Below are 57,671 nucleotides of genomic sequence, written 5' to 3'. Positions count from 1 at the left end.
TGGGAAGCGCGAGCATTAGCGCGGCTATTGAAAGCTTCCGCATCGTTGGGATTGAGCTTCAGTGCTTCATTATAATCTGCGATCGCGGCTTGTTTATTACCCGCATCAAAGTAAGCCAGCCCCCTAGCCTTGTAAGCTGCACTATATCGGGGATTCTGGGTAATAGCTTTACTATAAGATGCGATCGCTGCTTGCGAATCACCTTTAGCGTGTTGATTTTTGCCTTGCAAATAAAATTCCTCCGCCTTCGATGTTCTCGCTGAACGACGATTAGGGGGACTCACGCCAATTTCTGTTACTAATACATCGCTTTGTTTACTACATGAAAGGTTAGTAGTTGCACTCAATATAGTTAATAAACCTATAATTAATGCTCTGCCTATTTGTATCCACTCTTGCTCAAACAATTGCAGTTTCATAAGTTGTTCTAAACCGCCATTATACCTAGATAAAATTATTCCTTTAATGAATTTGGGCTTGAAGTTTATCCGGCAATCCTATCTGATTTATGGAAATCATGCTGTTAACCGACTGCCAATAATAAAAAGATTTCACGGAATCATTTAGGGTTGCTATATCCTCTAGGTTTAATTAACGATTATGTCTACTATTAAATGTGAAGCGGGTAGATATCACCTTGAGTTATTGTCATAAATAAACCCTCAGAATACCGTCAAAGACAGAGATTAGATAGTTACAGCCTAGATTGAAGTATAAAAACTGCAATTTATCCTGATTTATCTGGTGAGTTTCTCTCTTACTGAGACTGATATTCTAGGCACAATACTCTATTTTTGCCGCTTTTAATTATACTTTTTAAACTCTATCAAAATAATAATTTTAATTATTTTAGCAAAATCTTCATAAAGATAAAGTTTTCTCTAGGAGGCTACAAGCTAATACTGAATTGTCTCTACTGAGTAACCAAATCAAGACAAGATAAGTAATCAATAATAATTACATACCTAAAAAATGACAAATCCCTTTAAGGATTTCCAAATAAAAAAAATATTCTAATAATTAACCTAGCAATCCCGCAATTCTTAGGGGAGGGGTAACCCATACGTGAGTTACCGCAAGGAACTGAAGTTCCTTGCTAATAGCCAAAGTCATCTAAAGATGACTAAATATCCTCCAAATCTTGAGTCTACTTTAGTAGACTTGGGCTATGAGCCTGAGAATTCATTCTCAGGCAGGCGACAAAGCGAAGAGTAAGGCTATTTTTAGCTTAAGTTGACACCAATGCCCCGCCCCTACAAGGTTTTGCTACCAATGACAGAACCTTTAAAACATCCTCTCATTGCTCATGTAATTTACATTACATAATTACGAATTACGAATTACGAATTACGAATTATCACCATCTGGCTTTTTAGCAGTCAAACGCCAAGCAGTAGTTTCATCAACATCTACAGATAATTGTTCTAAATTCTCACCTAAATCCTTTTGCATTTTCTGAGTTAAGGTAATCGAAAAATCTAAATTTATACCTTCAGTTTCAACTAACTTGACTAATTCAGCAAACGCAACCTTCACAGTTTGACGCTGGTAACTAGTAAGTTTACAGTACGATGTTTCCGATACATTTTGAGCCTGCATCGCTTTTTTAATCCGTTCTTGCAAATGTTCTAATTCCGAATTAATAATTTGAGATTGTTGTTCAACTTCATTATACCTAGCACCAAGTAAAACTAAATCTTCTGTTGTTGGATCGGGATTAATTTTTGCTTGCAATTCTAACAATTTTAAATGCACCTGCGCCAGATAGATACAATCTAAATAAGCATAATCAATCTGTTCTTCAGCTAAAGGGCGCTTTCCCCAATCACTAGTTTGTTCTTGTTTATCGATATTATGGAAATTACAAAGTACTGCGGCTAAAGTCTTGAGTTGATAATTAGGTAAAGGTAATAAATAGTAAGGAATAGTTTTAGCTATTTCTAAAGTACAAGTCACATTTTTAGCTTTTTTATTCCCCAACAGCTTTAAATCATAACTAGCATTATGAAATACCTTCTCAATTTCTGGGTTCAGCATGATTTGGGTAATAAATTCTTCGATAATATCCGGTTGCTCTAACACATCTAAAAGACAAATATCAGAACCACTCATATCTTGGGGATTATCTAATACCTGAATTAAGGATAATCGAGGATTCCGACTTTTATAATCAGCAACTTCCGTATCTATCCATAAAATTTGAGCTTGGCTATATTCAGCAATTTTAGCCTGAATTTTTCTGGCATCAGTCAAGTAAGGCATGAGGTAATATTAATTAGACGAAAATCTTAAAATCTGACGACTACTTTACCGCTATTTTGACCGCTTAAGAGATATTGAACAGCTTCAGGAATAGACTCTAAACCTTGAAACTGAGTAGCATCGACAGCAACTTTCAGTTTACCAGTGTAGAACAGATTTAACAGGCGATCGCCTGCCTCTGGTATATATTCTTGATAATGAGGCATCAGAAAGCCGCGTACAGAAGCAGCTTTCCAAAATAGTTGGTGATAAATTCGCGGTTGGGTAATTTGTTCTATCTCCTTAGCGTATTCCGAGATAAAACCAACCACCACTAAACGTCCCCGCACAGCCAAATTATCAACGCAAGTATCAAAAACCTGCTTACCCACACAGTCAAAAATCAAATTAATTCCCTTGGGGTACTCTGACTTGAGGATAGCGTTGAGATTTTCTTGACGATAGTTGATAATGCGATCGCATCCCAATTCTCTCAGTAAATTGGCCTTCACCTGGGAACTACAAGTACCAATCACATGATTACCAGCTAACTTCGCCAACTGTACCGCAATATGGCCAGTCCCCCCCGCAGCTGCTGTCACCAACACCACTTCATTACTTTTCATCTCCCCCACTTGTTCCAATGCCACCAAAGCTGATATACCAGTAGGCATCAGTGTCAGCAATTCTGGCGTAGCTTGGCGTATCTTCACTGCTAAATTTGCATCCACAACCTGATATTCGCGATAACCACCACCACGCGCCGTAGTAATTACCGCATCACCAACTTGAAAACCTTCGACATTTTCACCTATCGCCACAACATTTCCTACCGCTTCCACACCCAAATCAAAGGGAGGAATTAAATTCACATAGGGAACATCACCACGACAAACCAAAGTATCAAAGCCACCATTCACACCAGCGAATTTGTTTTGAATTAAAACTTGATTACCAGCAGGTTGAATTAGAGGAACCTCGACAATTTCAATAGCAGATTTAAAATCTTGATTAAATTGCTTTGCTACTAATTTTCTATATCTCTTTTGATTCATTTTTTAATATTGTATTTAACTTACTTTCTAAAAAGTATTATGACTATACCTATTCTCTGTAAACTTGTACATAATAATTGCTTCTTTTCTCTTGAAATTCTTGGTGGTGCATTAAATAAATATTAATTGCACATCATAGTATATGTATTATGTGTAGGGTGCGTTATCACGAAGTGTAACGCACCGTATTCTCTGCTTAACTGAATTTTTTATTCTAATTTTCCTCATTCATGATTGAAAATATCTCAACTTGACAAAGCCTTATCCCACTCTAACTGATGAGCCAAACCATACTTAATAAAATCAGATTCTTGCGCTTTATCGCTCTTACCAAAAACCCCTAAACTATAAGGATTATCTTGCATCCTTTCTGCAACTTGCTCTTGTTCAAATTGTCTAACTTCTTCTCGTGGCTTATCTGTTTTAAAAAAGTCTACAACTAAAACTGTTCTATTATAATTAGTGTAATTATGCGGACAATGGGGATAGCTATGATCTAAAACCATAAATTCCCCCTCATGCCAATAAAGCTGATCGTGACATATTTTCATGGCAATATCTCCCTCAGGGACAATCAATCCTAAATAGCCACGATTCATGTGAGGGTTATAGTTTACGTGGAGTTTAATATCCAATCCTGGATGGAATGTCCCAAAATATGCATTTCTGATGATATTATCGTTGGTAAAATTTACTTTTTCTATCACCTTAGCTAAATTTATAAAATATTTCTCTTTTAATGCCAGTGCTTTTTTAGCTGCCTCATCTGTTCCATAATCAGGATATTGGATTTGATGCAATTTAATATATTCGTCAATAAACAAACCTTGAAATAAAATCCCAAAAGCACTGTATTTTGAATTACCCTTAGTTTTAATAGTTTTACTCTTAGGACCTAAAACATTGTAAGTGAATTTCAACTCCTCATTTGATGCATGATTAATAAAGTACGTAAACTCATCTCTAATCACTTGCCAGTTATCTTGTAAGCTTTTGAGAAAAGGAAATTGTTGGGGATTGAGATGATATTCATTAAATTTTTCCATTGTCTTTGATCCTCAAACGAAGTATGTTAAATTATTTTATGATGAAAAATTAGGCGATCGCATCTCAATTGACATTCCACATAGCTTAAAATATTTGGCTGATATATCCAGTTAACGATCGCTCCATGCCTAATGTTACAGTTACCAAAGATACACATGAGTAACATTTGAAACCAAACTTTACTCCTATGACAACTACTACTCATTAATTGCAACAAATACTTTACATCAGCATAGTTATGCAATTAAAAATAGCTAGTAAGGGACTTACAAAAAATAAATTATCCATATTCTATAGGACTTACGCAAAAACATGAAAAAACGAACCGCCTACTCTAAATGAGAACCCAAAGGGTAGTAAAGAGGGTTTGGGAGAGTTATCGCATAAGTCCTATTCTATAGTGGGAGTATCTTCTTTGATGAGTGAACAACCGCGAGCGAGACGCTAGCAGTACAAATTTATTGGCTATTTACAGCATCTTCCTGTAAATAGACCACGCTGTAGGGGCACGGCATCAGTAAAATTATTGTATGTACCAAAAGATTGTCGGTGTTCCCCACTATAGATGTGGTTCAAATAGGTGAAAACTGCTGTCAATAAGATTAATAAACATTCAGAACAACCAAATCATCGAAATCCATGCCCAATGCCCAATGCCCAATGCCCAATGCCCATAAATACAACAACACCCAAGCTGCGACCTGCTTAGTGATTTCCTCTGTTTACTCATGACATCTGGGGCTACAATTCATAATTACATACTCGCTATGTAATTCATGTTTATTTGTATGACCCCCTCTTTACCACATTGAGGAAATATTAGCTTTCGAGTTGGGTGTTGTTGTTTGTTGACGAGACAGACTATGTAACAGCTTCTTTTACCTCTTAACTAACATGGACTCTATCATCTTGGCTGTTGTATCTGCCAGGGAAGCTCTGTAGCTTCAATCATTAAAATAACATCATTAAATTCTGAGATCTCATACTGAAATTAAACTTTACTACTTTGATAATTCCTACTCATTAATTGCAACGATTGCTTTACATATTTTCTACTTTTCTGTTCGCTAATCGCAGTTGCTGACACATCAAGGGGCATATCCATATATTCTAGAGGGCATGGCATTGCCATGCCCCTACAGTCACATTCTACGTTTGAATTTTGAATTGTTAATTCTCAATATGCTTCGCTGCAGACTGTACTTGATCCACGACTTTGGGAGACAGAGGAATATATCCCAGTTCTAAACTAGATTTTTGTCCTTCAGTCACAGCCCAGTTAACAAAGTTTTGCAGTGTTTGGGCTTTGGCTGGATCTGGATATTTTTTATATGTTAACAGCCAGGTATAAGTGACAATGGGATAAGATTCAGCTGCTATCGGATCGGCTATAAAAGCAATCAAGGTATCGGTGGGTAATTTGACTGCTTCTAAGGTTTTAGCTACTGACTCTGGTGTGGGGATAATGTAATTACCAGATTTATTTTCTAAAGCTGCTACAGGTAGGTTGTTATGTGTAGCGTAGACATATTCAACATAGCCAATCGCCCCTGGAGTTTGTTGAATTTGGGCGGTAACGCCTTCATTTCCCCTAGCAGCTATTCCCACAGGCCATTGTATAGATCTACCAGCCCCAATTTTATTTTTCCATTCTGGACTGATAGCGCTGAAGTGTTCTGTTAAAACGCTGGTAGTTCCGCTACCATCGGTTCGGTGGATGACTTGAATTGGCAGATTCGGTAATTTTACCTCTGGATTAGCGTTGGCGATGCGGGGATCGTTCCAATTGGTAATTTTCCCTAAAAATATATCTGTGTAGACTTGGCGTGATAGTTTGAGATGATTGGGTATATTGGGCACATTGTAAGCTAATACGACTGAACTAGCAGTCATCGGTAAAGCGATCGCACCTCTTTTAACTTTGGCTGCTTGTTCGTGGGTAATGCCGATATCACTGCCTGCAAAGTCTACAGTACCATCAATCAATTGTTGGATGCCGACACTGCTACCTAAAGATTGATAGTTAATTTCTACATTTGGATTTACCTGATTGTAGTCTGTAATCCAGCGCTGGTATAAAGGTGCAGGAAAACTTGCGCCAGCACCTATCAAAGAAACAGTATTGACGTTTTTAGAGTTAGCACTACAGGAAGCTAAACTTAATGACACAGCAATTAAGGGTAGAAGACTAGGCGAGCGCTTAAATTGAAGATGAGATAACATGAAAATTTATAGTTTCAATAGTCAGTTGTTAGAGACGCGATAACCCTTGTCTGTACAATGGTCAATAGTCAACGGTCAACAGTCAAATGATTATAGTGGTTGATTAAAAGATTTGTGATAGTTTTATATGTTAAATTGGTGAGCATTGCCCACCAATTTAAAAACTTGATAATTTTGTCTGGCAAATATCAAGAGGATACGCCACTGGCTGGGGTTTTAACTTTACTTTGTGAGGGATTATTCAACTGCTCTAAAATATCCAACACTTGCTGTTCAAAAGCAACTTGGGCGCGATTGGTTTTACCGCCAACAAATAAGCGATCGCCTGTTTTTAATGCCCAAATTTGGGAATGGGAAAAGTAACTCATCACCACACCCAACATCAGTAAAGCAAAGCCTGTATAAACAATTGGTATACCTGGATCAACTTTAATTTGTAAACCTGTACTACCAATGACTTCTAAAATTCTTAATCTCACCCCATTAACTTGGGTAGACATCCCCGCACGGACTGTATCTATTAACTTACCAGTTTCATCGTAAATTAATACCATTCCTTGTAAGTCTTTGGCAATTAAAGAAACGCCTTCACTTAAATCTGGTTTAGTGGGAATCCATGTACCCCAAATTCGCCCTGCACCATTGGTATCTAATTGTGCCATTGGTAATTGAAAAATGGGGCTGTTATTAAATCTAATTTTTACCCCGGAAATTCCCCAATCAGTTTGATAGAATGTGACGCCGTGATAACGCAGAGGTTGATTGACGAAAATCTTTTTATGGTCAACTTCCTGTCCCTGTTTATCTAACACAGACATATCAGAATAAAACTGATCTATTCCTCCTGAAGGCGTGTAATCAATCCAAAAGCGATTGACCCGAACAGACCAATCTTTAGGCACTTGCGATAATGCTAAAGGCCCCGCATCAATAATATTTTTCACCTGAAATGTAGAGCCACTGGGAACCATTTCTTGAGCCATAAAACCAGTCATTGCGCCCCAAATTCCCCCTAAGAGAATGGTGACAATGCCAATATGCACAATAATCGGGCCGATGCGTCCAATTATTCCTTTACGCGCATAAAGAATATCGTCTTTTTCTTGAAAAATTTTATAACGCTGATTTTTTAATATTTGGCTGAGGCTATCTAAAGAACCTGTTTCTAATTCTGCACTCAAAGCTAATTTTTGAAATTGGCGCGGTTCTTCGTAATATTTCCAACGCTGGGCTGCTTTTAATGCAGGAAGTTGGCGAGTAAAAGTACAAGCAGTCAAGCTAGTACCAAATAAGACGAGTATGCCTAAAAACCACCAGGTACGATATACATGGTCTAATCCTACTACTTGGATGACCTTCCAACTCAGGAAACCAAATAAAGCTGGATGTTCGGGATAATTAGCTTGGTAAAAAGCGGGTGTCTGACCTTGTTCGATGACAGTACCGCTAATACTAAATAAAGCGATAATCAGTAAAAGTGCGATCGCTAAACGCAAATCTGTGAGTACAGGTAAAAATTCTCGCCGCAAGAAGCGACCAGGTAATGACCACCAAGTTGTTTCTGTGGTGGGGGAATTGTCTGTTGTCATTGCTTAAAAACTTCCCAAGGGAATCCGCGAAATTAACGAAAATACACCAAATCCTACCAATAGCACACCGCTAACTGGGTTAATCCAACCAGACCAGCGGCGCAATTCCAACAGCTTTTTAATTGCAGCAGTAAAAGTACCTGCCAAAATTAAGGGTGCAACATAGCCTGCTGTATAAGCAATGAGTAAAACAGCGCCTAAAATTAAGTCTTGGCTAGAGGCCACCCAACCCAGTAAACTAGCTAAAACTGGGGTACTACAAGGTGAGGCGACTAACCCAAAAGTTAAACCCAAGGCGTAAGAACGAATTCCTGGCGGTAAATCCGTCGAAATCCAATTAGTTTCATCTAAAGAAGGAAATTGCAGGGGTAAAGCTTCTAGTAAATTTAACCCCATGAGAATGGCGATAATACTCACAATAATTGGTAAGCCAACTCCTACTTGACCGTAAACTTTGCCCACAAAAGCGGCGATAATTCCCAAGCCGGCGAGTGTGGTTGCTAATCCCAATGCAAACCAAGTAGATTGGGCTGCAGCTTGTAGACGGCTTTTTGCTTCATAACCGCCGATATAACCAATAGTAATCGGCAGCATCGAAAGCATACAGGGCGTGAGGCTGGTAAGTAAACCAGCTAGAAAAATAATGCCAATACTCACCAAGCTGAGGTGTCCGAGTTGGTTAGCAACAAGGGCGTTGGCAAATTGTTCGAGTTTGTAAAGTTGGATTTGCAAAGTCTCAAGCATGGGGCATCTTAGGCAGGGAATGCTTACTATGCTTGAATTTTAGCTTACTTTGTGATGTTGGGCATGGGGCATGGGGTATTGGGCATTGGGCAAAATGCGCCAGCTTTATCATTTACACATAAATCAGTAATCATTTTTATATTTTTAGTAAACAAAAAAGGCGATCGCTTTCTCATTTATCTAAATCAAGTACTCATTTTCCTGTTTTTAGTAAGCAAAAAGCTATTTCACGTTCTTATTAAGCCTTTTCAGCTTCTCATTATTGTGTTTTCCGCAAGTGAAATACCATTTCACCTACTCATTAAGCCTTAACGCTTACTCATTTCGGTAAATCACGCAATCATTTTAGTGTTTTCCGCAAGTGAAAAGGTATATCGCTTACTCGTTTCGGTAAATCACGCAATCATTTTAGTGTTTTCCGCAAGTGAAAAAGTTATGTTGCTAGCTCAAAAATTGCGATGTTTGACCGAGACAATTTTAGATTTTCTCTAAAATCCAAAATCCAAAATCCAAAATCTAAAATTGATTGACCATTTCAATCATCGCTCAAGGTTTCAATTAACAAATCTACCTGCTGCTGTCGCTGCTGTAAAAAAGTCTCGCATTGACGTAAATATTCCACAGCAGTGGAAAATTGAGCAAATACTTGTTCTAATTCCAACTCGCCTGTTTCAATGCGAGTAATGATTGTTTCAATTTCCGCCACTTTCGCCTCATAATTCCCCGCAGTCATTGCTTCAGAATTCTCAGCTTTACTACGTTTAATCATTCTTGTACTTCCGTAACTTTAACTTTAGCTTCGCCCTGTCCTAATTGAATCAATAATTCATCCCCAACAGCTAACTCAGCAATGGAACGAGCGATCGCACCATTTTCTTGTCTAACTACGGCGTAACCACGCTGTAATACGGCTTTGGGGTCAAGTGTAGCTAATTTTTGCCGCAACATTTCCAAATGTTGGCTGGCTTGCTGCGATCGCCTTTTTGTCGCTTGAATTAAATGCTGACGTTTCCAAGCTAATTTTTCTACTTCTTGCTTTACTTGTCGATCTAAGCGTAAATGCCTTAACCGATTTTGCAACACCTGCAATTTATTTTGTGCAGTTTCTACAGAGTATTGCATTACCTCCTGTAACACTGCCACTCGCTGCCGATGTTGAGTATACAATTCTGCTAGGGCGGGGACAACTATCTCGGCTGCGGCTGTCGGGGTGTGGGCGCAGACATCTGCGGCTAAATCGGCTAAAGATTCATCTCTTTGATGACCAATTCCCGTAATTACAGGTATAGAACAATTAGCGAGCGATCGCACTACTCGTTCATCATTAAAGCAAGCTAATTCTTCTACCGCACCGCCGCCCCTAGCTAAAATTATTACCTGGGCACGACCATCTTTTTCTACCCGTTCAATGGCTTTAACTATAGATTCCGGTGCTTGCTCGCCTTGTACTGTTGCGGGTGAAAATAATATATGTAAACCTGGATACCTATGTTTGAGAGTTTTTTGGATATCACCCCAAGCCGCAGCCGTTGGTGAAGTGATGACAGCGATAGTTTGGGGATGCAAAGGAAGCGATCGCTTTCTTGCGGGATCGAACAAACCTTCAGCCAGCAGACGATTTTTTAACTGTTGATAGCGTAAAGCTTGTAAACCCGCACCAGCCGGGAAAGCTTGCCAAACAGATAGCTGATATTCTCCCCTTTGCGGATAAACCCTCAGACTACCTAAAATAATGATTTGCTCCCCCGGAACAGGTATTTGTGCCAATTTCGCCAATTGCCCATTCCAGGCTACACACTTAATTCCCGCCGTACCATCAGGATCTTGCAAACTGAAAAATAAACCACTGCGATGGTGATTAGCACTAGAAACCTCTCCCACCACCCAAACTTGGCGCAGGTGTTCATCCTGTTCTAATAGCAAGCGGATATAGTCAGTTAATCCAGCGACAGATAGGGCAGTCTGAGGAATTACAGAATTGACAAAATCGGAAGTCATCGAAGACGCCTAAAAAGGATACACCAGCAAGAGACTATTCAAATGGTAGCAGGGGACAAGGGGGACAATTGTAGAGACGCGATTCATCGCGTCTCTGCCCAATGCCCAATGCCCAATGCCCAATGCCCAATACCCCATCAACCTATTAAGATGAGAAACATCCGCCTACTGAATACCCGTTATGCCTCTGTCACGGATAGTCACGCTGATTGTTGGTTTGATAGTTATTTTGGGGTTAAGCCTGTGGCTGATTGATTCCCTGTCACGCCTTTACTGGCAGTTGTCGTATTCGCCACTGCTGGGCAATTTGCTGTTGCTGTTGTTGATTGTGCTGATTGGTGGTTTAGTAGCAGCCTTTGTTTATTATGTGATGGTGCTGCAAGCCGGTGAAACGCGATCGCGTCGTCAACGTCCCCGCGTTACACCTGCGCAAATTCCCGCCGCTAAATCTGATGCGGCTTCAACAACTTTAAAAGCTGTGCGTCAACAAGTAGCACAAATTCAAGATGAAGTAGCTAAACAAGCTTTACTCAGCCGCTCGCGAGAAATTGAAGTCAATTTAGCACGGGGGGAAATTCAAGTTGTGATATTTGGTACGGGAAGTGCCGGCAAAACTTCGCTGGTAAATGCCATTATGGGGCGCATGGTAGGCGAGGTAAATGCACCGATGGGTACAACCCAAGTAGGCGAAACTTATTGTCTGCGGTTGAAGGGATTAGAACGGAAAATTCTAATTACCGATACACCAGGGATTTTAGAAGCAGGGGTAGCAGGAACGGAACGGGAACAACTCGCCAGGGCTTTGGCAACGGAAGCCGATTTACTGTTATTTGTGGTGGATAATGATTTACGCCGTTCAGAATATGAACCATTGCGGGGTTTAGCCGAAATTGGTAAGCGATCGCTTTTGATTCTCAACAAAACTGATTTATACACCGACGAAGATAAAGAAGCTATCTTAGCGAGATTGCGTCAACGAGTGCGCGGATTTATTGCCACTAACGATGTCGTTGCGATCGCGGCTAATCCCCAAAGCGCCCAACTAGAAACCGGCGAAATCTACCAACCAGAAGCTGATATTGTTCCCCTGTTGCGGCGGATGGCGGCGATTTTACGCGCTGAAGGTGAAGATTTAGTGGCAGATAATATTCTCTTGCAATCTCTACGCTTAGGAGAAGAAGCCCGCAAACTCATCGACGCTCAACGTCGCCGCCAAGCCGATAAAATTGTCGAAAGGTTTCAGTGGATTGGCGCTGGCGTAGTATCAGTTACCCCTTTACCTGTAGTAGATTTACTAGCAACTGCGGCGGTAAATGCCCAAATGGTCGTAGAAATTGGCAGAATTTATGGTTGCGAATTAAACATGGAACGCGGGCGGGAGTTAGCCTTATCCTTAGCCAAAACCATCGCCAGTTTGGGAATTGTTAAAGGTGCGATTCAATTATTATCGACAGCTTTGCAAACTAATCCAGCTACTTTTATTGTTGGGCGAGCAGTTCAAGGTGTAACAGCCGCTTATTTAACTCGGATTGCGGGGAAAAGTTTTATTGAATATTTCCGTCACGATCAAGATTGGGGTGATGGTGGGATGACAGAAGTTGTCCAGCGACAGTTTCAAATTAATCGCCGGGATGAATTTATCAAGGCTTTTGTTCAAGAAGCGATCGCGCGAGTAGTCAAGCCTTTACAAGCCAATATTGAAGTAGTTAAAGAAGATACAGAAGCCAATAGCTAGTATCGCTACGCGGAAGCAAAAAGTTATACCAATTGGAAAAAAGAATGCGACAGATTGTAGGGGCACTGGCACTGCCATGCCCTCTAGAATATTTTGATGTGTCGCAAAGATTATTTGAATTGGTATTAAAAGTTAAAAGTCAAAAAACTTATATTCTGGACTTTTGCGCCATTGAGAATGGTATGTTTATTGACGCCGTATTGTACTAGAATATTTTCTCATAATTAAAGAGACGTTACATAATAACGTCCCTTCAAAATTTATTTACTTGCCAATTAGATAAGTATGTCTATTTTACGAACTTAAATAAGCTTAAAACTCTCACAAATGACAAATGACAAATGACAAATGTTAATCAGTATACCGAGAATTGCAAACGTAGTCAGAACGCACCCATCCACGAGTATCTCTGTAAGAAATTTTAAACCAGTCAAAACCATCTTGACTTCTTCTACTATTTAATACCCTCACGTTTTTTCCCGAAGGAATTTGTCGGATCTCATCATGATTTTGTCCCGGGCCACTACGTAAAGGTAATGTCCCACTAGGATCGTTAGTACATACAGAAGCAGAATAACCTTCTGTATGAGATATCTGACCAACTCCGGGGACTAATTCTCCCGCGCTTGCAGGTAATGCTACTGCGAATATTAATGCACTCGCCATGAGTAATTTAGGCATATGCGATCGCTCCATTTCAAGTTAACTACTCTGAAGGTGATAAATGTAGTTAAGTTGGTTTTCATGTAGCCCTTAAATAAATTTTAAAGGCTACAATATGGCAGGGATTGAGCAGTGACCAAGTTAATAATAATTATTTTTAATTACTAAACTTTGTCGCCCAATCCCATTACTTAACTAATCATTAAGGAATTGGACAAAGATATTGAGAATCAACCCATCCAGTTTTATTGCCATAGGTAACTTGCACCCAATCCCTACCATTAATTCTTACAGAATCGCTGATAACATAAACACCTTGTCCTCTAGGGATTTGAAGCATTATTCTTTGGTTTTGACCAGGTCTTCTACGTAAATTTAAAGTACCACCAACATCGTTAGTACATACAGAAGCAGGATAAGAAGATTGAGCTATTTTAAAAGATTTAGAGTTTACTTCTTGAGCGCCTACAGGTAATGCTGCTGTCAAGATTAAAGCACCAGCCATTAATAGTTTAAACATGGTTGATAATTTCCTTTTGAGTTAACAGTTTTGCAGGGAAAAATTTAGCGAATAGATACGTTAATAAATTGAGGTTTGTAGGTACGAACGTAGTCCAAAACCTCGGTCAATTCCTGTCGATTAGTTAAGGCGATGCATCCGGATGTTCCATCTTCACCGTTGTTTTTATCGAAAGATGGATCGTAATGAATGCCTAAAGCGGTACGACCTGTGCGAAATTGTGGTTGTATTGCTAGAAATCTATCGCCAGCTTCAGCAATAGTCCCGCGAACTACTTGTTTAGCAACTGTATATCTTCCATCTGGTAGGGGTGCTTCTGTTCCAGAGCGATCGCGATCTCTATTTTGAGTATGCGCGCGTCCTGTGACGGTTCTGTATGCACCGACTTGTTGTCCGTTAGCGTAAAGCAGCAGGGCGTATATCGGGTTTCCCAGCTGATTCACCTCGTTAGTTTTCACTAACTGCATGTAAGTACCGCCTGTTGCAACTGAGTATTGGTTAGGTTTGGGATTACCTTTACTCAAATTCTGTTCATTTGGTTGAGCAGATACATTTGTTAAATTACCTACAGGGGCGGTAAACTTATCTGTTTCATGTTGTTGGGGAATTTTAGCTGTATTAGTACTGCTAATTTTCTCTGTTTTAGCTAATATTAATTTCTCAGCACTTTGTTCATTATTTAAAGTTCCTGATGTTTTAATTTCTGCATTAGCGCTACAACTAGTAGTGACTACACCAACTAAACTTATTAAAAGTAATCGAAAAAACATTTACCTGTTTAGTGATTTGTTTTTCGACTATAATCGCTATTTTTACTCTATAACATGAGGAATTATCCGTAATTTTGAATTTACGCTCAGTTGCGTAAAATTTAGTATTTTTAACTTAAAAATATATTAAACACCGAGAAATTATGATCGAGCAGAACATTTGTTCTGCTTACTTAGGGTGATTATGCGTATGAAGTTATATGAAATAACTTCACTAAATTTTCAGCCAATAAATCGAGGATATTGCTCAAAGCAATATATAATTCAACATATATATGCTCAAGCTCAATCTCAACAAATTAATTAATATATCAGGGGAATTGCTGAAAAAATAATGTATATTTTGTCCTGTGATAATTGGGAGCAAGATACTGATAAACATGGCTATTGCTCTTTTATATAAAGTTGAGGCAAAAAGCAGTATCAAAAAGCTAAGTTTACTTTTCGTTACATAATGTAATTTTTTTATACTTCCTGACTAGTGACGGTGAATGACTTTGTTTTGATATCTGCACAAACTCCAGGATTTCGGAATATTTGCACTATTTAATACAAAGCTTGTCAATATCACATTTTGTATAAAAACCTGAAAGTACTATTTTTTCTGGTAAAAAATACTGACATTACAATGCTGGGCATTCTAGGAGACATCCCTCCGTAGAATTAATTATCAGGCATTCCGGAAAGAGGAGTCAAAACTAAGAAAACCTATATCAGGACTTACTCAGTAACCAGCTCATGACCCACCCCATGATCGGTAAAGTACTACAAGCGCGTTACCAAATTGTCCAAAGCCTAGGTGCAGGGGTATTTGGACAGACATACATTGCTGTAGACATAGAATACCCAGAAAATCCCAAATGCGTTGTTAAACAACTCAAAGTTAACAATATGCACCCCAGTTATTTAGATGACTTAAGGCTGCGTTTCCTCACGGAAACCGAAACCTTGAAGCGTCTGGGAAGACATAGACAAATTCCGGAACTGATCGCCTGTTTTGAAGAAAATGAGCGATTCTACTTAGTGCAAGAATTTATTGAAGGACATCCACTGACAGAAGAATTACCTATTCATAAACAGTGTGGGAAAATTTGGAGTGAAACAGAAGTCATCGAATTTCTGGAAGATGTCTTGGGAATTCTGGATTTTGTGCATTCTCAGGGGGTAATTCATTGCGATATCAAACCAGAAAATTTGATTAGACGGGCGTTTGATGACAAATTAGTGCTGATTGATTTTGGCTCAATCCAGCCGGTAGATTTTGGTGAAGACGCAGAATTACCTATTCATTCGGTTCCTGTGACTTCTTTGGGATATATTCCACCAGAGCAATTTATTGGTCAAACTCAGCCTAATAGTGATATTTATTCCTTGGGAATCATTGCTATCCAAGCTTTAACAGGTTTATCACCATTAGAATTTAAATTAGACCCTTATACTAATGAGATTATTTGGCATTCTCCCCATATAGCTGTGAATGATTATTTAGCAGCTATTCTTAGCCAAATGATCCGCTACGATTATCAAGACCGTTTTCAATCTGCGAGTGAGGTATTACACATACTCCAGGAGATGCTCTGGGAAACTGATGTCCCAAGCATACAAGAAGTCGAGGGGAGCTTACTTGTAGAGCAACCAGCTACAGTGAGTCGGTTACCAGAAAATTATAAATCTCCCAAATCGCCTCCCTTAATCACGGGGATGAAACTCGGGATAGCGACTAATTCGGTGTTGCTGGGATTAGGAATGTATTCGGTATTTACTAATTCTCCCGCATATTCGGAAAAGGAAACTTTATATCAGGCGACGGAAGAATATCAAGCAGGTGATTTAAAACAAGCGATCGCTCTGGTGAAATCCATTCCCTCAGATAGTAAAATTTATCCAGAAGCCCAAGCTACAGCAGATGAATGGCAAGAGCAATGGCAAATTGCTGCTAAAAACTATCAATTCCTGGAAACTGCTGCTAGTGCGGGTAGATGGGCAGATGTATTGCGAATTGCGGCTAATGTACCGGATATTTTATATTGGCAATCGAAAACCGATAAACTGGTAGAAGAAGCACGCAACCAAGTAGAAGCGCAAACCCAAGATTTATTAGCTAAAGCTTACGAAAGCGCTAATAAAAAGGATTTTTCTGGTGCTATTGAGTATTTGCGTCAAGTTCCAATCAACAGTTCTGCTGGTGCTATTGTTCAGCAAAAATTGGCTGAGTACGATCAAAAGCAAAAAATTCGCGCTACTTATTTTCTCCAAAAAGCTTATAACAAAGCTTCTTTAGGCGAATTTGATGATGCTATGCAATTTTTGCGCAAGGTTCCCAAAAATACACCTGTTTACGTCCAAGCGCAAATGAAATTAACCGAATATACCCAAAAGCAACGCTTGCGATCGCAATCTAGTAAAGTAGCTTTATCCCGCAGCAATTCTGCACCTAAAAAATCTCGCTCAGATAACCGTTACTTTTAATACATGAATGAGATAGAAGGTCACAGGAGGGGGCGCTGTCGGCTTTATTTTGCTAGAGTTGACAGTGCCCATTTATGTATTAATACTTAATATACATGTATAATTTGTCTTATCTAACGCGGTTTCTGATTGGGAAATAAGGGATTGGGAATGGGAATGACGGGAACAACTACAGGTTGTGGTTTGATGGTTTGCTGTTGATTTTCTGCTTGCTTTTTGGCGGTGATGGCTTGTTGATAGTCTGGCTTGTATTTGATAGCTTGATTATAAGATGCGATCGCTTCTTGATAGCGCTGTAAATTGACTAAGGCATTACCCCGACTATACCAGCTTTCGTAATGGTCTGGTTTGTAACGGACTGCGCGATTGTAGGATGCGATCGCGTCTTGATATTTCTGTAAGTTATATTGAGAATTGCCTAAGTTATACCAAACTTGATAATCGTTACGCTTCAAAGCTATAGCTTGATTATAAGCTGCGATCGCTTCTGCATAGCGTTGACTTTGATGTAGTGCCCAACCTCGGCTATATACAGCTTGATAATTATTAGGATTATATTTAATTACTTGACTAAAGGATTCCACTGCTTCGGGATAACGTCTTAAAGTCATTAGCACATTACCCAGAGATAACCAAGCTTGGTAATAATCTGGTTTATATTGTACCGCTTTTTCGTAAGCTCTATATGCATCTTCGTAGCGGTTTAAATTTACCAGAGAATTACCCCGATTATACCAAAATGATTCATTATCTGGTTTTAATTCTATGGCTTTATCGTAAGCTGTAACTGCATCTTCATAACGTTTTAAGTTTTGCAGTGCTAATCCTTTATTATACCAGGCAATGTAATAATCTTTTTTCAATTCAATCGCTTGGTCGTAAGCTTTAATTGCATTCTCATATTGTTTTAAATTACTATAAGCATCACCTTTAGCATTCCAAATTGCTGGAGAGTTATTTTCTAATTGTAGAGCTTTATCAAAAGACGCGATCGCTTCTTGGTAGCGCTGTAATTTTTGCAAAACAAAGCCGCGACTAGTCCAAGCTTCTAAATAATCTGGCTCCAGTTGAATAGCTTTATCGTATGCAGCTAGAGATTCTTGATATTGCTTTAAAGCCGAAAGCGTATTACCTCTTCCATACCAGCCTTCAGCATAATCTGGGCGAATATTCACCGCTTTATCATAAATAGCTAATGCATCTTGATAGCGTTGTAAATCAAATAAAGTATTGCCTTGTTTATATAATTCTGTAGCATTCTTAGTATGTAAACCATCAATAATAAATAAACCTGCTACACCACCGACACCTAAAATTAATATCCCGGCAAAAATTTTGGGAATTATATCTTTTTTATATTGATATTTTGTTAAATTTTTAAATGGCAAAGCGGGAATTAACGCCACTGTTTTCGGAGTTGGTTTTGTTAACTCTTGTAATGCCTGTAAAGCATCCGTAGCTGAACTGTAGCGTTGCCGAAAATCATAACATACCATTTTGTCTAATATTTGGGCAAACTCTGGCGAAACTTGAGTCTGATTTTGCCAGATAATTTCATTACTATCAGCATCTATTGCTAATTGTTCTGGCGGTAATCCTGTCAAAGCTTGAATCGCAATTATCCCCAACGCATAGATATCACTGCTAAATTTGGGATTACCTTGTGCTTGTTCTCCAGGAAGATATCCAGGTGTTCCAATCGCCACAGTCGCTTTAGTTTGTCCTTGGGGTGTAATCACTTGGGTAGTAATTTGTTTAACCGCACCAAAGTCAATTAAAACTAACCGATTATTTGACTTACGTCTGAGTAAATTTCGCGGATTGACATCGCGGTGAATTACCTTTTGTTGATGAACAAATTCTAAGATTTGTAATATCTCTGTTAATAAAGCAATTACCTCATCTTGACTGAAAGTTTTCCCTGGTAATAATTCTTGACTCAGGTCGTGCCCTTCGATAAATTCTTGTACTAGATAGAATTCGGCATTCTCCTCAAAATATGCTAAAAGCTGGGGAATAGATGCATGAGTTCCTAATTTATATAGAACTTGCGCCTCTGTATCAAATAAACGTCTCGCAGTCTCTAAAGTTACCGGATCACTTGCTTGCGGCTTTAATTTTTTGACGACACATTGCGGTGAACCAGGTAATTGAGTGTCACAAGCTACAAACGTTTCCCCAAATCCACCTCCTCCCAAGTGACTAACAATTTGGTATCTACCAACAAGTGTGTTTCCCAACATCTGGTTTGCCTAGTTTAATGCGATAATATCTGATTCCAATCTTGACACAGGCGAACCGGATTCACAGGGTATAACTTTCAATCGGTTACTGGCTGAGGTATAACAATCCTCAATCATTGATAAAATCTACAACCTCTCACTTTCTTCTCTTATCTTGGCGTACTTGGCGTACTTGGCGGTTCATTAAAAAAAGATTTTCACAACACTGACGCAGTATTACAGAAGAATAAGCCGCGATGCAAAACACCGTATTTAGAGTAAGATCATCGGGAAGTAAAATTTTTTGATCTTATATGATTCGGCGTCGATTGAATCGCAAAACCAGGTCAAGATTTACCATTTCTTTATTGTTAGCATTGATCGCCTCAATTGCTGTTTTGCAACTTTCAGCAAAACCCACTCCAGCCATAGATAAACAAAGCCATTACGCGATACATATCCGCCAAAATTTTAATCAATCTCGCTTTTATCCTCTTGACAAAATTCCCCCGGCTCAAATTTATAAACCAATTGCTGATTGGGTGGGTAGATTAATTTTACCAACAGAACAACAATTACAAGATGGTCAAGATTGGGTATGGATGGAAGTGCAATATGCGCCTGCGAATGCACAAAATTTGGTTGGTACGATAGTGCGTTTAGAATGGCAAAATAATCCAGATGTCCTCAATTACGTTGAATCTGTCAAACAAGATATAAATTTCACTTCGGAAATCTTAGAAAGCTTAAAAAAAGGTAACATTCATCCTGTGCGCTTAAATGGAGTGCGTCAGGTAGGGGTTTTACGTTCTTTAGCTGGTGCGAATCCTGATGATGAGACAATTGTGGCTTTAGATGGGACGACAAATATTGCGACAAGCGGTAAAACAAATATTTTACAAATTGAGCATGAACCGATTATCGTGACTGGTAGGTTTTACGGGTTAGTCAAAATTATTAATCCGATTAAAAATATCAATAAAAATCTTTTATATTCCCCAGCAAAGCCGCCAAATGATTATTTTTTAGTCCAACATTATAACCCCAGTTCTCAGAAGTTTGATGGCGTGGAAGAAACTATTCGCATTCCCCAACAAATTATCGATACACGGAATTTTGCACCTTCAAGCATCCAAGCAATTGAAAAATCACCGGCAGGTAAAGATGGGTGGTATATTTATGGTGCCCAAGATGCCAAAAATGTATTTACTGTCAGGGCGCTTGTACCTCGTTCTTTATTGCAAATTCAACCCCGTCAAATTATTAATGACGAGCAATTAGCAATCAATTATATTCAAACTACAAATTGGCGAAATCCTGCAAAAAATAAAGGCGAATTGAATACATTATTGTTAGCTCCCCAAAATTCGCCCAGTGAATCTATTGTAAAATGGCAGGAAGGCGATAAAGCGATCGCACTGCATCTGTTTGGCGGCATTGGCGGCAATAAAGCAGAATCTCTAGGAGTACCATATACAGTTACCGGACATTTTGCTTTTGGTATCGCTGAAGTTATCCGCGACGAGTTTACGCAAGAATTACAGTTTGATCCTCAATATTATCAAATCTATACCCATAACCCCGATGGCATTATTGCTGCTAAACATACATGGGCTGATTATATGGGTAATTTACAACGCGGTTGGTTAGCAACTCGCCCAGTATCGGATATTCTCATCAAATTTCCTCCTGTCACCCAAGATTACAATTTTGACGAGATGAAAATTTCCCCTTTAGACGAATTCCAGCGACAATTACAAGTCACAATGGCGCGTTATCGGGTTGGCGATGGTACTGGTGGGGCAATGGTATCACCTGCTACTTCATGTATCCAAGACTCCAGCCAAGCACTATTTGCAGCTATCCTCGCAATTAAAAATCAAGTCGCTGCAAACGATAAAATTCAAACTTGGTTAAAAGCCAACACCAATCATCCAGAAGCATTACGCTTTCAGCAGCTAATGAAATTAGGCGAATCACTAGATAAACAATTAGCACCCTTGGGTATAGTTCGCGCTGATTGGCAAAGTCAAGCTGGTATACTAACGGGGACAGGAAGAGACAAAACCCAAAAAGTATTTCAAGATCATAGTATTTGGGCTGGTTTGACAACATGGCGAACTATCATGCCAAGACAAGCCCATGATGACTTTGCCACGATATTCTTAACACATGGGGCGATGATGCAAGTATTACGCACCAATCAAGTAGGTGGTTGGCAAGCGGATATTATACCAATTGCGCCAACAATATTGTTAGGACAAATTCAGCTTCCCTTTACCGATATTGCACCATTATCATTGCTGTTGAATCGGTTTTTAGCTTCATTAGCAATTCCCACAATCCAAGATTGGTTAGTAATTGTTGTCATGTTACTAATTTATAGCTTGATTGCCTTACCTTATGGACAGAAATCTCAATTTTTAAATATACAAGTTTGGTCGGCAAATTGGAGACATAAAAGTTTGTTAAGCTTGCGCTGCTTATTTGCACCCGCATTGCTGGAAGAACTGATTTTTCGGGTATTTTTATTGCCTCATCCTAGCGAACATAGCAATTTTCTCACCTGGAGTTTATCAGCAATAGTCAGTTTATTACTATTTATTTGCTATCATCCATTAAATGCTAAAACCTTTTTTAAAGCTGGCAATCCCACCTTTATGCAGCGTGATTTTTTGGCTTTAGCTACATTGTTAGGGATTATTTGCACTGTTGCCTATAGGCTAACCGGTTCTTTATGGGTGATAGTTTGTATTCACTGGGTTGTAGTCGTAGCTTGGTTAATTATGTTTGGTGGTATCGCCAAATTAGATCCTCAGCAAAAAATTTTGCCATCTAAGATGTAATTATGCTGTAAAATCAAGTGGTGGAGTGTTAAGCGATCGCCTTCACTAGCACTCAGTTATGACTATTCTGTTTCAGAAAATAATTCTTTAATTTAACAGTGGAGCTAAGCGGATTCGAACCGCTGACCCCTTCAATGCCATTGAAGTGCTCTACCAACTGAGCTATAACCCCTTGAGAAGCCTTATCTATTATGCCTAAACAGATGAGGTTTGTCAACAATAAATCGCTCGTGGCTACCACATAAACAAGTACTCAGCAGTTGAATTAAGAAACTTGTAGCAGGTAGCTCATACAGTGACCCATGAGAAAGTAAACTACTAACATAGCAGCAGCCGCTAGGGCGACTAATGTACCAGCTAACATTAGTGAGAATTCCTTGTGTTCAAAGGCTTTCTCCATCAGGTGTAGTGACCAAGCCACTAGTGCTACATCAAATAATAAAATAGGAATCAACATATTTGTTAATATTTATTCATACTAGTTAATTCATAGTAACACTGTTTTGGGGAAGCGTCTCTGACCTGGGATAGATGTGGCTATAAGGATAATTCATGGTTTAGTTAAGCATTCTTACTGGAATAGAGCGATCGCGCAAATAATTTTTGATTTGTTCTACACTCAATTGTCCGTAATGTAATAGCGATGCTAATAATGCTGCTTCAGCCTTCCCCTGGGTGAGTGCAGCATAGATATGTTCGCAATTTCCAGCACCACCAGAAGCAATGACAGGAATTTGCACAGCATTAGCGATAGATTTTGTCAATTCCAGGTCATAACCGGCTTGAGTCCCATCAGCATCCATACTTGTGACTAATAATTCTCCGGCTCCCCGTTTTTCAACTTCTTTCGCCCAAAGTAAGGCGTCTTTACCTGTATTTTCCCTTCCACCACGCACGTACACATCCCAGCCTGGGTTTTGTGGGTCATTTCTGCGTCTAGCATCAATAGCAACTACTATGCATTGATTACCAAAGCGATCGCTTGCCCGATTAATGAGGTCTGGGTCGCGTACTGCCGCAGAATTAATACTAACCTTGTCTGCCCCAGCTCGTAACAAACCTTTAACATTTTCTAAGGTTTGAATCCCTCCCCCCACAGTCAGGGGAATAAAGACCTGTTCAGCCGTTCGGTAAACTACATCAATAATTGTGTCTCGGTCTTCATGAGTCGCCGTAATATCCAGAAACACTAACTCATCAGCACCGGCATCATTGTAAACCTTAGCCAGTTCTACCGGATCGCCTGCATCTTTGAGGTCAACAAAGTTAACTCCTTTAACAACCCGTCCCGCCTTCACATCTAAGCAAGGTAAGATTCTTTTAGATAACATAAAATTTTTTTAACTCCTGGGTAATTGTCCGGAATTTAAATTTTAAATGGGCGTGCGTCTTCTGTTGCGAAAATCTTTGGATGCCTTGTTTATGCCTAGTTTTGTAGCCTCAATGTCTCTCACATAGTCCTCAAGTTAAAGTTGATAGCTGAATTATGGCGATTATCTCCTCGAAAAAACAGCCTCAAGAACCCAATGGACAACCAAAAAAGCAGTCGCAGGAATCTGAGAAAGCTTCTTCTCATCAAGAACTTTTGCAAGCCGAAGCTGCTGTGGATGAACAAGGTAAACAGGAAGAAAGTATTCGGCCACAGCGATTTGCCGATTACATTGGTCAAAAAGACTTAAAAGATGTGCTAGATATTGCCATCAAAGCTGCTAAGTCACGAAGTGAAGTGCTGGATCATTTGCTACTATACGGGCCGCCGGGATTGGGTAAAACCACAATGGCAATGATTTTAGCATCAGAAATGGGGGTAAACTACAAAATTACAAGTGCGCCTGCACTAGAACGTCCACGGGATATTGTAGGGCTACTAGTGAACTTAAAACCAGGGGATATTCTATTTGTCGATGAAATTCATCGGCTTTCGCGGATGACAGAAGAAATTCTTTATCCAGCAATGGAAGATTATCGCTTAGATATTACCGTTGGTAAAGGTTCCAGCGCCCGCATCCGCAGTTTACCCCTATCAAAATTTACCTTAGTGGGAGCCACAACTCGCGTTGGTGCTTTAACTTCACCATTACGCGATCGCTTTGGCTTAGTCCAAAAACTGCGATTTTATGAAGTTGATGAACTCAGCAAAATTGTACTCCGGACTGCGCAATTACTCCAGACCCCAATTACAGAAGATGGAGCCACAGAAATTGCTAGGCGATCGCGCGGTACGCCACGGATAGCAAATAGGCTACTTAAACGTGTCCGTGATTATGCTGAAGTAAAGAAATCTGGAGAAATTAACCAAAGTATTGCTGGGGAAGCATTACAGCTATTCCAGGTAGACCCCTGCGGTTTAGATTGGACAGACCGCAAAATGTTGAGTGTGATCATTGAACAATTTAATGGCGGGCCAGTGGGCTTAGAAACCATCGCCGCCGCCACAGGAGAAGATACTCAAACAATTGAAGAAGTCTACGAACCATATTTGATGCAAATTGGCTATCTCAGCCGCACCCCCCGTGGGAGAACAGCCACAACCGCAGCGTACAAACATTTAGGCTTTAAGCCACCTAACGAACAGATGTCTTTGCTGTAATGATTTTAGATAGGAAATGGGTATGGGGCATTGGGCATTGGCTAAAAGTCAAAAGTCAAAAGTCAAAAGTCAAAAGTCAAATAGAATTCTTAATTTTGAATTTTGAATTGTTTGTCCTCCTTGTCCCCATGCCCCATGCCCCATGCCCAATGCCCTATGCCCATTACAGATAGACACAAATCGACAAATTAGATGATTCAGTTAATTAGTATTTTTCTCAGTCTGTTGGTTGTGTTTGGCTGGGCAACACCAGTCATGGCACAATCTCTACAACCCACATTTACGCAAGAGCAATTAGAACAGGGAAATGAATTGGCAAATCAGGCGTTTGCAGCCACAAATAAAGGTGATTTTGCCACGGCTGAAGGTTTCTGGACACAGATAATTGAGCAATTTCCCACTAATGCAGGCGCATGGAGTAATCGCGGAAATTCTCGCGTGAGTCAGAATAAGTTACAAGCTGCACTGACAGATTACAACAAAGCGATAGAATTAGCGCCAAATGTGACTGATCCTTATTTAAATCGCGGTACAGCATTGGAAGGTTTGGGTAAATGGTCAGAGGCGATCGCGGATTATAATCATGTCCTAGAATTAGATCCGAACGATGCGATGGCATATAACAATCGTGGTAATGCTCAAGCTGGGTTGGGTAATTGGGAAGATGCGATCGCAGATTATAAAAAATCCGTAGAAATTGCCCCAAATTTTGCCTTTGCACGCGCTAACTACGCCTTAGCTTTGTATGAGACTGGAAAAATAGACACAGCTATTCGCGAAATGCGTAATATTGTTCGTAAATATCCGAAATTTGCCGATATGCGTGCTGCTTTAACTGCTGCTTATTGGGTAAACGGAAATCCAGGCGAAGCTGAAAGCAATTGGGTAGCCGCTTATGGGCTAGATAACCGCTACAAAGACATTGATTGGGTACAAAATACCCGTCGCTGGCCTCCTAGCATGATAGCTGCTTTAGATAAGTTTTTAAAACTTCAGTAGCATCAGCTATTCTGCTTTTAAGTTGCACAATTCATTGTCATAACTGTTGACCGTTGACCGTTGACCGTTGACCGTTGACCGTAGGGGCGGGTTTATTTAGATCTTTGTTGATCAACGAGGATATCTGTGAACCCGCCCCTACAAAAATTAACAGCCCTAATTAGTATTTAGACAATTTAGCAAGCACTTTCTTGATTAACTACGAACTCATCAATTTTATTGGTGAGTTCTTTTAATTAGGTAGGAAATTTTTAAGAAATATTGCTAAATTATTGCAATAAATAAATAGCGATCAAGTTTAGTAAATACATGGTGCGGATAGAAAATAAGGTGCTACATTAAGATCAAGGTACAGAAAGGTTAAAAGTTCATCAAAACCTTTGATATTAGAGCCTGTGCCTCCTGCTCTAATTTCCTCGCATTTCCCCACTCAGTTGTCGCATCCGTTTAAGTGTTTTCGCCTTAAGCTCATTGATAGATAATTGTCGTGGAGGTGATATAACGTATAGCCAGAAATACCTGCCTAGTCGGATCGTGGATGCGCAAGCAGTTCTGGTTTGAGAGATGGGGTTGCGAAAGTTGTCCTTAGTTCACATTAGTTTAGTTATTTCCTCTGAATTTTAAAATTTTCTCGAACGATTACGTTCTCAAGGAACCGCCCAAGCTACCGATATTCTCCCATCGTAGCTAGAGGCGGTTTCAACTGTTTTGGTCAATGGTCAATAGTCAATAGTCAATAGTCAATAGTTGAAACTACTAAGCAGAGAATAAATCAATAATCACCAGTGACAACTGACAACTGATTGTACAGACGCGATTAATCGCGTCTCTATTGACTAATCAAAGTAATTACCGTGACTTCTGGGGGACAAAATAAGCGTCCTGGGCGATAAGTTCCTAAACCTCGGTTGACGTATAGCTGATTATTTCCTACTTGGTGAAAACCTTGCGCCCATTCCCAATATCGCACCACTTTCGAGAAATCTCCTAAAAATAAAGACACCCAAGACCGCAATTTTTTGGGTAGTTTTTTCAACAGCTTTTTATAGTGAAACACTAAAGGGCCAATACCTGGTAATGCAATATGTCCTCCGTGGGTATGACCAGATAGCTGTAAATCTACTCGCCATTGTTCCAATATTTTAGCAGTATCTGGGTTATGAGATAAAACGATGCGCGGTGTAGTGGAGTCTATTTGATTCATGACTGGCGCAGGTTTAAATTCTCTTGACCAATAATCAGCTAATCCAACTAAGGGTAATTCTTGACCTAATGGATAGGCGATTTGATTCCATAAAACATTCACGCCAATGCTAGTAAAAGCATCCGTAATTTCTGATTTTGATTGGTTGTAATGGATATCATGATTACCGAGTATGGCATAAATACCATAGCGACTTTCTAAATATTTGAGTCGTTGCACCAATCTGTAAATTGGGGAGGGATCGTCAGTAACATAGTCACCAGTTAAGACAACTAAATCGGGTTCAGCTTCATTACTACGCGCGATCGCTTCTGCTAACATAGCCTCAGATAGTCGCATTCCATCATAATGAAAATCAGACAATTGCACAATCTTTGTTCCCACTAAAGATGCAGGTAGATCTGCAATCTTAACCGTGATTTCATCTACCCTTAAATGTCCTGTAAATAACCAATGCATAGTCCAATATAAACTCCCAATAGCAGCGCTTACAGCTTACCAAAAAATAAAATCTATCTTAATTTATTTGCTATAAATTACAGCACTTTTTATTTAGCGAAAAAATATGTAATACGTAAAATAATCAATTTAATTACGAATTTATTTGTAATTTTGTTACTAAATTACTCTCGTTGTAAGGTGATGACTGTCACTTCTGGCGGGCAAAATAAACGCCCAGGTAGATAAGTTCCTAACCCGCGATTGATGTATAATTGATTTTTTCCTACTTTATGGAAACCTTGTCCCCATTCCCAACGATGTACTACAAATTTATCGCCACGAAAATAGGGAATTCGACGCCGCAATTTTTTAGGAATTTTTCGCACGATTTTTTTGTAATACTGTAATGCAGGCCCGAATCCGGGAATGACAATTTGTCCACCATGAGTATGACCAGATAATTGTAAATCTACTCGCCATGTTTGCAATAATTCGGCTGTGTCTGGGTTGTGAGATAAAACAATCCGGGGAGTATGATTTTCTAGCTGATTCATTACTGCTACAGGGTTAAATTCCCTTGAGTAAAAATCTGCTAAACCCACCAAAGGTAATTCACTCCCAAATGGATAGGCGATTTCGTTCCAGAGAACTTGAATTCCAATGTTATTTAACGCCTCTGTAATTTCTCTTCTTGATTGTTGGTAACATATATCATGGTTACCCAATATGGCATAAATACCAGCGCGACTTTGAAGATGTTTGAGATGTAAAGCTAATCTATGAATCGGTTTTGGATTAGCATTGACATAGTCACCAGTCAATAAAACTAAATCTGGTTCGGCTTGGTTACTAACTGCGATCGCTCTTTTTAACATCGCTGTCGATAAGCACCAATCATCATAATGGAAATCTGACATCTGCACCAGCTTCTTACCTTGTAAGGAAGCAGGTAAATCTGCAATCTTCACCGTCAATTTCTCGATACTCAACGGCCCAGATAGTAACCAGTGCATAAAGCGCAATAATTCTAAATATTAGCGCTTATAGCTTAACGAAAAATTATGCGATCGCCTGTGCAAATTATACAACTTCTTCAAAACTTCATGATTATTGGTGCATCTTTATGCATTTATACTTAAGATAATAAAAATGTGTTTTTGCTGAATAATGTTGTTAAGATTAGCTAATTTGAATTTTCTTCGCTAGAGTCACAGATCCAGCTACTACGAAAAAAGCTAGCTCAGAAAGTAAAAATGCTCCTAACGCTCCAATTAATCCTTGTTTAACTAAAAGCGATACTAAAGCCGTAGCACCAGCAGCACCACCAAAAAATAAACCAGTAGCTAAACCTGCTTGATGTGGTGGTAATTTTCCTAAGCAAAAGGGAATCATGCTCACTAAAATTAAGCTAACACTGATACCAAAAGCAAAAATATAACCAACGATAAATGTATCGATATCGTTTAATAATGCTAATCCCATTAAGCCTGTGAGGCTACCTAAGCCGAGTAACAATGCTTTATTCGCGCCTATTTGTGCTGTCCATTCGCCAAAAATTACAGCAGCCATTGCCGATATAATCAGGATGCTAGAGGTAATAAATTCTAATCTTACCGCCGGGAATTGACGTTGTAATTCTTGGGGAAATACGGACATTAACAAATTTATTTCTAACCCTGTACCTAAACCAACGACAAACAGTAAAATTAATAATAAATTGTGAGTTTTAGTGGGAATCTCTTCATTAGCAGAATCAGGTTTCCAGGTATGCGCAGGAATTAGCGATCGCAAAATATATGCAGCCATCATTAAAGCGATCGCAGCTAATAAAAAAGTGATTGACGCACCCAGATTATTTAGCAGAATTCTTAATATTGGCTCAAGTGAAGCCACAAAGCCAAAGACGAAGACTAAAACCGCATTCGCCTGGGGTAATTCGCTCATCGGCGCAAACTGGATTAATAATGCGATCGCCGGGCCGCGAAATATAATCATCGCTAATAACCACCCAGTCATTAATACTGGTATTAACCAACGGATGATTCCGTGTAAATTTTGTTCCACTAATAGGGAAATAATCGCCAAAATTAACCCAGCTAATGTTACCCCAACACTAATCATCGGTAGGCGATTACCTATTAATTGTTGTAAGCGATCGGAGAATTTACCTATTATCGGTTCGGTAACAATAGCTAATAAACCTTGGATAATTGCTAACCAACCAACCAATTCACCAAATTCTAGTTGATGTAAAATTTTTGGCTGATAGAAACTATACACTATCCAACTGAAGATAATAGCCGCCAATAACGCCGCTAATCCCCAAACCTGTTGCCATAAAATCTCTGTCCGAGCATCAAAAGTTTTCACCAAGATCGTGCCTCACTTTCTTGTACCAGTGGTGTGATTCCGGGACAAGTCTGATAGGAAAACCGCATTATAAATTGCCTAATGCTGATGTCGCAACCCACCTATTAATTGATACTTACATTTGGCTTGGGAAAAATATGCACTTAATCAGCCAATAATTATTTATTATTAGCAATAAATTCATCATTTACCCATCACAAAAGCAAGTTTATTTTGCTGGTAACAAGTATTATTTTGCACATTCAAGCCCAATGCGAATAATTTATCCATGCAGCAAGCAACATGATAATTTGTAATTACCAACCAACAGATATTTTTTATTTTATTAATTTTGTTTGTCAGGGAATTAGGGGTTGATACCCATCAAAAAATAAAATTCTGCCAAAGTTATTAGTTATTGGTCACGAGTTATTTGTCAACAGTCGTGAGTTGCAGATTTTGGGAGATTTTAAGGTTTAAAATCAATATTTCGGGGAGCATCCCAAATGTGCAAAAACGCCCTCACCCTATAAGGGTGGGGCTAGAAATACGAAGCCTGCCTACCCTTCGGGAACGTCTTCGACGAACGCAGGCTATCAAACTTCTAGCCTGCGAAGGCAGGCTTTGTTGGTATAGCAATACCCTTCTAGGGTATTGCGTCAAAATTGGGATGCTCCCATATTTCGGCTAAATCCACCCTGACAACTGTGAAGCATATTGTCCAGAGAAATGGGCGATTTTAACCGATATTGTTGACTGATGACTGTTAACTGATGACTGTCAACCGTCAACCATCAACCGTCAACGAGTTTAACGAATGCGATTGTTACCTATGAGTAAATTAGCGATCGCCTGACTAATAGGTTGACCTGTAAACTGTTGGTAGTAAGTAAATCCCGGTGAAGGATTTACCTCAAAACAGTACCATTCACCCGTTGGTGTCCGGCGTAAATCGATACCGCAAAGTGGTAAATTCATGGCTTTTGCCAATAATCTACATTGCTGTTCTACTTCTTGTGGTAGATAACAAGCACGAATTTCTGTAGATTCATCATCCTCTGCTGCGTAGCGGTAATCATCAGCTTGAGAAACTATCTCGCTGGCGAAAACTTCAGTCCCGACAACATGAACGCGGTAATCTCTCCCCGGTATGTACTGTTGAAACTGAGTCGGACACCAAGCTACATCATCAAGTCTTTCCAGATGTTCAACTCCCAGACGGGAGACTTTGCTGCGAATACCGCTAATTGATTTATAAATTACATTACCGTGAAGTTGCCAAAAAGCGCGTACAGCTTCAGGATCTGTAGTCACAAGCGTGTCCGGAACTTTGAACCCTAACGAGCGAATTTGCTCTAATTGGTAAGGTTTAGAACCATTAGCCGCCATGAATGAAGGGCGATTGATAACAAATGCAGGTGTAATTTCTGACCAACCCATCAAAGTATCATCAACCGCGATCGCATGTTGCCAAGCTGGACTATTTGCCCCTAAATCGGTAATTTGCGGCAAACGGCGGGAATCGTAAGGGCGTAAGTAAGCTGCGGTAATTTCGCTCAATTCGATTTTTTGATACCAAGTACGAATTTGTCCTTGAATCGGTCGCTGTAAATCGCCTACACAAAGTTCAATTTCTGTATCTAAAATATCTCGTTGGTCGAGGATAACAGTAGGTACGCCTAAATGATTGAGTTCTGAGTAGACTGCTGCTAAAGGAGATTCCTCGGAAATTCCCCACAATAAAATCAACATTTGCGATCGCCTCCACTCAGATATTTAAATATGGCATCGCTGACATCTGGTATAGAAATATCAGTCCACAAGTCAGCGCCCACAAACTCTGCTGAGGCTTCGCGACTGCTAAAAGAAACCGTCAACAAATCAACTTGCGCCGCATCAGCCAACCGTCTAGCATAAACTTTTAGCTGGTTATCAACATCACCTAAACAGCGATCGCCCACCACAATCACCTGAACTCCAGCTGGTTCGCTTACCTGGGAATTAACATGAGATAACAGCGAACTTTGTCGCCGGACTGGACGTACCGCAATACCCAGTTGAGCAGCTGCATAAGCCCATTGTTCCAATCGCCAAGCAGGCCCCAATAAATATGTTGGTGTCGGTCGGTTCAAGACTGGACAATTGAGGCTAGACAGCCAAGCAATCAAAAAGGCATTCATTTCCCCAGCCACATATACCCGGTCTTCCGGAACAATGTGTAAAAGTTCCTGTGGTAAAATTGTCGGTAGGCGAGAGAGAACACCAGTAATTTGATCGAGAGCGATCGCGCGCTCACCTACCACTGCTTGAGAATCTGCCGGAGAATTTAAGTATTGTCGCCATCCCACCACGGACAAATCTTCAGGTGTCAGAAGGCTTACACCATCAGCCGCCCAATTAGCAACCAGCGCCTCGGCGGCTTTGTCATGGCGACTGGCGACAACAACTAACACCCTGTTTTAATTCCTTGGTTGATTAACTACTTGTTGACCAACAGTTGGACGTTCTTGAGCTTGGATAAAAGACTTACCATTTTGGGTATTACCCATCTGCTGTTCTATTTGATCCAAACGTTGAGCCATCAAACCAATTAATCGTTGTAAATCATTTCCCGCATTTACAGGAATTGGATTTGCCAATTGATCGATTTCTGGAAGTTTTTCAACTTGAACTTTCTCGAAGTCTTTCTCTTTTTGAATTTTCTCAAACTCCTTGACTTCTATTTTCAACTCCTTGCTCATTTTGGCTACAGGGCCGGAAAGAGTAAACAGGCTACCACCAGTAGATGTGGGTATAGAATAAGCCAATTGATCCAAGTCAAGATTGCGAGATGATAGATTTTGAGGTAAGAATGTACCTCTATGTTCCGGTGTCAATAGCAAGTTAACAGGAGTAGCCGCAGAAGGAGAATTGACGAGAATTTCCACATATCCGCGAATCTCTAATTTTGCAGCTTTGACAATCTCTATTTTGCTCACATCAGGCAGCAAGGTAAGCAAAGCTGTATCATTAGCTCGAATAGCCAAACTAAAAGTAAATCTGCTAGGATCGCCAGGAACGGGGATGAGATCGCTAAAGTCATTAGTTCCTTGAACATCAGTGATTGTCACTGTATCTGCGACATTTAACGCTGGTGTTGTAGCAGTAAATTGCAACGTCAGTTTGACATCAGAATTACTAGTATTAGCAATAGTCAAAAAGTAACCTTGAACAACGGTACGCGCAACAGCTTCTGTACCAGGAGCAGTAACAGGGGTAATTGGTTTGACTAGTAGTTCAAAAGTAGAAACTAAAGTAGGTTTTTGTCTAATGATGCCGATTGATATGTCTGTCATATATTTGTTTACAGAGCAACTACATATCAAACTTAACTTTCTAGATTGGGTGATGGGTATTACCCCTTAGGGTACCTTTTTCTGGCAAACAAAGCCCTTCTGCACAATCAATCCTTGTTGACACAGGCTACTGGACTGACAAGCCTAAAATGTTGCAATATAATTTTCTTGTGGGGTGGACATCTTGTCCGCCCAGGACGGGCGAGACGCCCATCCCACAAGAGTTTTCCTAATGCACTATTTTAGCTGTGTCAGTCCAGTAGGTTGGGTTGAGGAACGAAACCCAACATTTTCGGCGATTTGTTGGGTTTACACACGATAAGCCCAACCTACATTTATCCTTAACTGAAGCATATTGATTTAAATTGGTGTAATGCGATCGCTTTTTGTATTAGTTGCAAAAAAAATCAGGGACATAGTATAACTATATCCCCTAAAAACTACCAGCAAAGAGAAAGATAAATTGTCCTAGCTCTTAACTAAAGGTAAAACTTGATATTCTACATTTGGCGTAGTTCCTAAATATTTCAGCCATCGAAAATTAGAAGCCAGCGCTTCCCAAAATGTAGGATAAACATTATACTTAACCCCATACTCTTCACATAACTCTGCCAAAATAGGCGCAATTTTCGGATAGTGAATATGACAGATTTGAGGAAATAAATGATGAACAACTTGATAATTTAACCCGCCCAAATACCAATTCAGAAAATAATTCTTGGGTGCAAAATCTACAGTAGTTCTAATTTGAAAAATTGCCCATTCATCATCAATTTCTTCTGGTTGTCCATCTGGCTGAATAAACTCTGCTGTATCCATTACATGCGCCAGCATAAAGACGATACAAATCCAAAAGCCATAGGTCATGTGAGTGATGATAAATCCCACTAATGCTTGTATTGGGCTGTATCCAACAGCAATGGGTATTCCTAAAAACAGTGCTAGCCAAATAATTTTACCGCCAAACAAAATCAGCATATCTAGCGGTTTAGGTGTAGGAACTACATGGGAATGATATTTACGCTTAAACAGAATGATATGTATATCAGCAAAAGACCAGTAAATAGGAATGATTGTATAGATAGATAAAATAAAGATATGTTGAAATCTGTGATACCACTTATGCTCCATATAAGGAGTCATCCGCACTAAGCCATCACCATGTATTTCCACATCATGCCCTAAAATATTGGTATAAGTATGATGTAAAAAATTATGCCGATATCGCCATAAATAACTGGATAATCCAATTACGTCATATATCGAACCTATCAGAGTATTCACCCATTTTTTACTCGAATAACCACCATGATTAGCATCATGTCCAATACTAAATCCTACAGCAGCAATACCCAAACCTAAAACCATACAGCCAATTATTTTTAGCCAGATTTGCGGCGGGCCGAACAGAGTAAATGTCCAAGCAGAAATCACCCATATTGCAATAGTGAACGTTTTAAAATACATTGCCGGATTATCTCTAGTAGCAATGTTATTAGACTTAAAATAAGCATCTACTCGCTTATTGAGTTCTTTTCTAAAACCAAGGTTTTTAGTAAAAGTGACTCTTGTTTCTGGTGTCGTTGTCATAGAATTTGCTCGCGTAAATTTCCTGTCGAAACATAAAAAGCGTAGGGAGATATGCAGTATCAATAAACTTCAAATCTCCTAACCTACGCTTAGAGTTCACTTCAGACAATATTGTCTATTGATGAACTTTTATAGCGTTTACTATGAGATGTATAGTAAACTTTTCCCCCAGAATCTGGTACAAAATGACAGCTTATACATGAACGCCATACAGACTTCCATATTGGTTCGTGAGACTCACGGAAAAATTCCCCCATTACAGGTTTAATTGCTGCAGTTGCTTTTAACAAATTGTAGTGAGGAATATTGAGAAAGATATGGTGAGCTACATGAGTACCAATATCGTGATGGATATGATTGATGAAACCGTAATTACGGTCAATGCTAGAAATAGCACCCTTTAAGAAAGTCCAATCTTCTCCTCGATACCAGGGGATATCTGGCTCAGTATGATGTAGAAAAGTTACTACATCTAGCCAAATAATAAACACAATGTAGGGTACGGCGTAATTTTTTAATAACCACATCCAACCCCATTGATATGTGAGAAACCCAAGTAAAGCTACCATGCAAGTCCATAGGACAGTGCTAGTAATCACATCCCATTTTTCTGATGGCTTGAAAAGTGGGCTACCGGGTAAAAAGTGAGAACCCTCTTTATTAGGAGAGCGTTTAAACAGATATACCGGATAAGCCAAGAAAAACACGTAATATCGGCCTATCTTTTGTTCCCACGGCATTTCTTTATATTGTGATTCGCTCACAGGATACCAGCTTTCATCATTATCGATATTGCCAGTATTAAGATGGTGGGTTCTGTGGCTAATTCGCCAACCATGATAAGGGACAAGTATTGGTGTATGTGCAAGATGACCAATCAAATCGTTGAGCCATTTTTTCTTAGAAAAAGATTGATGTCCGCAGTCATGTCCAACTACAAACAAAGCCCAAAACATTGTTCCTTGCATGAGCCAAAAAATCGGCCAGAAAAACCAAGAATCTAGGTAATTAGCCACTGCATAGAGTAGACCAATAATCAGGATGTCTCGGAAAAAGTAATAAAGAGATTTACCTAAATTTGGCTGAAAACATTCAGGAGGGATTGCAGCTTTTAATTCCTGAAGGGTAAAGGGCAATTTTGGTAAATTTGCAGATGATTGTGAGCTAGAAGCAGGGATTAGCTGAGGGTTATTGGCAGGAATACTATTTAATGACACTGGATTCGATGAAATGTAGATTCTAGTCTTGCTCTGAGCAAGGATAAAGTTACCTCTGCAATGGAAATTCTGGAAGACATTTCTGTTCTCAAAAACCCAAACGAGGATGTTTCTGGCAATTTCTTAAACAATTTTCATTAAGAGAAACTGCCAGAATTAAGATTGCTAAACAAGGTTAAATTAAAACACAGATCAAGACATAACTGGTCGGAATCATATTATACAACTCCCCCAGTTATACTTCATCTTTGATTTATCGCCCTGCATGATATTCGTCAAATGTGATATAGCCCACATCAGTGACGTAGAGTTGACATTTATTTGTAATTTCCTTCATTAATGCCCAAGAAAATTTACTTTCATCATGTAAGTAAGGCTCCCAATTTTCTTTGATGCTCTTGTAAGCTAATCGCAGATTATAAGAAGGAATTGCCGTAGATAGATGATGTGGTACGTGGACATTGATATCGTGGCAGAGAAATTCTATCCAGCGTGGATAATCACAATGAATAGTACCAGATAGTTGTGCTAGTGCCTCGTTCCACTTGTTAGCGCCGACAAAAGGAACATCAAAGGTAGTATGGTGAACAATTGTGAAAGTACTCATCCAAAAATGGTAAACCATCCAGGGTAATAGCCAAAATTTGACAAATCCCCAAATACCTGTTGTGGCGATGAGTAGAGGGAAAGTAACTGCGGCAAATAAGACGACTACAGCCACAGAAAACTTAATGCTGGATTGGTCTTTCTTTTGAAAATTCCGCCAATCAAAATGGACAACTGCCCAATGTCCAATAGAACCTACCCACCAGAGACGGTTACGCATAAAGCCTTCAAATACTGCTTTGCGGAATGGGCCCCAAGTTTCAAATACTTCTGTTCTAATTGGATGCCAAGCGTTGTCTTCATCCAGTTTATTTGTATGTTTATGGTGATGATTGTGCTTAATCCGCCAACTGTGGAAGGGATAAATCAAAGGTAGGAGTAATACATGCCCGACTAAATCATTTACCCAACGACGGTTAGCAAACGAACGATGACCGCAATCATGGGCGATGACAAAAAAACCTGTTAAAGCAGTGCCTGTAAAAATCCAAGCAAAGGGTAAAAGAAACCAAGGAGAAATAGCGATGCTGACGTAGCCTAAAGCAACCATCAAAACTGCGATCGCTACATTTGTCCAAGCTTTAAACCGATTTTTTTTAAAGCACTCCTTTGGCAAGGTTTTAATAATATCTTTTAGCCTTAGGTCGGAGTTCCCAAGGTCATAAGTTTGATTTTGATTTTTGATTATTGATGTAGTCATGAAAACCTGAAAAACAACACAAACTATCACCTACACACCACAAAGTGGTTTGCCGCAAAGTTTCTTAACATTAACGTTTTGGATTATAGCAACCTAACCCATCCTGTATGCGGAATTAGTGAATGGATATTTTTGTTGCTAAGAAAACTTTGTCACTAATTTACTGTCTACAGTCAACCTTCTCATGTCAAGGTTGGACTGAGCAGCATTGACTGACTTAGGATTTTTTCTCTGCTAGCTTTACATTTGTAGCGAGACCAAGCAGTTGTAGCAATTGAATCGTCATCCAAGTCAGATCAATTTCCCACCATTCCAAGCCGTGACGAGCTGAATATTGGTAAGCGTGGTGATTATTGTGCCAACCTTCGCCAAATACCAGTACAGCCACCCACCAGCAATTGGTTGAGTTATCACCAGATTCATAGGTGCGGTAACCGAACTTGTGAGTAGCACTATTTACCAACCAAGTGCAGTGGTAAACCCAGACAATCCGCACAAAAATTCCCCAAACAACCATCGGCCAACCACCTATCGCCAATAGCAACAAACCCAAAGCCACTTGGACAAGAATAAAATATTTTTGCAAAAACTGATAAACTGGGTCTTCGGCAATGTCTTTAGTGAAGCGAGGAACTTCAGCGTGAGCGGGTGCGTGATAAATCAGCCAACCCATATGGCTCCACCAAAAACCCTTATTAGAATCATGGGGGTCTTTTTCCGTATCCGAGTGTAGATGATGGATACGGTGTGTACCTACCCACTCAATTGGCCCGCCTTGACAGGCGAGAGTTCCGAAAAGCACCAGTAGATATTCCAACCATTTGGGAGTTTGAAAACTGCGATGGGTAACCAGGCGGTGAAAACCCAAAGTAATACCTAATCCACCAGTTATCCAGTAGAGCAATAAACCGACACCAACTGCTGTCCAGCTAAAGTTGCTAGGTAGCAAGGCAAACAGCGCTCCGATGTGCAACGCAGCAAAGAATAGGGTATTAACCCAGTTAATTTGAAGTTTGGTTGAGGTAGCAATTGTCATGAGAAACCTGAATAGGAACGGTTAAGCCTAATCTGCGCGATCCCAAAAATCCGCATATTTATTTAATTTTTAATGAGGAACCAATGAACAGCTTGGAACAGCTGCGGCAAGCAGAACAGGCACTGTTAGAGATTTTTTCTGGAATTGACGCTCAGGTCAAGCAAAATCTTCAACGAGTTTTAAATGCCTTTCGTCACCAACGTGTAGGGGCACACCACTTTGCAGGTGTAAGTGGCTACGGTCACGATGATTTAGGAAGAGAAACTTTAGATAAAGTATTTGCCGAAGTAATGGGTGCCGAGGCTGCGGCAGTACGGGTGCAGTTTGTGTCTGGGACTCACGCGATCGCTTGTGCCTTATTTGGTGTGTTGCGTCCTGGAGATGAAATGTTAGCAGTGGTCGGTTCTCCCTACGATACGCTCGAAGAAGTCATTGGTTTAAGGGGTCAAGGACAAGGCTCCCTTATTGAGTTTGGCATAAATTACCGCCAATTAGACTTAACTAGCGAAGGAACTATAGATTGGCAGGCTTTAAGTACTAGCGTGGCTGATAACACAGGTTTAGTATTAATTCAACGTTCCTGTGGTTATTCTTGGCGACCAAGTTTATCGATTGCCGATATTGAAAAAATTGTCAAATTAGTCAAACAGCAAAATCCCAATACTGTTTGCTTTGTAGACAATTGCTACGGCGAATTTATCGAAACCCAAGAACCCACCCATGTGGGTGCCGATTTAATGGCGGGTTCCTTAATTAAAAATCCAGGTGGCACTATTGTCACCGCCGGTGGTTATGTCGCCGGTCGCGCTGACTTAGTCGAAGCAGCAGCCTGTCGCCTGACTGCACCGGGAATTGGCAGTTATGGCGGTGCTACCTTTGACCAAAATCGCTTGTTATTCCAAGGCTTATTTCTCGCACCGCAGATGGTAGGAGAAGCGATGAAAGGCACTCATCTGACAGGGTATGTGTTTGATAAATTAGGTTATCCTGTCAATCCTGCACCTTTAGCGCCCCGTGGCGATGTCATTCAAGCCATCAAACTTGGTTCCGCCCAAAAACTAATTGCCTTCTGTAAAGCCGTACAACAGAATTCACCTATCGGTTCCTACCTCGACCCCATCCCCGATGAAATGCCGGGGTATGAGAGCCAAGTAGTCATGGCTGGGGGCACGTTTATTGAGGGTAGCACCTTAGAATTTTCTGCGGACGGGCCGTTGCGTGAGCCTTATGTAGTTTATTGCCAAGGGGGGACGCATTGGACGCATATTGCGATCGCATTGGAAGCGGCAATAGAAGCTGTGGGGCCTGCTTGAGGATGGTTATCTAAGTAACATGAGTTAGGATTGTCTCACGCAGAGACGCGGAGGCGCAGAGGAGAATGATTGAGAATGAGATTTCGGGTACAGTTGTGGATGCTGCTTACAAGGTTCATACGACATTGGGGCCAGGTTTACTGGAATCAGTTTATGAGACAGTTATGGACTTTGAGTTACGCAAGCGAAAGTTACAGGTAAAAAGACAAGTAATAATTCCGGTTGTTTATGAGGGTGTAGTTTTGGATGAAGGCTTTCGTGCTGACTTGATCGTCGAAAATAAGATAATTGTTGAACTCAAATCAGTAGAAGCCGTTCATCCAGTACACAAAAAGCAGCTATTGACCTACCTGCGCCTTGCTGATAAGCGAGTTGGATTGCTGATAAACTTTAATTTCTCACTCATTAAAGACGGTATCTCACGCATAGTTAATAGCCTCTAAAAACCCTCTCTGCGCCTCTGCGCAACGGCAGTCGCTACAACGGGGGGAACCCCCGCAACGCGCTGCCTCCTCTGCGTGAGCTATTCTTCCGGTAACTTATACTGCTCAACAATCCGTTTAGCATACTCCGGCACATGGGCTTCCAACTTCTCCGGATGATTCCGCTTCACATATAAATAATTCCGCGTAAAGTGAGAATCAATGGAAAATCGCGCATATTCTAAACCTTTCGGGCCGATTCTCTCAATTACCACACCCATTAATTTTGCTGCCCACATTGGTAAAGTCACAGCTTTATCGTAAGCCGGAATGCTTTGCTGTACAGCTTCTTTACGATTACCTTCGGACATTACAGGTTGAGTATCTAACTGGTCTTTTACCAAGTCCAGCATTTCTTTACCTGTATCATTTCTTACCACAATCCATTGCCAGCCAAAGGGTGCGCCCATGTAACCGACAACTAAATCGGCTAGGGAATTAACGTAATCAAAGCAACTCATACATGAGGGGGCAAAGACATCTTTGAGTTTATTAGTCTTTAAGCCAAAGAATGGCACGGTTTCTGTAGAACCGTCCTCATGTTTGAAGTGAACGCGGAAGTCTTGCATAAATTCATAATGCACGACTGTTTCAGGCGATCGGCTGGTGGTTTCTAAGAATTTTTGCAGACCAGCGCGGGTGACATTATCTACGCAAGGTGTACCTAAAACATAGAGCTTTTCTAAGCCTAGCTGTTTTTCTACGGCTCTTAATGCCTGGATTTGGCAACCAACGCCAATCACTAATAGCCGCTTCATCCCAGATTTTTCGATTTGCTCTAAAACTGAAAGATTGGGCGATAGTGTTGGTTTATTTACTCGCGCTGCCAGTATTTCCTCTGGGGTACGGGCAATGATCGGCATTGGTTGAAAGCGATCTTCTTTGGTGTTTTGCACGCAAACAACACCTTCAACTATGCCGCGATTCAACATTTCAATGGCGAGGGAACTGACAATACCCGTCCATTGTGCGCCTTCGATGGGCTGCTGTTTCCGCGCCGCCATCATGTCTTGATGAACGCCGAAGTAAAGTTCATCGGGGTTATCGAGGTTACGGGGGCGGTTGTGGGCTTGCGTTTCTAAGTCGCCGATCTGCTGATTAATGAAAGCGCAGGCTTCTTTGACGTAGTGGATGTAGTATGTATCGCACAATCCACACTCGCTGCACAGTTCTTTAGCAGGGCGGCGGCTAGTGGGTTTTAAGGCTTTGGCTTTTTTATGAGGAGAAACCGAAGTCATATAAATTCGTTGTTTTATCCAGGCATCGCTTTTACTACAATACCTTCATAGGCTATGAACTTGACGATAGAAATTGAAGATGAAGAGGATAAGCTTTTTCTAGCGGTAGTGATAGATTGTTCTGATGTGCTGGCTTATGAGCAGATGAAGGAATAAGTTGTTGCTGGATTTTTTGAACGAACCGCGAAGTACATAAAGGGCACGAAGAAAAGAAGATTTTACTAATGATTTCGGATAATTTATTAAGGAAAATTGTAGAGGCAGGGCATCGATAGTCTTTCGGGTTTTAAAATAATTTAACTTGTACGTGCCATTGATAGACATGACATCCAAGTCTAACTAAACTGTAGTGAATGATTCGGGTAAATATTCAATTTGAGAAAGCAGTGAGTAATCTGCTAGAAACGGGCTAAAAAGTAACAAATTTTACCATAAAAATTACGCGATCAATAACTATTCTTAACATTATTGATTAATTAAATTACTCCTGGTAGCCTAAGTGTATTTGCAAATTGCAAAGCATACTTAGATTACTATACTTGTTTTCCTTGAACTATGATTAGCTATCCAGATTTTCGCGAAAACGGCTATCAAGTGATTAGAGAATTGGGGCGCAATCGGGAAGGAGGAAGAATTACTTGGCTAGCATTAAAAATTGATAGTCAAGAACAGGTGGTAGTCAAGCAGTTTTGCTTTGCTCAATTTGGTTCTAGTTGGTCAGGATTTGAGGCTCATCAACGAGAAATTGAGGTTCTAGAAAAACTAGCTCATCCTGGTATTCCCAAGTATATAGATTCTTTTAGTATATCTGATGGCTTCTGCTTAATACAAGAATATATCAACGCTGAAAATTTGGCAGAACTGATTGGTCATTTTGAATTAGAAGAAATCAAGCAAATTGCTATTCAAGTTTTAGAAATTCTTGTCTATCTGCAAAATCTCAAACCTGGGGTGATTCATCGGGATATTAAACCAGAAAATATTTTAGTAGATGAAGAATGCAACGTTTATTTGATAGACTTTGGTTTTGCTCGCATTGGTAGTCAGGAAGTAGCGGGGAGTAGTGTATTTAAAGGTACTCCAGGTTTTATTCCGCCAGAGCAAATGTTTGAGCCTACCAAGGCTACAGATTTGTATGCTTTGGGTGCAACCTTAATTTGTCTGTTGACAGAAATTAGATCAACAGAGATCCGTGAATTGTGCGATCGCAATAATCCATATCAAATTCAGTTTCAAAATCGCCTACCCCGCCTAAGTCTAAGCTTTATAGGCTGGTTGGAGAAAATGGTGCAACCCCTACAAAAAGACCGTTTTTCCACTGCGAAAGAGGCGTTAGCAGCACTCAAACCAATTGATGTTATCCGTGTAGCGGGAGTTGATTTCAGTGAAACAGTGCTGGAGTTCAAAGCGAACCGATTAGGGGAAAAGCTAACGCAAAGTATCACAGTGGAGAACCCCATAGCAGATACTTTACTACAAGGTAGATGGGAAGTTGCACCCCATCCTCATGACCCACCACATACGCCAGACGATCATGCTTGGATTGCGGTGACACCTGCTCAGTTTGTCGGGAATCATACTCAGTGTCAGGTTTTGGTGGATACGAGTAAATTGATGGCGGATAAGCAGTATAAACGTCAACTGATACTGCACAGTAATGCTTATCCAGCGACTCACACTTTAACAGTGAAGGTGCAGACGGCTGCTTTACCAATTGAAAAGCGAAAGATACCCTTTGGTAGTTTAATTGGGCTGTTTTTAGTGTCTGTGGTGGTAGGTGGGGCTACGACTTGGTTTATTACTAATGCTGCAACTGCGGTTGGAAGTTTGTTGTTAAAAACTTTTGGATACGGGTTGATTCTGTTTATCGGTATTTCCTCACTTATGCTTGGGTTTTGTCTCGGTTATTGCTTACTAAAGCGAGGAAACTCTGTAAGTCAGGCTGTGAGTGTGGCTGTAGGTGCGGCTGTGAGTTTTGCTGTGAGTTTTGCTGTGAGTGGGGCTGTGAGTGGGGCTGTGGCTAAGGCTGTGGGTATGGCTGTGGGTATGGCTGTGGCTTGGGCTGTGGTTAAGGCTGTGGCTAAGGCTGTGGATTGGGTTATAGGTTTTGCTGAAGACTCATTTACAAATGTGCTGATACTACTAATATTAGGATTTGGATCTGCTGTAGGAACTGGGATAATAGCAGGCTTTCTAAATCCATTTATTTTGTTAGCACTAACAGGAACCAGTTTACCTACACTTTCTATGCTGCTTTATTCACCCCTCAAAACACGTAAGTTAATCACTAAATATCGTGACTCTGAAGAATATTTAATCAAGCCGTAATTCAACAGATACCCAACTTCTTAAAAGATGTTGCTGGCGAATAGGTGGTAATAATTTGTCGCTTATCCCGAAATCCCGCCGTCACCCTAGAAGGGTGCGGCTAATCGTACAAAGCCCACGAAGGTGGGCTTCATGGTGTTAGCCCCAGGCTTCTAGCCTGCGGGCGGTGTATCGGGTAAGCAAGAGAACAGTTTATATCAATGGTTGAGGGGTGAGGCGTATTGATTTATGAGGAAGATAAAATCGCACGCTCTAAAAAAGAGCGATCGCAATGATAAAATCAACATATAACTACTTAATACTATCTAAAATCAAAAAATAATATAGATTAAACCTATGTCTAACAAACACATTACAGAATATTTCAACTTTCTTTCTCCTGAAGACATTCGATTGCAAAACTCTAGAATTGGAATCGAAACAATCCTTTATGAATATATTGATTGTGGGAAGTCACCAGAAGAAATTGCTCAGATATATACATCTTTATCTTTAGAACAAGTATATGCAACTATCCTTTATTATCTGCAAAATCAACAAGCTGTCAGTGATTATATGAAAAACTGGATAGAACATAGTCATAGAATGAGAGAACAACAACGCCTAAATCCTCCTCCATTATCGGAAAAGATGCGCCAAATGCGAATTGAAAGACAGGCCAAAATTCATTCTTCGCCTAGTTCAAAATTCACACCAGCATAAATTTCACTGAAGGGAATTTGAAACTCTATTTTCTGGAGTGCTAATACAGCATCTTCTGATTCATACTCACTTAATACCCATTGACTCTCAGCATTTTTCGTAAACTGCTCAATGAGATATTCATATTGGTCAATTATGATATATTCTTTTAAAGTCGGGATAGAACGGTAAAACCTAAATTTGTTAGTTCTATCATGGTTTTCTGTAGATTTAGATAATACTTCTACAATCAATAAGGGATTTGTCACTGTTGTAGTACCACTTCCTTCATATATTGGTTCTCCCTGAATAATCATGACATCTGGATATGTGTAGATGCGATAACGCGGTATCCACAATTTGACATCACCCATATATATTTTGTAATTTTGGCTCCTCATTCTTAATTTGAAATTTGCATAAAAATTACCTGCGATTTCGTTGTGATTAGTTGTTCCGCCAGCCATTGGTACAATTTCTCCATCCCAATATTCATTTTTGAATTCTGAGGTTTGTTCTAGTTGTAGATATTCTTCTGGGGTGTAGAGTTTTTTTGGTGTTTGTGTTTGCATAAAAGCTATAAGATTAAAAGTTTTTCTCACGCAGAGGAGGCAGCGCGTTGCGGGGGTTCCCCCCGTTGTAGCGACTGCCGTCGCGCAGAGGCGCAGAGAGGAGGAGAAAGTCTATAAAGGGTAATGTTTGGTTAAATATTCTTGGGCTTCTGTTTGATTTTTAATTATGCTGTCTAGGGTGGCGGTTAGTAAATCATCGAGAATTTGGCGATATTGGGGGCCTGGTTTGTAGCCAAGTTTTTTCAGATCGTTACCATTAATCATAGGTTGAATATTTCTCCAAACTGTTAAATAATGCCAAATCTGTCTGCGGATATTTCTAGGACTTTGCAAGGCAATTAAAATTAGCATTGGTACATCATATTGTCGCAGTAAATTTACTACTTGACTGGGAAGTTTGACAGTAGATAATGATGTATTAACCTCAAATTCTACGTCAGCTAATTTTTGCATTCGGATAATACTGTCCTCTTGCATTTGCAAATTTTTGGCGACTTTATCGCGGTATTTTGGTGCTAGATGGGCAATTAAAGTTTCTAACCGCATTTGCCAATGAATTAATGTTTGTTGGCTGTCAAATCTTTTTAAACAGCGTTCTAATAAGCGTAATTCTCGTAAAATATTCTCATCTAATTTTAGGGTAGGATGAATGCACTGTAATGCCCCTAAGTTATCGAGTAACTGTAAAGCAGGTTTCCAGTAAGGTGCTTCGAGAATATGTTTTAATTCAGCTTTGAGGCGAGTTTGTAAAGCTGGGGTTTTGCTATTCTCTTGTGCAGTGCGATCGTAAACACCACTATTAATGGCATAGCGAATATAGTCTTCAGTTTGTGGTTCTATGTCAAATCCAAAGCGCACAGCAAAGCGTACACCGCGATAAATTCGGGTGGGATCTTCGATAAAACTATTGGCGTGTAAAACGCGAATTTTTTTAGCTTGTAAATCTAGCAATCCGCCAAAGAAATCAAGTAATTCGCCAGCACGAGGGTAAGTTAGTCGCAGTGCGATCGCATTTATGGTAAAGTCACGGCGATATAAGTCTTGGCGAATGGAACTAGCTTCTACTTCTGGGTTCGCCGCCGGATAAGGGTAAAATTCGGTTCTCGCTGTGGCAATATCTACCCATAATGAGTCTAATTCTGGGTCTTTATGCCATAATAACGCCGCAGTTTGAAAAGCTCCGTGAATTTCTAACCGCGCTTCTGGGTGAATTTGCTGTAATTCTTTGGCTAATTCTACACCAGCACCTACATCTGCTGATTTATGAAAGCCATCAACTACTAAGTCGATATCCTTAATCATTAAGGTTCCGCTTGCGTTTTCTGCTAATAGCAAGTCCCGCACAGCGCCGCCAACAAGGTATAAATGCCAACCTCGTTTTTCTGCTGCTTGTGATGCTTGGGTGAGTAATTGCCATAATTGGGGAGTTAAAGCAGCAGATAGGGAAAGTTTGGGACGGAAAGATTCTGAGAGTACAAAATCTCCTTGTTCTCCTGTTTCCCAATTTCCCGCATCGTCTTTTTGATGTAATTCCCGCAAGACATCAGTGCGGGTAACAATCCCGACTAACTGAGCATTATCTAATACTGGTAACCGTCCGATATCATAAGTCACCATCAAAGCTTCAATTTGAGGTAATGTAGTATCTGGTGTGATAGTTTTGACATTTGTTGTCATGTAGCCTTTGACTGGCGCATGACTAAAGCCGTGGTGTAAAGCGATATCAATATCTCTGCGGGAAACAATACCCAAAAGTTGCCCGGTAATATCGACTACAGATAATCCAGAATGCCCATAACGTAATAAAATGCGCTGTGCTTCGCTAATTGTGGTTTCAGGACGAATGGTACGCACAGGAGAGGACATCAAATCTCTGGCTGTTAAGGGATGGGGGATACTGGCTTTAAACTCGTCTATTAGTTGTTTTAAAATAGCTTGAGAATCGACTCCTCGGAGATTCAGCGATGCAGCTTGAGAATGTCCGCCACCACCTAAAGGTAAGAATAAATCATTGAGATTAGTTTGGGGAATTTGCGATCGCCCAATGATTGTCAAGCGAGAATCATCCTCTGATAAAGGATATTCATTTGCCAATAATAAAGCGTCGATTTCCGTTAACTCCACCAATTGGGAAGCCAGACTCGATAACCCTGGAACAAATTCCTTTGTTGGTAAAGTTACCCAAGCAATCGTATATCCACGCAAACAAAGATATTCTAATTTAGCTAACGCCTTGGTTAAAAGCTGTTGCAATTGTGGCGATAAACCAGGGTCAACATAAGTAGAAATTACAGATAAACTGGTTCCTTGTTGCATCAACCAAGCCAAAGCTAAAGCATCCCTGGGTGTGGCTTGCTCGTAGGTTAAAGAACCCGTGTCAACATGAATACCCAAAGCCATCACAGTAGCTTCAGCCGGAGTCAGAGAGATTTGCTGCTGTTGTAATTGTTCCACCATGAGAGTTGTTGTAGCTCCCACAGAGGAAATATAAGTTTGGGTAGCGGGGATATCTGATTCATGTCCCAGGTGATGATCGTAAACGATGATTTCCTGAAGATGGGGTAAATCTAACCATTCAGCAGCCTTACCCAAGCGATCGCGCTGTTGGGTATCGACTATAGTTAAAGAACGAATTTTTTCCCGATTCACCGAACGCCGTTCAATCAGGGGATACTCATCGCGATGTAATGCCAAAAAATCGCGGACAGGTGGATGCGCACCACCAGTAAGTACAATCTTGCTACCTGGTTTTAACCGCGTCAGCCCTACCGCCGCGCCGAGTGCGTCAAAATCAGCTGTAGTGTGGCAAAGAATTAAGTCCATAGTCAAATGTCAAGAGTCAACAGTCAAGAGTCAAGGGTCAATGGTCAATCAACTGTTGACTATGGACTTTGGACTTTTGACTTCGGATTAATGACTATAGTGACGCAATTTCTGATAGTTTAACAGAGAAGCCAAAATCTCAGTGTTGCCTTGTACGATATTCTATATTCTATAGGATAAATATTTTCTGGTTTGCTGACGAACAGTTAGTGAACTTTAAACAGATGCTTGTGGAGGGGAATCTGGACGGGGTTTTAGGACAGAGATGACCTAATGCTAGACAAACCCGATGAAGCAAGAATCTCCTGCTAAAGCTTTGCTGATAGCGGTGAGAGTGTCAACTTTAGTATTTCGCTGGATTGGGAGAAACAAAAATGACCATAATATTTCAAATCGCTTTGTTAGCACTGGTTCTGCTATCTTTTGTATTGGTAATTGGCGTTCCCGTTGCCTATGCTACACCCCAAAACTGGGTAGAGTCTAAAAGACTAATCTGGTTAGGTTCTGGCGTTTGGATCGCTTTGGTACTTTTAGTCGGGTTATTAAACTTTTTTGTGGTGTAGGCGATCACTTACTTACACAACTAAATAACACAGATAATACAAGAGCAGAAGAGCTAATCTCAAAAGTAATGCGGGTGGATTGATTTTTTCACCTGGTTATTTTTGCCTGATTGTGTTCCTCTGCTCTTCTATCTTTTCAGAACAAATGTATATTAGCCTTGAAGTATAGTTTGTAAAGAGGCGGTCATGGCAGTTTTTGAGGGAACTTTTACCCAAACAGAACCTTTGCGGTTTGCCTTAGTCATTGGTCGATTTAACGATCTTGTTACCGTAAAGCTGTTAGAGGGATGTCAAGATTGCTTGAAACGCCACGGTGTAGATCCCAACCCCCACGGTAATCAAGTTGACTATGTTTGGGTTCCGGGAAGCTTTGAAATCCCCGTAGTCGCCCGCCAACTTGCGCTTTCTCGTCGCTATGATGCGATTATTTGCTTAGGTGCGGTCATTCGCGGACAAACCCCCCATTTTGATTATGTCTCTTCCGAAGTCGCCAAAGGCGTTGCCGCCGCCAGCTTTCAAACTGGCGTACCGGTAATTTTTGGCATTTTGACAGTAGACACCATGCAGCAAGCCTTAGAAAGAGCCGGCATTAAGAGCAATCATGGCTGGGAATATGCAATGAATGCCTTAGAAATGGCTAGCCTGATGCGGCAATTGCGCTCTAATATGGCAGAACCATACGCACTCAATAGCCAATCTCTACCTGCTGCTTTTCCCGGTAGCACCATAGGCAATTTTTCCCCTGAATCTGAAGCCTGAAGTCAATGGTCAAAGGTCAATAATCAGAGACGCGATGAATCGCGTCTGTACAATTGTTAGTTGTCCTCCTTGTCCCCCTTGTCCTAAACTACAAACTTCAACAAGGGGGTTGACAACCAAGAATATATATGAGATATTAATAAATGTCTGGAGATTGCGGGTATAGCTCAGTGGTAGAGCGTCACCTTGCCAAGGTGAATGTCGCGCGTTCGAATCGCGTTACCCGCTTTTAATGATAAATAGGCAATTTAAAAATAATGTTTTTGTGAAGATGTAAACTAGCTTAAGCTAATCTTCATAGGTGTAGTGAAACAATTTTTTGACATCATACTACACTGGATCGTGGTGGCTAGATTCGTAGTAATGTTTGTTAGGTGCAAATTGCCTTGTCGCAGTGAAGTGCAGCCCAAATCTACCAATGGCGCGAGTTAGATAAACTCACTCATGTTTTTAGGCTCCCTATTTTCTAAAAATATCTCAGATTTCTGGGAAAATAGGAGATAAATACGTAAAAACAAGCAATAATTAATACATAATGTATTAATGAATAATTAGCAATGAGCAAGGCGAATCAGGGCACTCTAAACATCTTGGTTAGTTGATTTACTGGTAATCATTGCTTACTGGCTAAACCTCAGAGAACAGTTGTTTTATGAGATGTCGCCACGTAAACTGAAAACTGTGCCATATTCAAAAACCAAAACTGTCTAAATAAAACGACTAAATTTACCTTTTAAGCTCCAGATGAAGACAAAAAAATCATTAAACAAGATTGCTCAATATAGGGAAAAACAGCAAGCAAATTGTCTCTGTCCCAAAATTCAAACTTAATAGATAGTTTTGACAACAGCCCGATTGAACCTCATCTATCCTTGGGAATCTTAGCAGTGTTGGCTGTGCCTTCCCATCTGTAAAAATCTGGAAAATCAAAAACCAGTACCTAAGGTATAGAAGCGGAAATTTTTCCTCACATATTGTAAAAAATAAGCTCAAGTTATTAGAACGCTTGTGCAATCTCAAAAACCTGAAAAAATAGACTTTAATGCGGAATATCCCTGCCCTTGCCGTCGCCGTGGGCGGTTAATTCCGATTACGCTTACAGATGCTTTTGGTTGCGATCGCTGTCAGCAAATTTTTGTGGTGGAAAGCGATCCTTATGTTTTAGAACAACTTTCCACCACTTACCCCTACAAGCGTGCTTGGCGCTGGGTGAGTAATAGTTGGCATGTTGTCCATCCGCGTTGGGGAGAACGGTATCTACCAATAGCGCTGGGCATTATTTTCGTGCTAGTGATTATATGGCTACCATTAGCACTGAAATTAGCAAATGGTTCCACCATTATTGCTTGGGCAATGGTGGCGGTACTTCTGGCTATTTTGCCAGCACTAATGGTCTGGCTTACCTACAGACGTTAACCAATGACCGTTGAAGCTTTGGATGATCTCCCCGAACCCATAAATAGCGCTCAACGCGCTTACCAAGCTTCCCTGAAGCTGGGGATCGCAAAAGGAGTAGACCGCAGTCGTGCTGTATTAGCGATGGCGCGGGCGATAGAACGCGCTTTTGATGATATTCTCGAGGCTAACACTTTAGATTTAGAAGCCAGCCGAGAAATGGCAGTACCGGAGTTAGTTTTAGATTGGCTAAAATTAACTCCCACTAGGTTAGAAACGACTGTGGATATCCTCCAACGGTTGGGGGAATTACCAGATCCGCTACGGCGGGTGAGAAACGCTGAGTATCAACAAGATGATTCTCAAAGTTACTCCCAGTTAATGCCTTTAGGGGTTATCGGTTTTATTTACGAAGCATTCCCCGATTTAGGAGCGATCGCCGCAGGTTTATGTATTAAAACTGGTAATACTATTATCCTCAAAGGCAGTACTGAAGCCAGTCATTCTAACGAAGCGATCGCTAGTGTCTTACAAAATGCAATTGCCGAAGTCGGTTTGCCTCCTGGCTGTTTAGAACTAATTACCACAGAACATGGTGCTTCCGTGCGGGATTTGGTCGTTCAAGACCAATATTTGAATTTAGTCATTCCCTACGGCCGTTCTACCTTAGTACAACAGGTAATGCGCCAAGCTACTTGCCCAGTGTTAAAATCAGCAATGGGTAACTGTTACCTTTACTGGTCGCTCAATAGCAGCTTAGAAATGGTGCGCTGGATGATTATCGATAGCCATGAAAGCGATCCCGATCCAGTCAACGCCATTGAAAAAGTTTTAATTCACCGCCAAGCTTTACCCTCATCTTTAGCAGTTTTGTGGAATAGTCTCAAAGATAAAGGCTTTGAAATCAAAGGCGATGCTGAATTAGTCGAAGCCTTTCCCCAATTGCAGCTAGCTAAAGAAGCAGAATGGGGAACTGCCTATTTAACCAAGACAGTGGCTTTTAAATTAGTAGATAGCTTAGAAGCAGCGATCGCTTGGATTAATCAATACAGTAGCGGTCATGCTGACTGTATTGTCACTGAATCATACCAAGAAAGTCGCCAGTTTGCCTTGGGTGTAAATAGCGCCTCTACTTATATCAATACTTCCCCCCGGTTTTCTCGCAACCCCTCACGGGGAGACTCGATATTTTTAGGAATGTCTAATCAAAAAGGTCATCGAAGGGGATTTATTAGCCTAGAAACCCTGACAACTGTGAAGCATATTGTCCAGGGAAATGGGCGATTTTAAGGCAATACCGTTCCTTATTGCCTATTTTTATCACGAATGACCAATGACCAATGACCAATAACTTAATTTTTAATCCCTGTAGTTGCAATACCGCGAATAAACTGACGCTGACCGATGAGAAATAGTAGCATGACTGGCACAGTTGCAATTGTTACCGCCGCCATCATTAAAGGCCAATTATTGGTAAATTGTTCCTGAAACTCTGCTAGCGCTAGCTGTACGGTTCTAAGTTCCGGGCGTGTAGTAAATACCAAGGGTTTAAATAAATCGTTCCATTCACCAATAAATGTGAACAAAAACAGCGTTACCAAAGCCGGGCGTGCTAAAGGTAACATAACTCGCCACAAAATTTGCCAGCGATTCGCCCCGTCAATGGTTGCGGCTTCTTCTAACTCCACGGGAATTGTTTGGAAATATTGACGTAACAAAAAAATACCAAAGCCGTTGACAGCAGTTGGTAAAATCAACGCTCCGTAAGTATTGATCAAATGTCCCCACTTCAACACCAAAAAGATGGGAATCACCAACAATTGAAAGGGAATCACCAAAGTAGCGATGACAATCAACAGCAGAGCTTGTCTACCGCGAAATTTTAATCTGGCCAGAGCATAACCCGCTAATGCCGAGGTGACAATCTGAAAGGCCGTCACTGCGATCGCTACTAAGGTAGAATTAGCAAACGCCAATAAAAATTTACCTCGCTGCCAAGCATCTTGATAATTAGCTAATGTCCAATTACTTTTCGGTAAACCTCCTACTGTCGCCCCAGATGGAGTCAAAGAAGTGAGGAAAACCACAAATAGGGGTAGCAAAATAATCAAAGCGCCTGTTACTAAGACTGCGAAGCTCAAGAAATCGCTAGATTTCAGATTTAGGCTTGGTTTGGACATGATTGTTGCTTTCTGTGCATTTATATTTGTATTACTAGAGCATCGCCCCCAGCAAAAGCTAATCTATAAATATAGTTACTTGTATAGTTACTTGTTAAGTTAAATTAAATCACAGCGATCGTTACCCTAAACTCATAGGGTAGATTTATTTTTGGTATCAAATGATTCACGTTTACAGGGGTAAACATAACATGCAGCAGATTACAGAGCAATCTGAAATTAATTTCCAAAGCGAAGAATACAAAGACGCATATAGTCGGATTAATGGGATTGTCATTGAAGGCGAACAAGAAGCCCATGACAATTACATCCGACTGGCACAATTGCTACCAGATAGTGAAAATGAATTGATTCGCCTGTCGAAAATGGAAAGCCGTCACAAGAAAGGATTTGAAGCTTGTGGACGCAATTTACAAGTAGAGCCAGATTTGGAATTTGCTAAAGATTTTTTCTCAGAATTACACGGTAACTTCCAAACAGCCGCAGCAGCAGGTAACGTAGTTACTTGCTTACTGATTCAGTCTTTAATTATTGAGTGTTTTGCGATCGCCGCATACAACATCTATATCCCTGTGGCTGATGATTTCGCCCGTAAAATTACTGAGGGTGTAGTCAAAGATGAGTATAGTCATCTCAACTTTGGCGAAGAGTGGTTAAAAGCTAACTTTGCCGAATCCAAAGCTGAACTAGAAGCAGCCAATCGCCAAAACTTGCCTATTGTTTGGAAAATGCTCAACCGAGTAGCCGATGATGCCGAAGTACTGGCAATGGAAAAAGATGCTTTAGTAGAAGACTTCATGATTCAGTACGGTGAAGCTTTAAGTAATATTGGCTTCAGCACTCGCGATATCATGCGCCTCTCCGCTTACGGACTTAAAGCCGCATAAACATAACTTCTAGGGGTAAGGGAACTCCAAAAAATCAATTATTCCGTTCAAGTCGCTGACTGTTGACGGTTCACAGTTAACAGTCAACGGTCAACAGTCAACAGTCAACAGTCAACAGTCAACAATCCCTGCGAGAATATTTTTTACTTGGAAGTCCCTAACTAACAAAAGTCAAGCTGAAGGTAGAAATTCTTAATTTCATACCTTCACCCTCATAGTGGACTGTGTTACCCCTGACGAATCTTACGCTTTGTGTAGTATTTTTAAGAGTAAGTTAATCCCTCTTAACTCACTTAATTCCACGCTTTTGACGCAGCACGCGCCTAATATATCAATACATGTTTGGTCTAATTGGACATCTGACTAGTTTGGAACACGCTCAAGCAGTAGCTCAAGAATTGGGATACCCAGAATATGCCGATCAAGGGCTAGATTTTTGGTGCAGCGCCCCGCCGCAAATTGTCGATAACATTACCGTCACTAGTGTTACCGGACAGAAAATTGAAGGAAAGTATGTAGAATCCTGCTTTTTACCTGAGATGTTGGCAAATCGCCGGATTAAAGCAGCTACACGTAAAGTTCTCAATGCGATGGCTCATGCACAAAAGCATGGGATTAATATCACAGCTTTAGGCGGATTTTCTTCGATCATTTTTGAAAATTTTAACTTGGAACAGTTTAGCCAAGTTCGTAATATTAAACTAGAGTTTGAACGCTTTACCACAGGTAATACTCATACTGCCTATATTATTTGTCGGCAGGTGGAACAAGCTTCAAAACAATTAGGAATTGAGTTATCTAAAGCCACTGTGGCTGTATGCGGCGCAACGGGAGACATTGGTAGTGCAGTCACTCGTTGGCTAGACGCAAAAACAGATGTCAAGGAACTACTACTAATCGCCCGGAATCAAGAAAGACTGCAAAATTTACAAGATGAACTAGGGCGGGGCAAAATTATGTCCTTAGAACAAGCCCTACCCGAAGCGGATATTGTTGTTTGGGTAGCTAGTATGCCTAAAGGCGTAGAAATCAACCCCAAGCTACTGAAGCAACCTTGTTTGTTAATTGACGGTGGCTATCCGAAAAATTTAGGCACAAAAGTGCAGCATCCTGGCGTATATGTGCTAAACGGTGGGATTGTCGAACATTCTCTAGATATTGACTGGAAAATCATGAAAATAGTCAATATGGATGTACCTGCAAGGCAGTTATTTGCTTGTTTTGCGGAATCTATGCTTCTGGAGTTTGAGAAGTTATATACGAACTTTTCTTGGGGGCGTAATCAGATTACCGTAGACAAAATGGAGCAGATTGGTCAGGTTTCAGTTAAGCATGGATTTAGACCACTGCTAGTTTAGGGTATGGGGCATGGGGCATTGGGCATTGGGCATTGGTCAATTGTCTCCCTTGTCTAACTTGTGCCTCTAACCCTTAGCCCTTCATCCCCCTAAATTCTCACCCCTATACCCAATACCCGAACCCTCATACTCATCCCTAACTATGGCAACTACCGAGCGTAAACCGCTACTGTTAGATTTTGAAAAGCCGCTAGCAGAACTCGCCACCCGGATTGACCAAATTCGGCAACTTGCAGAAGAAAATGGCGTCGATGTTTCTGGTCAAATACGCCAATTAGAAGCACGCGCTATGCAACTGCGTGAAGAAATTTTTACAAGTCTATCTCCTTCTCAGAGACTGCAAGTGGCTCGTCATCCCCGCCGCCCTAGTACTCTAGACTACATTCAGTCTATGAGTGATGAATGGATGGAATTACATGGCGATCGCTGTGGTGGTGACGATCCGGCTTTAGTGGGTGGTGTTGGTCGTTTGGGCGGACAGCCTGTAGTCATGTTAGGTCATCAAAAAGGACGGGATACCAAGGATAATATCGCCCGTAACTTTGGGATGCCCTATCCTGGCGGCTATCGCAAAGCCCTGCGGTTAATGGAACATGCTAATAAGTTTTCCATGCCGATTTTAACTTTTATCGACACCCCAGGAGCTTGGTCTGGGGTAGAAGCGGAACATCAAGGTCAAGGCGAAGCGATCGCTTATAATTTGCGGGAAATGTTCTGCTTTGATGTGCCAATTATTTGTACAGTCATTGGCGAAGGCGGTTCCGGTGGCGCACTCGGTATTGGGGTAGGCGATCGCTTAATGATGTTTGAACATTCTGTTTATACTGTAGCCACTCCCGAAGCCTGTGCTGCTATTTTATGGAAGGATGCAGCTAAAGCCCCACAAGCTGCTACCGCTTTAAAAATTATTTCTCATGACTTGAAAAATTTGGGGATTATTGACCAAATCTTACCAGAACCCATTGGTGGCGCTCATTCTGACCCCATCGAAGCCTCTAACACCCTTAAACAAGCTTTATTAGAGAATTTAGACGAACTTAACCGTTTAACCGCTTCTGAACGCCGCCAACTGCGCTATGAAAAGTTCCGCAAGATTGGCGTGTTTACAGAAATTGCCCACTAAAAACCCCCAGATGCTTGATTAGCATGGCAGCAATGCTATAATTGCCTATGACGCTTAAAGATTTTTAACAATCTTCTCAGTCATAGGCGTTTTCATGTTTGACAAACTTAGTCAAAGCGCAATTCATAATTGATAATTCGTAATTCGTAGTTACAATCTTGGTCGGGTTGCTCTACCTAGAAGCAAGACTCAATTTTTAGTTTAGTAACTGCTATGTGATTTTCATGAGTAATTACGAATTACCTATTAGTAATTATTGAACTTAGATGGTTTGTCTCAAATTTGCTGACTACTTTTGAGTGTTACCATGAAATTATCCAGACGGACAATGTGTTGTCATCCCTGGACAAAGACTTAACTATCAGTAAACCCATCATGGCATTGTAATATAACAACTGCCACCGAAAATCGTCGGATTATTTAGATTAAATTAATCTATTCATTAGATTAATTTAATCTATGACCTACCGAGCGATTCACATAATGGGGTGTAGAAAAAGCTTGCAGAACCGCCAACCAATTTGGAAAGAGAATGAGCGTTGAGCCAAAACGATGCGCCTTAATTACTACTGAACTGTGGGATACGGCAAAGATTTTGCACACAGCTTTATTGCTACCACAAGCAGCAATTAATCAATTAATTCTGATTTCTCATACTGGCGTTCTCTAAATCAGTCCTTCGTTGTCGGTCATTTGTTTTGGCTGATCACAAATGACAAAGGACAAAGTTGCCATCGCTACTTTGTCAACATGACAAAGCGCAAAGTCTGAGATAAAACTGCCTTAAATCAGACAAGTAGTTCAACTAACTACCTCAACTTTGCCACAAATGACAAACCTTTACCAAGATTTACTATATGACTATCGCGAGTTCTAACGGTTCTAATCGCTCTCAATCACCTCTAATTCCCGATTTAGCAGATGCTATCACACTCAGACCCGATCGCAATACCCATGACGGCCATGAGCCAGAATTGCATCAGCCAAAAGATGAAGATATGGAGCGAATGACCGCCGCCGTGCATCAAATCCTTCTCGGTGTGGGAGAAGATCCAGAACGTGAAGGTCTATTGAAAACCCCCAAGCGGGTAGCAGAGGCGATGCGGTTTCTCACCAGTGGCTATAACCAATCTCTCGAGCAACTCGTCAATGGAGCCATCTTTGATGAAGGCCATAGCGAAATGGTGTTAGTTCGGGATATTAACTTCTTTAGCCTGTGCGAACATCACATGTTACCTTTTATGGGGAGAGCGCATGTTGCTTATATCCCTAACCAAAAAGTTGTGGGATTGAGTAAGCTAGCGCGGATTGTAGAAATGTATTCCCGCCGTCTGCAAGTTCAAGAAAGACTTACCCGCCAAATTGCTGAAGCAGTGCAAACTATCCTCAATCCTCACGGAGTAGCTGTAGTGATGGAAGCTACTCATATGTGCATGGTAATGCGTGGTGTCCAAAAACCAGGTTCTTGGACTGTGACTAGCGCCATGCTGGGTGTCTTCCAAGAAGAACAAAAAACCCGCGAAGAATTCTTAAACTTGATTCGCCACCAAGCAGCATTTTTCTAAAAGATGAAGCCTCAGGGATGAAGAAGGAAGGACAAATTTCACCCCTCAGACTTCATCCTTAAATTGGCAAATAACCTGGCGACTCGATGTAAATCTTTATCTCCTGGTGCGTTTTCTACACCACTAGATAAATCAATGCCGTCAGGTCTGATCATGCTGAGGGCATCTAAAATATTATCTGGCGTCAACCCTCCAGCTAAAAACCAAGGACAACT

At 40.5% G+C, this 57,671-nt stretch carries 50 protein-coding genes and 2 tRNA genes (2 of these 52 cut by a window edge); 21 read left to right on the top strand and 31 right to left on the bottom strand.

All coding sequences use genetic code 11. From position 1 onward, the window contains the following. From AACW45_RS09485 to xseA, 9 genes are all read right to left on the bottom strand, one after another. Positions 1-419, bottom strand: the start of a protein-coding gene (locus AACW45_RS09485) for a tetratricopeptide repeat protein (RefSeq protein ID WP_190632747.1). 424 nt of this gene lie to the left of the window's left edge; 419 of the gene's 843 nt are visible here — the first part of the coding sequence; it begins with the start codon at positions 417-419; the stop codon falls past the left edge of the window. Positions 420-1,347: 928 nt separating this feature from the next. Then, positions 1,348-2,262, bottom strand: coding sequence for a ribonuclease D (locus AACW45_RS09480; protein WP_190632746.1), 915 nt, complete (start codon positions 2,260-2,262; stop codon positions 1,348-1,350). A gap of 26 nt (positions 2,263-2,288) precedes the next feature. Then, positions 2,289-3,296, bottom strand: a complete 1,008-nt coding sequence (locus tag AACW45_RS09475) for a zinc-binding dehydrogenase (RefSeq protein WP_190632745.1) — start codon at positions 3,294-3,296, stop codon at positions 2,289-2,291. Between the two features lie 245 nt (positions 3,297-3,541). Further along, the gene (locus AACW45_RS09470) at positions 3,542-4,342 is read right to left on the bottom strand and encodes an aspartyl/asparaginyl beta-hydroxylase domain-containing protein (RefSeq protein ID WP_190632744.1); all 801 of its coding nucleotides are present in this window, start codon (positions 4,340-4,342) and stop codon (positions 3,542-3,544) included. 1,171 nt (positions 4,343-5,513) lie between these two features. Then, a complete protein-coding gene (pstS, locus tag AACW45_RS09465) occupies positions 5,514-6,566 on the bottom strand; it encodes a phosphate ABC transporter substrate-binding protein PstS (protein WP_190632743.1) in 1,053 nt (350 codons plus the stop codon). 188 nt (positions 6,567-6,754) lie between these two features. Next, the gene (locus AACW45_RS09460; RefSeq protein ID WP_190632742.1) at positions 6,755-8,155 is read right to left on the bottom strand and encodes a cytochrome c biogenesis protein; all 1,401 of its coding nucleotides are present in this window, start codon (positions 8,153-8,155) and stop codon (positions 6,755-6,757) included. 3 nt (positions 8,156-8,158) lie between these two features. Beyond that, positions 8,159-8,899, bottom strand: a complete 741-nt coding sequence (locus tag AACW45_RS09455) for a cytochrome c biogenesis protein CcdA (RefSeq protein ID WP_190632741.1) — start codon at positions 8,897-8,899, stop codon at positions 8,159-8,161. Between the two features lie 535 nt (positions 8,900-9,434). Beyond that, a complete protein-coding gene (gene xseB, locus AACW45_RS09450; protein ID WP_190632740.1) occupies positions 9,435-9,668 on the bottom strand; it encodes an exodeoxyribonuclease VII small subunit in 234 nt (77 codons plus the stop codon). Further along, on the bottom strand, positions 9,665-10,897 hold the full coding sequence (gene xseA / locus AACW45_RS09445; protein WP_190632739.1) for an exodeoxyribonuclease VII large subunit: 1,233 nt from the start codon (positions 10,895-10,897) through the stop codon (positions 9,665-9,667). The genes xseB and xseA overlap by 4 nt, the downstream gene beginning before the upstream one ends. Positions 10,898-11,005: 108 nt before the next feature. Here xseA and AACW45_RS09440 point away from each other — a divergent pair, with 108 nt between their 5' ends. Genes AACW45_RS09440 through AACW45_RS09430 form a run of 3 tightly spaced genes read left to right on the top strand, consistent with a single transcriptional unit; the run spans position 11,006 to position 12,841 of the window. Then, on the top strand, positions 11,006-11,152 hold the full coding sequence (locus AACW45_RS09440; protein ID WP_242045622.1) for a hypothetical protein: 147 nt from the start codon (positions 11,006-11,008) through the stop codon (positions 11,150-11,152). Beyond that, positions 11,085-12,632 carry a YcjF family protein gene (locus AACW45_RS09435; RefSeq protein ID WP_242045626.1) on the top strand — a complete coding sequence of 516 codons (1,548 nt, stop codon included), beginning with the start codon at positions 11,085-11,087 and terminating at the stop codon, positions 12,630-12,632. Before AACW45_RS09440 ends, AACW45_RS09435 begins: the two co-directional genes overlap by 68 nt. 44 nt (positions 12,633-12,676) lie before the next feature. Next, entirely contained in the window at positions 12,677-12,841 is a 165-nt protein-coding gene (locus tag AACW45_RS09430; protein ID WP_190632737.1) for a hypothetical protein, read from the top strand. A 142-nt stretch (positions 12,842-12,983) separates the two neighbouring features. Here the strand turns inward: AACW45_RS09430 and AACW45_RS09425 are convergent, their stop codons facing one another. The 3 genes from AACW45_RS09425 to AACW45_RS09415 all read right to left on the bottom strand — a co-directional run bounded on the left by AACW45_RS09425 (position 12,984) and on the right by AACW45_RS09415 (position 14,585). Continuing rightward, positions 12,984-13,313, bottom strand: a complete 330-nt coding sequence (locus tag AACW45_RS09425) for an SH3 domain-containing protein (RefSeq protein WP_190632736.1) — start codon at positions 13,311-13,313, stop codon at positions 12,984-12,986. Positions 13,314-13,497: 184 nt separating this feature from the next. After that, a complete protein-coding gene (locus AACW45_RS09420) occupies positions 13,498-13,815 on the bottom strand; it encodes an SH3 domain-containing protein (protein WP_190632735.1) in 318 nt (105 codons plus the stop codon). A gap of 44 nt (positions 13,816-13,859) precedes the next feature. Beyond that, positions 13,860-14,585 carry a L,D-transpeptidase gene (locus tag AACW45_RS09415; protein WP_190632734.1) on the bottom strand — a complete coding sequence of 242 codons (726 nt, stop codon included), beginning with the start codon at positions 14,583-14,585 and terminating at the stop codon, positions 13,860-13,862. 738 nt (positions 14,586-15,323) lie between these two features. Between AACW45_RS09415 and AACW45_RS09410 the strand changes: the two genes are divergently transcribed. Next, a complete protein-coding gene (locus tag AACW45_RS09410; protein WP_190632733.1) occupies positions 15,324-17,054 on the top strand; it encodes a serine/threonine-protein kinase in 1,731 nt (576 codons plus the stop codon). Between the two features lie 113 nt (positions 17,055-17,167). Here AACW45_RS09410 and AACW45_RS09405 read toward each other — a convergent pair whose 3' ends face one another. Then, positions 17,168-19,297: a tetratricopeptide repeat protein gene (locus AACW45_RS09405; protein ID WP_190632732.1), complete on the bottom strand. Its 2,130-nt coding sequence runs from the start codon at positions 19,295-19,297 to the stop codon at positions 17,168-17,170. A gap of 293 nt (positions 19,298-19,590) precedes the next feature. Between AACW45_RS09405 and AACW45_RS09400 the strand changes: the two genes are divergently transcribed. After that, a complete protein-coding gene (locus tag AACW45_RS09400; RefSeq protein ID WP_190632731.1) occupies positions 19,591-22,122 on the top strand; it encodes a CPBP family glutamic-type intramembrane protease in 2,532 nt (843 codons plus the stop codon). A 99-nt stretch (positions 22,123-22,221) separates the two neighbouring features. Here the strand turns inward: AACW45_RS09400 and AACW45_RS09395 are convergent. The 3 genes from AACW45_RS09395 to hisF form a co-directional block, all read right to left on the bottom strand. Beyond that, positions 22,222-22,294, bottom strand: a tRNA-Ala gene (locus AACW45_RS09395). A gap of 93 nt (positions 22,295-22,387) precedes the next feature. After that, complete coding sequence (locus AACW45_RS09390) at positions 22,388-22,579, bottom strand: hypothetical protein (protein WP_015128896.1); 192 nt, start codon at positions 22,577-22,579, stop codon at positions 22,388-22,390. 100 nt (positions 22,580-22,679) lie between these two features. Beyond that, entirely contained in the window at positions 22,680-23,453 is a 774-nt protein-coding gene (gene hisF / locus AACW45_RS09385; RefSeq protein WP_096643680.1) for an imidazole glycerol phosphate synthase subunit HisF, read from the bottom strand. A gap of 155 nt (positions 23,454-23,608) precedes the next feature. Here hisF and ruvB point away from each other — a divergent pair, with 155 nt between their 5' ends. Together ruvB and AACW45_RS09375 are read left to right on the top strand one after the other, a co-directional pair. Continuing rightward, positions 23,609-24,712 (top strand): Holliday junction branch migration DNA helicase RuvB, encoded by a 1,104-nt coding sequence (gene ruvB, locus AACW45_RS09380; protein ID WP_190632730.1) that lies wholly within the window; start codon positions 23,609-23,611, stop codon positions 24,710-24,712. 192 nt (positions 24,713-24,904) lie between these two features. After that, positions 24,905-25,711 carry a tetratricopeptide repeat protein gene (locus tag AACW45_RS09375; RefSeq protein ID WP_190632729.1) on the top strand — a complete coding sequence of 269 codons (807 nt, stop codon included), beginning with the start codon at positions 24,905-24,907 and terminating at the stop codon, positions 25,709-25,711. Positions 25,712-26,540: 829 nt separating this feature from the next. On the opposite strand, the gene AACW45_RS09370 is transcribed toward AACW45_RS09375, so the two are convergent. The 10 genes from AACW45_RS09370 to AACW45_RS09325 all read right to left on the bottom strand — a co-directional run bounded on the left by AACW45_RS09370 (position 26,541) and on the right by AACW45_RS09325 (position 38,189). Further along, entirely contained in the window at positions 26,541-27,374 is an 834-nt protein-coding gene (locus AACW45_RS09370) for a metallophosphoesterase (RefSeq protein ID WP_190632728.1), read from the bottom strand. A gap of 164 nt (positions 27,375-27,538) precedes the next feature. Beyond that, complete coding sequence (locus AACW45_RS09365; protein ID WP_190632727.1) at positions 27,539-28,369, bottom strand: metallophosphoesterase; 831 nt, start codon at positions 28,367-28,369, stop codon at positions 27,539-27,541. Between the two features lie 166 nt (positions 28,370-28,535). Then, positions 28,536-29,726, bottom strand: a complete 1,191-nt coding sequence (locus tag AACW45_RS09360) for an MFS transporter (protein ID WP_313933772.1) — start codon at positions 29,724-29,726, stop codon at positions 28,536-28,538. A gap of 789 nt (positions 29,727-30,515) precedes the next feature. Further along, a complete protein-coding gene (locus AACW45_RS09355) occupies positions 30,516-31,457 on the bottom strand; it encodes an ATP-grasp domain-containing protein (RefSeq protein ID WP_190632725.1) in 942 nt (313 codons plus the stop codon). Then, a complete protein-coding gene (locus AACW45_RS09350; RefSeq protein ID WP_190632724.1) occupies positions 31,451-32,158 on the bottom strand; it encodes a hypothetical protein in 708 nt (235 codons plus the stop codon). The genes AACW45_RS09355 and AACW45_RS09350 overlap by 7 nt, the downstream gene beginning before the upstream one ends. A gap of 6 nt (positions 32,159-32,164) precedes the next feature. Next, on the bottom strand, positions 32,165-33,040 hold the full coding sequence (locus AACW45_RS09345; RefSeq protein ID WP_190632723.1) for a hypothetical protein: 876 nt from the start codon (positions 33,038-33,040) through the stop codon (positions 32,165-32,167). 468 nt (positions 33,041-33,508) lie between these two features. Further along, entirely contained in the window at positions 33,509-34,630 is a 1,122-nt protein-coding gene (locus tag AACW45_RS09340) for a fatty acid desaturase family protein (protein WP_190632722.1), read from the bottom strand. A 101-nt stretch (positions 34,631-34,731) separates the two neighbouring features. Next, positions 34,732-35,808, bottom strand: a complete 1,077-nt coding sequence (locus AACW45_RS09335; protein WP_313933771.1) for a fatty acid desaturase — start codon at positions 35,806-35,808, stop codon at positions 34,732-34,734. Between the two features lie 292 nt (positions 35,809-36,100). Then, a complete protein-coding gene (locus AACW45_RS09330) occupies positions 36,101-37,153 on the bottom strand; it encodes a fatty acid desaturase (RefSeq protein ID WP_190632721.1) in 1,053 nt (350 codons plus the stop codon). A gap of 217 nt (positions 37,154-37,370) precedes the next feature. Further along, positions 37,371-38,189 (bottom strand): acyl-CoA desaturase, encoded by an 819-nt coding sequence (locus AACW45_RS09325; protein WP_096643662.1) that lies wholly within the window; start codon positions 38,187-38,189, stop codon positions 37,371-37,373. An 83-nt stretch (positions 38,190-38,272) separates the two neighbouring features. On the opposite strand from AACW45_RS09325, the gene AACW45_RS09320 reads away from it, so the two are divergent. Both AACW45_RS09320 and AACW45_RS09315 read left to right on the top strand, forming a co-directional pair. Then, a complete protein-coding gene (locus AACW45_RS09320) occupies positions 38,273-39,502 on the top strand; it encodes a methionine gamma-lyase family protein (RefSeq protein WP_190632720.1) in 1,230 nt (409 codons plus the stop codon). A 65-nt stretch (positions 39,503-39,567) separates the two neighbouring features. Beyond that, a complete protein-coding gene (locus AACW45_RS09315; RefSeq protein WP_190632719.1) occupies positions 39,568-39,945 on the top strand; it encodes a GxxExxY protein in 378 nt (125 codons plus the stop codon). 80 nt (positions 39,946-40,025) lie between these two features. On the opposite strand, the gene AACW45_RS09310 is transcribed toward AACW45_RS09315, so the two are convergent. Beyond that, positions 40,026-41,222 carry a Coenzyme F420 hydrogenase/dehydrogenase, beta subunit C-terminal domain gene (locus AACW45_RS09310; protein WP_190632718.1) on the bottom strand — a complete coding sequence of 399 codons (1,197 nt, stop codon included), beginning with the start codon at positions 41,220-41,222 and terminating at the stop codon, positions 40,026-40,028. Positions 41,223-41,777: 555 nt separating this feature from the next. Between AACW45_RS09310 and AACW45_RS09305 the strand changes: the two genes are divergently transcribed. Both AACW45_RS09305 and AACW45_RS09300 read left to right on the top strand, forming a co-directional pair. Next, positions 41,778-43,550, top strand: coding sequence for a serine/threonine protein kinase (locus AACW45_RS09305; RefSeq protein ID WP_190632717.1), 1,773 nt, complete (start codon positions 41,778-41,780; stop codon positions 43,548-43,550). Between the two features lie 336 nt (positions 43,551-43,886). Further along, positions 43,887-44,252, top strand: coding sequence for a DUF433 domain-containing protein (locus AACW45_RS09300; RefSeq protein ID WP_190632716.1), 366 nt, complete (start codon positions 43,887-43,889; stop codon positions 44,250-44,252). Here AACW45_RS09300 and AACW45_RS09295 read toward each other — a convergent pair. Further along, positions 44,216-44,803 carry a Uma2 family endonuclease gene (locus tag AACW45_RS09295; protein ID WP_190632715.1) on the bottom strand — a complete coding sequence of 196 codons (588 nt, stop codon included), beginning with the start codon at positions 44,801-44,803 and terminating at the stop codon, positions 44,216-44,218. The two genes, AACW45_RS09300 and AACW45_RS09295, sit on opposite strands and share 37 nt — an antisense overlap. A gap of 111 nt (positions 44,804-44,914) precedes the next feature. Beyond that, positions 44,915-47,626, bottom strand: coding sequence for a CBS domain-containing protein (locus tag AACW45_RS09290; protein ID WP_190632714.1), 2,712 nt, complete (start codon positions 47,624-47,626; stop codon positions 44,915-44,917). 374 nt (positions 47,627-48,000) lie between these two features. Here AACW45_RS09290 and psbZ point away from each other — a divergent pair, with 374 nt between their 5' ends. From psbZ to AACW45_RS09265, 5 genes are all read left to right on the top strand, one after another. Further along, positions 48,001-48,189 carry a photosystem II reaction center protein PsbZ gene (gene psbZ / locus AACW45_RS09285; RefSeq protein ID WP_190551922.1) on the top strand — a complete coding sequence of 63 codons (189 nt, stop codon included), beginning with the start codon at positions 48,001-48,003 and terminating at the stop codon, positions 48,187-48,189. A gap of 186 nt (positions 48,190-48,375) precedes the next feature. After that, the gene (gene ribH, locus AACW45_RS09280; RefSeq protein WP_190632713.1) at positions 48,376-48,948 is read left to right on the top strand and encodes a 6,7-dimethyl-8-ribityllumazine synthase; all 573 of its coding nucleotides are present in this window, start codon (positions 48,376-48,378) and stop codon (positions 48,946-48,948) included. A gap of 156 nt (positions 48,949-49,104) precedes the next feature. Continuing rightward, positions 49,105-49,176 (top strand) — tRNA-Gly (locus tag AACW45_RS09275). A 780-nt stretch (positions 49,177-49,956) separates the two neighbouring features. Beyond that, on the top strand, positions 49,957-50,364 hold the full coding sequence (locus tag AACW45_RS09270; protein ID WP_190632712.1) for a hypothetical protein: 408 nt from the start codon (positions 49,957-49,959) through the stop codon (positions 50,362-50,364). 3 nt (positions 50,365-50,367) lie between these two features. Further along, the gene (locus tag AACW45_RS09265) at positions 50,368-51,633 is read left to right on the top strand and encodes a glutamate-5-semialdehyde dehydrogenase (RefSeq protein WP_190632711.1); all 1,266 of its coding nucleotides are present in this window, start codon (positions 50,368-50,370) and stop codon (positions 51,631-51,633) included. Between the two features lie 62 nt (positions 51,634-51,695). Here the strand turns inward: AACW45_RS09265 and AACW45_RS09260 are convergent, their stop codons facing one another. Further along, positions 51,696-52,523: a carbohydrate ABC transporter permease gene (locus tag AACW45_RS09260; protein ID WP_190632710.1), complete on the bottom strand. Its 828-nt coding sequence runs from the start codon at positions 52,521-52,523 to the stop codon at positions 51,696-51,698. A gap of 191 nt (positions 52,524-52,714) precedes the next feature. Here AACW45_RS09260 and AACW45_RS09255 point away from each other — a divergent pair, with 191 nt between their 5' ends. From AACW45_RS09255 to folE, 5 genes are all read left to right on the top strand, one after another. Next, positions 52,715-53,410 (top strand): aldehyde oxygenase (deformylating), encoded by a 696-nt coding sequence (locus tag AACW45_RS09255; RefSeq protein ID WP_190632709.1) that lies wholly within the window; start codon positions 52,715-52,717, stop codon positions 53,408-53,410. Between the two features lie 338 nt (positions 53,411-53,748). Next, complete coding sequence (locus AACW45_RS09250) at positions 53,749-54,768, top strand: long-chain acyl-[acyl-carrier-protein] reductase (protein WP_096643672.1); 1,020 nt, start codon at positions 53,749-53,751, stop codon at positions 54,766-54,768. Positions 54,769-54,910: 142 nt separating this feature from the next. Continuing rightward, entirely contained in the window at positions 54,911-55,891 is a 981-nt protein-coding gene (locus AACW45_RS09245) for an acetyl-CoA carboxylase carboxyltransferase subunit alpha (RefSeq protein WP_096643671.1), read from the top strand. Positions 55,892-56,423: 532 nt separating this feature from the next. Continuing rightward, complete coding sequence (locus AACW45_RS09240; protein ID WP_190551933.1) at positions 56,424-56,561, top strand: hypothetical protein; 138 nt, start codon at positions 56,424-56,426, stop codon at positions 56,559-56,561. A gap of 187 nt (positions 56,562-56,748) precedes the next feature. Continuing rightward, positions 56,749-57,456: a GTP cyclohydrolase I FolE gene (gene folE / locus AACW45_RS09235; RefSeq protein ID WP_190632708.1), complete on the top strand. Its 708-nt coding sequence runs from the start codon at positions 56,749-56,751 to the stop codon at positions 57,454-57,456. A gap of 38 nt (positions 57,457-57,494) precedes the next feature. On the opposite strand, the gene AACW45_RS09230 is transcribed toward folE, so the two are convergent. After that, a protein-coding gene (locus AACW45_RS09230; protein WP_190632754.1) for a phosphoribosylanthranilate isomerase crosses the window boundary here: on the bottom strand, positions 57,495-57,671 show its end. It continues 462 nt past the right edge of the window; the window shows 177 of its 639 coding nt (coding positions 463-639); its start codon lies beyond the right edge, outside the window — the gene reads right to left on this strand; it ends in the stop codon at positions 57,495-57,497.

It is taken from the genome of Calothrix sp. FACHB-168 (genome assembly GCF_963889195.1).
GTDB classification, from domain to species: Bacteria; Cyanobacteriota; Cyanobacteriia; order Cyanobacteriales; family Nostocaceae; genus Aulosira; species Aulosira anomala_A.
Note: the sequence above shows the minus strand (reverse complement) of the source record. Positions and strands in the feature narration are given on the sequence as shown.

Coding starts and splice junctions, on each gene's coding strand:
- AACW45_RS09480 (WP_190632746.1), bottom strand. CDS start 2,262: ATGCCTTACTTGACTGATGCCAGAAAAATTCAGGCTAAAATTGCTGAA.
- AACW45_RS09475 (WP_190632745.1), bottom strand. CDS start 3,296: ATGAATCAAAAGAGATATAGAAAATTAGTAGCAAAGCAATTTAATCAA.
- AACW45_RS09470 (WP_190632744.1), bottom strand. CDS start 4,342: ATGGAAAAATTTAATGAATATCATCTCAATCCCCAACAATTTCCTTTT.
- pstS (WP_190632743.1), bottom strand. CDS start 6,566: ATGTTATCTCATCTTCAATTTAAGCGCTCGCCTAGTCTTCTACCCTTA.
- AACW45_RS09460 (WP_190632742.1), bottom strand. CDS start 8,155: ATGACAACAGACAATTCCCCCACCACAGAAACAACTTGGTGGTCATTA.
- AACW45_RS09455 (WP_190632741.1), bottom strand. CDS start 8,899: ATGCTTGAGACTTTGCAAATCCAACTTTACAAACTCGAACAATTTGCC.
- xseB (WP_190632740.1), bottom strand. CDS start 9,668: ATGATTAAACGTAGTAAAGCTGAGAATTCTGAAGCAATGACTGCGGGG.
- xseA (WP_190632739.1), bottom strand. CDS start 10,897: ATGACTTCCGATTTTGTCAATTCTGTAATTCCTCAGACTGCCCTATCT.
- AACW45_RS09440 (WP_242045622.1), top strand. CDS start 11,006: ATGCCCAATGCCCAATGCCCAATACCCCATCAACCTATTAAGATGAGA.
- AACW45_RS09430 (WP_190632737.1), top strand. CDS start 12,677: ATGCGACAGATTGTAGGGGCACTGGCACTGCCATGCCCTCTAGAATAT.
- AACW45_RS09425 (WP_190632736.1), bottom strand. CDS start 13,313: ATGCCTAAATTACTCATGGCGAGTGCATTAATATTCGCAGTAGCATTA.
- AACW45_RS09420 (WP_190632735.1), bottom strand. CDS start 13,815: ATGTTTAAACTATTAATGGCTGGTGCTTTAATCTTGACAGCAGCATTA.
- AACW45_RS09415 (WP_190632734.1), bottom strand. CDS start 14,585: ATGTTTTTTCGATTACTTTTAATAAGTTTAGTTGGTGTAGTCACTACT.
- AACW45_RS09410 (WP_190632733.1), top strand. CDS start 15,324: ATGACCCACCCCATGATCGGTAAAGTACTACAAGCGCGTTACCAAATT.
- AACW45_RS09405 (WP_190632732.1), bottom strand. CDS start 19,297: ATGTTGGGAAACACACTTGTTGGTAGATACCAAATTGTTAGTCACTTG.
- AACW45_RS09400 (WP_190632731.1), top strand. CDS start 19,591: ATGATTCGGCGTCGATTGAATCGCAAAACCAGGTCAAGATTTACCATT.
- AACW45_RS09390 (WP_015128896.1), bottom strand. CDS start 22,579: ATGTTGATTCCTATTTTATTATTTGATGTAGCACTAGTGGCTTGGTCA.
- hisF (WP_096643680.1), bottom strand. CDS start 23,453: ATGTTATCTAAAAGAATCTTACCTTGCTTAGATGTGAAGGCGGGACGG.
- ruvB (WP_190632730.1), top strand. CDS start 23,609: ATGGCGATTATCTCCTCGAAAAAACAGCCTCAAGAACCCAATGGACAA.
- AACW45_RS09375 (WP_190632729.1), top strand. CDS start 24,905: ATGATTCAGTTAATTAGTATTTTTCTCAGTCTGTTGGTTGTGTTTGGC.
- AACW45_RS09370 (WP_190632728.1), bottom strand. CDS start 27,374: ATGCATTGGTTATTTACAGGACATTTAAGGGTAGATGAAATCACGGTT.
- AACW45_RS09365 (WP_190632727.1), bottom strand. CDS start 28,369: ATGCACTGGTTACTATCTGGGCCGTTGAGTATCGAGAAATTGACGGTG.
- AACW45_RS09355 (WP_190632725.1), bottom strand. CDS start 31,457: ATGTTGATTTTATTGTGGGGAATTTCCGAGGAATCTCCTTTAGCAGCA.
- AACW45_RS09345 (WP_190632723.1), bottom strand. CDS start 33,040: ATGACAGACATATCAATCGGCATCATTAGACAAAAACCTACTTTAGTT.
- AACW45_RS09340 (WP_190632722.1), bottom strand. CDS start 34,630: ATGACAACGACACCAGAAACAAGAGTCACTTTTACTAAAAACCTTGGT.
- AACW45_RS09330 (WP_190632721.1), bottom strand. CDS start 37,153: ATGACTACATCAATAATCAAAAATCAAAATCAAACTTATGACCTTGGG.
- AACW45_RS09325 (WP_096643662.1), bottom strand. CDS start 38,189: ATGACAATTGCTACCTCAACCAAACTTCAAATTAACTGGGTTAATACC.
- AACW45_RS09320 (WP_190632720.1), top strand. CDS start 38,273: ATGAACAGCTTGGAACAGCTGCGGCAAGCAGAACAGGCACTGTTAGAG.
- AACW45_RS09315 (WP_190632719.1), top strand. CDS start 39,568: ATGATTGAGAATGAGATTTCGGGTACAGTTGTGGATGCTGCTTACAAG.
- AACW45_RS09310 (WP_190632718.1), bottom strand. CDS start 41,222: ATGACTTCGGTTTCTCCTCATAAAAAAGCCAAAGCCTTAAAACCCACT.
- AACW45_RS09305 (WP_190632717.1), top strand. CDS start 41,778: ATGATTAGCTATCCAGATTTTCGCGAAAACGGCTATCAAGTGATTAGA.
- AACW45_RS09300 (WP_190632716.1), top strand. CDS start 43,887: ATGTCTAACAAACACATTACAGAATATTTCAACTTTCTTTCTCCTGAA.
- AACW45_RS09295 (WP_190632715.1), bottom strand. CDS start 44,803: ATGCAAACACAAACACCAAAAAAACTCTACACCCCAGAAGAATATCTA.
- AACW45_RS09290 (WP_190632714.1), bottom strand. CDS start 47,626: ATGGACTTAATTCTTTGCCACACTACAGCTGATTTTGACGCACTCGGC.
- psbZ (WP_190551922.1), top strand. CDS start 48,001: ATGACCATAATATTTCAAATCGCTTTGTTAGCACTGGTTCTGCTATCT.
- ribH (WP_190632713.1), top strand. CDS start 48,376: ATGGCAGTTTTTGAGGGAACTTTTACCCAAACAGAACCTTTGCGGTTT.
- AACW45_RS09265 (WP_190632711.1), top strand. CDS start 50,368: ATGACCGTTGAAGCTTTGGATGATCTCCCCGAACCCATAAATAGCGCT.
- AACW45_RS09260 (WP_190632710.1), bottom strand. CDS start 52,523: ATGTCCAAACCAAGCCTAAATCTGAAATCTAGCGATTTCTTGAGCTTC.
- AACW45_RS09255 (WP_190632709.1), top strand. CDS start 52,715: ATGCAGCAGATTACAGAGCAATCTGAAATTAATTTCCAAAGCGAAGAA.
- AACW45_RS09250 (WP_096643672.1), top strand. CDS start 53,749: ATGTTTGGTCTAATTGGACATCTGACTAGTTTGGAACACGCTCAAGCA.
- AACW45_RS09245 (WP_096643671.1), top strand. CDS start 54,911: ATGGCAACTACCGAGCGTAAACCGCTACTGTTAGATTTTGAAAAGCCG.
- AACW45_RS09240 (WP_190551933.1), top strand. CDS start 56,424: ATGAGCGTTGAGCCAAAACGATGCGCCTTAATTACTACTGAACTGTGG.
- folE (WP_190632708.1), top strand. CDS start 56,749: ATGACTATCGCGAGTTCTAACGGTTCTAATCGCTCTCAATCACCTCTA.